Source organism: Streptomyces sp. NPDC006529, assembly GCF_040611795.1.
Classification (GTDB): domain Bacteria; phylum Actinomycetota; class Actinomycetes; order Streptomycetales; family Streptomycetaceae; genus Streptomyces.
The window spans coordinates 1-55,839 of sequence record NZ_JBEXPB010000014.1; the positions used below are offsets into that span (position 1 = coordinate 1).

55 protein-coding genes (1 of these 55 only partly in view) are annotated in these 55,839 nt (G+C 74.0%); 21 read left to right on the plus strand and 34 right to left on the minus strand.

Going from position 1 to position 55,839, the window contains the following annotated elements; all coding sequences use genetic code 11:
• Together ABZY31_RS13200 and ABZY31_RS13205 are read right to left on the minus strand one after the other, a co-directional pair.
• The coding region (locus ABZY31_RS13200; RefSeq protein ID WP_356408682.1) for an ATP-dependent helicase at positions 1-1,422 on the minus strand (1,422 nt) is incomplete at its 3' end.
• Between the two features lie 255 nt (positions 1,423-1,677).
• Positions 1,678-2,025 carry an MGMT family protein gene (locus ABZY31_RS13205; RefSeq protein ID WP_356408685.1) on the minus strand — a complete coding sequence of 116 codons (348 nt, stop codon included), beginning with the start codon at positions 2,023-2,025 and terminating at the stop codon, positions 1,678-1,680.
• A gap of 140 nt (positions 2,026-2,165) precedes the next feature.
• Here ABZY31_RS13205 and ABZY31_RS13210 point away from each other — a divergent pair, with 140 nt between their 5' ends.
• Together ABZY31_RS13210 and ABZY31_RS13215 are read left to right on the plus strand one after the other, a co-directional pair.
• Positions 2,166-5,075: a lysylphosphatidylglycerol synthase transmembrane domain-containing protein gene (locus ABZY31_RS13210; RefSeq protein WP_356408688.1), complete on the plus strand. Its 2,910-nt coding sequence runs from the start codon at positions 2,166-2,168 to the stop codon at positions 5,073-5,075.
• A gap of 85 nt (positions 5,076-5,160) precedes the next feature.
• On the plus strand, positions 5,161-6,714 hold the full coding sequence (locus ABZY31_RS13215) for an alpha/beta hydrolase (RefSeq protein ID WP_356408691.1): 1,554 nt from the start codon (positions 5,161-5,163) through the stop codon (positions 6,712-6,714).
• 67 nt (positions 6,715-6,781) lie between these two features.
• Here ABZY31_RS13215 and moeZ read toward each other — a convergent pair whose 3' ends face one another.
• The 7 genes from moeZ to ABZY31_RS13250 form a co-directional block, all read right to left on the minus strand.
• Positions 6,782-7,960, minus strand: a complete 1,179-nt coding sequence (moeZ, locus tag ABZY31_RS13220) for an adenylyltransferase/sulfurtransferase MoeZ (RefSeq protein ID WP_356408694.1) — start codon at positions 7,958-7,960, stop codon at positions 6,782-6,784.
• 81 nt (positions 7,961-8,041) lie between these two features.
• Positions 8,042-8,806 (minus strand): spherulation-specific family 4 protein, encoded by a 765-nt coding sequence (locus tag ABZY31_RS13225; RefSeq protein WP_356408697.1) that lies wholly within the window; start codon positions 8,804-8,806, stop codon positions 8,042-8,044.
• Positions 8,794-9,789: an NAD-dependent epimerase/dehydratase gene (locus tag ABZY31_RS13230; RefSeq protein ID WP_356408700.1), complete on the minus strand. Its 996-nt coding sequence runs from the start codon at positions 9,787-9,789 to the stop codon at positions 8,794-8,796. The genes ABZY31_RS13225 and ABZY31_RS13230 overlap by 13 nt, the downstream gene beginning before the upstream one ends.
• 77 nt (positions 9,790-9,866) lie before the next feature.
• On the minus strand, positions 9,867-10,988 hold the full coding sequence (locus tag ABZY31_RS13235; RefSeq protein WP_356408703.1) for a hypothetical protein: 1,122 nt from the start codon (positions 10,986-10,988) through the stop codon (positions 9,867-9,869).
• A complete protein-coding gene (locus ABZY31_RS13240; RefSeq protein WP_356408706.1) occupies positions 10,985-12,556 on the minus strand; it encodes a DUF3492 domain-containing protein in 1,572 nt (523 codons plus the stop codon). Before ABZY31_RS13240 ends, ABZY31_RS13235 begins: the two co-directional genes overlap by 4 nt.
• Before the next feature lie 206 nt (positions 12,557-12,762).
• The gene (locus ABZY31_RS13245) at positions 12,763-14,259 is read right to left on the minus strand and encodes a DUF3152 domain-containing protein (protein ID WP_356408708.1); all 1,497 of its coding nucleotides are present in this window, start codon (positions 14,257-14,259) and stop codon (positions 12,763-12,765) included.
• A 6-nt stretch (positions 14,260-14,265) separates the two neighbouring features.
• Positions 14,266-15,255: an alpha/beta fold hydrolase gene (locus ABZY31_RS13250; protein WP_356408710.1), complete on the minus strand. Its 990-nt coding sequence runs from the start codon at positions 15,253-15,255 to the stop codon at positions 14,266-14,268.
• Between the two features lie 166 nt (positions 15,256-15,421).
• Between ABZY31_RS13250 and ABZY31_RS13255 the strand changes: the two genes are divergently transcribed.
• The 4 genes from ABZY31_RS13255 to ABZY31_RS13270 all read left to right on the plus strand — a co-directional run bounded on the left by ABZY31_RS13255 (position 15,422) and on the right by ABZY31_RS13270 (position 17,222).
• Positions 15,422-15,637 carry a hypothetical protein gene (locus tag ABZY31_RS13255; protein ID WP_356408713.1) on the plus strand — a complete coding sequence of 72 codons (216 nt, stop codon included), beginning with the start codon at positions 15,422-15,424 and terminating at the stop codon, positions 15,635-15,637.
• A 159-nt stretch (positions 15,638-15,796) separates the two neighbouring features.
• Positions 15,797-16,438, plus strand: coding sequence for a TetR/AcrR family transcriptional regulator (locus ABZY31_RS13260; RefSeq protein ID WP_356408716.1), 642 nt, complete (start codon positions 15,797-15,799; stop codon positions 16,436-16,438).
• 137 nt (positions 16,439-16,575) lie between these two features.
• Entirely contained in the window at positions 16,576-16,803 is a 228-nt protein-coding gene (locus ABZY31_RS13265) for a DUF3107 domain-containing protein (RefSeq protein WP_356408719.1), read from the plus strand.
• Between the two features lie 122 nt (positions 16,804-16,925).
• A complete protein-coding gene (locus ABZY31_RS13270) occupies positions 16,926-17,222 on the plus strand; it encodes a hypothetical protein (protein WP_356408722.1) in 297 nt (98 codons plus the stop codon).
• Between the two features lie 76 nt (positions 17,223-17,298).
• On the opposite strand, the gene ABZY31_RS13275 is transcribed toward ABZY31_RS13270, so the two are convergent.
• Positions 17,299-18,057: a ferritin-like fold-containing protein gene (locus ABZY31_RS13275; protein WP_356408725.1), complete on the minus strand. Its 759-nt coding sequence runs from the start codon at positions 18,055-18,057 to the stop codon at positions 17,299-17,301.
• Positions 18,058-18,551: 494 nt separating this feature from the next.
• Between ABZY31_RS13275 and ABZY31_RS13280 the strand changes: the two genes are divergently transcribed.
• The 3 genes from ABZY31_RS13280 to ABZY31_RS13290 all read left to right on the plus strand — a co-directional run bounded on the left by ABZY31_RS13280 (position 18,552) and on the right by ABZY31_RS13290 (position 21,806).
• Entirely contained in the window at positions 18,552-20,534 is a 1,983-nt protein-coding gene (locus ABZY31_RS13280) for a DEAD/DEAH box helicase (RefSeq protein ID WP_356408728.1), read from the plus strand.
• A 158-nt stretch (positions 20,535-20,692) separates the two neighbouring features.
• Positions 20,693-21,568, plus strand: a complete 876-nt coding sequence (locus ABZY31_RS13285) for an alpha/beta fold hydrolase (protein ID WP_356408731.1) — start codon at positions 20,693-20,695, stop codon at positions 21,566-21,568.
• A gap of 85 nt (positions 21,569-21,653) precedes the next feature.
• Positions 21,654-21,806, plus strand: a complete 153-nt coding sequence (locus ABZY31_RS13290) for a hypothetical protein (RefSeq protein ID WP_356408734.1) — start codon at positions 21,654-21,656, stop codon at positions 21,804-21,806.
• A 104-nt stretch (positions 21,807-21,910) separates the two neighbouring features.
• Here ABZY31_RS13290 and ABZY31_RS13295 read toward each other — a convergent pair whose 3' ends face one another.
• From ABZY31_RS13295 to ABZY31_RS13310, 4 genes are all read right to left on the minus strand, one after another.
• Positions 21,911-22,516 (minus strand): MarC family protein, encoded by a 606-nt coding sequence (locus tag ABZY31_RS13295; protein WP_356408737.1) that lies wholly within the window; start codon positions 22,514-22,516, stop codon positions 21,911-21,913.
• Between the two features lie 130 nt (positions 22,517-22,646).
• Positions 22,647-23,519, minus strand: coding sequence for a PHP domain-containing protein (locus ABZY31_RS13300; RefSeq protein WP_356408739.1), 873 nt, complete (start codon positions 23,517-23,519; stop codon positions 22,647-22,649).
• A gap of 141 nt (positions 23,520-23,660) precedes the next feature.
• Complete coding sequence (locus tag ABZY31_RS13305) at positions 23,661-24,335, minus strand: DUF6758 family protein (protein WP_356408741.1); 675 nt, start codon at positions 24,333-24,335, stop codon at positions 23,661-23,663.
• Positions 24,336-24,442: 107 nt separating this feature from the next.
• Positions 24,443-25,027, minus strand: coding sequence for a suppressor of fused domain protein (locus ABZY31_RS13310; protein WP_356408744.1), 585 nt, complete (start codon positions 25,025-25,027; stop codon positions 24,443-24,445).
• Between the two features lie 335 nt (positions 25,028-25,362).
• Here ABZY31_RS13310 and ABZY31_RS13315 point away from each other — a divergent pair, with 335 nt between their 5' ends.
• Together ABZY31_RS13315 and ABZY31_RS13320 are read left to right on the plus strand one after the other, a co-directional pair.
• Entirely contained in the window at positions 25,363-26,478 is a 1,116-nt protein-coding gene (locus ABZY31_RS13315; RefSeq protein WP_356408747.1) for a magnesium and cobalt transport protein CorA, read from the plus strand.
• Between the two features lie 32 nt (positions 26,479-26,510).
• Positions 26,511-27,026, plus strand: a complete 516-nt coding sequence (locus ABZY31_RS13320; RefSeq protein ID WP_356408750.1) for a hypothetical protein — start codon at positions 26,511-26,513, stop codon at positions 27,024-27,026.
• Positions 27,027-27,049: 23 nt separating this feature from the next.
• Here ABZY31_RS13320 and ABZY31_RS13325 read toward each other — a convergent pair whose 3' ends face one another.
• Entirely contained in the window at positions 27,050-27,883 is an 834-nt protein-coding gene (locus ABZY31_RS13325) for a hypothetical protein (protein ID WP_356408753.1), read from the minus strand.
• A gap of 163 nt (positions 27,884-28,046) precedes the next feature.
• Here ABZY31_RS13325 and ABZY31_RS13330 point away from each other — a divergent pair, with 163 nt between their 5' ends.
• The 3 genes from ABZY31_RS13330 (at position 28,047) to ABZY31_RS13340 (ending at position 31,272) form a co-directional block, all read left to right on the plus strand.
• The gene (locus tag ABZY31_RS13330; protein WP_356408755.1) at positions 28,047-29,318 is read left to right on the plus strand and encodes a CBS domain-containing protein; all 1,272 of its coding nucleotides are present in this window, start codon (positions 28,047-28,049) and stop codon (positions 29,316-29,318) included.
• Between the two features lie 202 nt (positions 29,319-29,520).
• Positions 29,521-30,060 carry a DUF1003 domain-containing protein gene (locus tag ABZY31_RS13335; protein WP_356408963.1) on the plus strand — a complete coding sequence of 180 codons (540 nt, stop codon included), beginning with the start codon at positions 29,521-29,523 and terminating at the stop codon, positions 30,058-30,060.
• A gap of 78 nt (positions 30,061-30,138) precedes the next feature.
• Positions 30,139-31,272: an Mrp/NBP35 family ATP-binding protein gene (locus tag ABZY31_RS13340; protein ID WP_356408966.1), complete on the plus strand. Its 1,134-nt coding sequence runs from the start codon at positions 30,139-30,141 to the stop codon at positions 31,270-31,272.
• 141 nt (positions 31,273-31,413) lie between these two features.
• Here the strand turns inward: ABZY31_RS13340 and ABZY31_RS13345 are convergent, their stop codons facing one another.
• The 5 genes from ABZY31_RS13345 to sigE all read right to left on the minus strand — a co-directional run bounded on the left by ABZY31_RS13345 (position 31,414) and on the right by sigE (position 36,247).
• Entirely contained in the window at positions 31,414-32,184 is a 771-nt protein-coding gene (locus tag ABZY31_RS13345) for a hypothetical protein (RefSeq protein ID WP_356408758.1), read from the minus strand.
• A gap of 124 nt (positions 32,185-32,308) precedes the next feature.
• Entirely contained in the window at positions 32,309-32,767 is a 459-nt protein-coding gene (locus ABZY31_RS13350; RefSeq protein WP_356408760.1) for a sec-independent translocase, read from the minus strand.
• A gap of 93 nt (positions 32,768-32,860) precedes the next feature.
• Positions 32,861-34,129, minus strand: coding sequence for a trypsin-like peptidase domain-containing protein (locus ABZY31_RS13355; RefSeq protein WP_356408763.1), 1,269 nt, complete (start codon positions 34,127-34,129; stop codon positions 32,861-32,863).
• Between the two features lie 634 nt (positions 34,130-34,763).
• Positions 34,764-35,471, minus strand: coding sequence for a zf-HC2 domain-containing protein (locus ABZY31_RS13360; RefSeq protein WP_356408766.1), 708 nt, complete (start codon positions 35,469-35,471; stop codon positions 34,764-34,766).
• Positions 35,468-36,247, minus strand: coding sequence for an RNA polymerase sigma factor SigE (sigE, locus tag ABZY31_RS13365; protein ID WP_356408769.1), 780 nt, complete (start codon positions 36,245-36,247; stop codon positions 35,468-35,470). Before sigE ends, ABZY31_RS13360 begins: the two co-directional genes overlap by 4 nt.
• 167 nt (positions 36,248-36,414) lie before the next feature.
• Here sigE and ABZY31_RS13370 point away from each other — a divergent pair, with 167 nt between their 5' ends.
• Complete coding sequence (locus tag ABZY31_RS13370) at positions 36,415-37,077, plus strand: class I SAM-dependent methyltransferase (protein ID WP_351050844.1); 663 nt, start codon at positions 36,415-36,417, stop codon at positions 37,075-37,077.
• 122 nt (positions 37,078-37,199) lie between these two features.
• Here the strand turns inward: ABZY31_RS13370 and ABZY31_RS13375 are convergent, their stop codons facing one another.
• A complete protein-coding gene (locus tag ABZY31_RS13375; RefSeq protein ID WP_069086806.1) occupies positions 37,200-37,367 on the minus strand; it encodes a DUF3117 domain-containing protein in 168 nt (55 codons plus the stop codon).
• A 307-nt stretch (positions 37,368-37,674) separates the two neighbouring features.
• Here ABZY31_RS13375 and ABZY31_RS13380 point away from each other — a divergent pair, with 307 nt between their 5' ends.
• On the plus strand, positions 37,675-38,478 hold the full coding sequence (locus ABZY31_RS13380) for an enoyl-CoA hydratase-related protein (protein WP_356408772.1): 804 nt from the start codon (positions 37,675-37,677) through the stop codon (positions 38,476-38,478).
• 514 nt (positions 38,479-38,992) lie between these two features.
• Here the strand turns inward: ABZY31_RS13380 and ABZY31_RS13385 are convergent.
• The gene (locus ABZY31_RS13385; protein WP_356408775.1) at positions 38,993-39,586 is read right to left on the minus strand and encodes a DNA-3-methyladenine glycosylase I; all 594 of its coding nucleotides are present in this window, start codon (positions 39,584-39,586) and stop codon (positions 38,993-38,995) included.
• Positions 39,583-39,921 carry a DivIVA domain-containing protein gene (locus ABZY31_RS13390; RefSeq protein ID WP_356408778.1) on the minus strand — a complete coding sequence of 113 codons (339 nt, stop codon included), beginning with the start codon at positions 39,919-39,921 and terminating at the stop codon, positions 39,583-39,585. The genes ABZY31_RS13385 and ABZY31_RS13390 overlap by 4 nt, the downstream gene beginning before the upstream one ends.
• 119 nt (positions 39,922-40,040) lie before the next feature.
• On the opposite strand from ABZY31_RS13390, the gene folP reads away from it, so the two are divergent.
• On the plus strand, positions 40,041-40,901 hold the full coding sequence (gene folP / locus ABZY31_RS13395) for a dihydropteroate synthase (protein ID WP_356408780.1): 861 nt from the start codon (positions 40,041-40,043) through the stop codon (positions 40,899-40,901).
• 27 nt (positions 40,902-40,928) lie between these two features.
• Here folP and ABZY31_RS13400 read toward each other — a convergent pair whose 3' ends face one another.
• Both ABZY31_RS13400 and dapE read right to left on the minus strand, forming a co-directional pair.
• Entirely contained in the window at positions 40,929-41,684 is a 756-nt protein-coding gene (locus ABZY31_RS13400; RefSeq protein WP_356408783.1) for a TIGR00730 family Rossman fold protein, read from the minus strand.
• Between the two features lie 65 nt (positions 41,685-41,749).
• On the minus strand, positions 41,750-42,829 hold the full coding sequence (gene dapE / locus ABZY31_RS13405; protein ID WP_356408786.1) for a succinyl-diaminopimelate desuccinylase: 1,080 nt from the start codon (positions 42,827-42,829) through the stop codon (positions 41,750-41,752).
• 77 nt (positions 42,830-42,906) lie between these two features.
• On the opposite strand from dapE, the gene ABZY31_RS13410 reads away from it, so the two are divergent.
• Positions 42,907-43,917, plus strand: a complete 1,011-nt coding sequence (locus ABZY31_RS13410) for a hypothetical protein (RefSeq protein WP_356408788.1) — start codon at positions 42,907-42,909, stop codon at positions 43,915-43,917.
• Positions 43,918-44,189: 272 nt separating this feature from the next.
• On the plus strand, positions 44,190-44,804 hold the full coding sequence (locus ABZY31_RS13415) for an ATP-binding protein (protein ID WP_356408791.1): 615 nt from the start codon (positions 44,190-44,192) through the stop codon (positions 44,802-44,804).
• A 112-nt stretch (positions 44,805-44,916) separates the two neighbouring features.
• Here ABZY31_RS13415 and dapC read toward each other — a convergent pair whose 3' ends face one another.
• On the minus strand, positions 44,917-46,011 hold the full coding sequence (dapC, locus tag ABZY31_RS13420) for a succinyldiaminopimelate transaminase (RefSeq protein ID WP_356408794.1): 1,095 nt from the start codon (positions 46,009-46,011) through the stop codon (positions 44,917-44,919).
• Positions 46,012-46,134: 123 nt separating this feature from the next.
• Positions 46,135-46,461 (minus strand): ferredoxin, encoded by a 327-nt coding sequence (gene fdxA / locus ABZY31_RS13425; RefSeq protein ID WP_356408797.1) that lies wholly within the window; start codon positions 46,459-46,461, stop codon positions 46,135-46,137.
• 117 nt (positions 46,462-46,578) lie between these two features.
• On the opposite strand from fdxA, the gene ABZY31_RS13430 reads away from it, so the two are divergent.
• Together ABZY31_RS13430 and ABZY31_RS13435 are read left to right on the plus strand one after the other, a co-directional pair.
• Positions 46,579-47,559, plus strand: coding sequence for a GNAT family N-acetyltransferase (locus tag ABZY31_RS13430; protein WP_356408800.1), 981 nt, complete (start codon positions 46,579-46,581; stop codon positions 47,557-47,559).
• The gene (locus tag ABZY31_RS13435; RefSeq protein ID WP_356408803.1) at positions 47,559-48,344 is read left to right on the plus strand and encodes a transglutaminase-like domain-containing protein; all 786 of its coding nucleotides are present in this window, start codon (positions 47,559-47,561) and stop codon (positions 48,342-48,344) included. Before ABZY31_RS13430 ends, ABZY31_RS13435 begins: the two co-directional genes overlap by 1 nt.
• Positions 48,345-48,780: 436 nt before the next feature.
• Here ABZY31_RS13435 and ABZY31_RS13440 read toward each other — a convergent pair whose 3' ends face one another.
• The 7 genes from ABZY31_RS13440 to mshB form a co-directional block, all read right to left on the minus strand.
• On the minus strand, positions 48,781-49,398 hold the full coding sequence (locus ABZY31_RS13440; RefSeq protein WP_356408806.1) for a response regulator transcription factor: 618 nt from the start codon (positions 49,396-49,398) through the stop codon (positions 48,781-48,783).
• The gene (locus ABZY31_RS13445) at positions 49,395-50,588 is read right to left on the minus strand and encodes a sensor histidine kinase (protein WP_356408968.1); all 1,194 of its coding nucleotides are present in this window, start codon (positions 50,586-50,588) and stop codon (positions 49,395-49,397) included. The genes ABZY31_RS13440 and ABZY31_RS13445 overlap by 4 nt, the downstream gene beginning before the upstream one ends.
• Positions 50,589-50,590: 2 nt before the next feature.
• Positions 50,591-51,331, minus strand: coding sequence for an ABC transporter permease (locus ABZY31_RS13450; protein ID WP_356408809.1), 741 nt, complete (start codon positions 51,329-51,331; stop codon positions 50,591-50,593).
• The gene (locus ABZY31_RS13455) at positions 51,328-52,257 is read right to left on the minus strand and encodes an ABC transporter ATP-binding protein (protein WP_356408812.1); all 930 of its coding nucleotides are present in this window, start codon (positions 52,255-52,257) and stop codon (positions 51,328-51,330) included. Before ABZY31_RS13455 ends, ABZY31_RS13450 begins: the two co-directional genes overlap by 4 nt.
• 215 nt (positions 52,258-52,472) lie before the next feature.
• Positions 52,473-54,437, minus strand: a complete 1,965-nt coding sequence (locus tag ABZY31_RS13460) for a hypothetical protein (protein WP_356408815.1) — start codon at positions 54,435-54,437, stop codon at positions 52,473-52,475.
• A gap of 344 nt (positions 54,438-54,781) precedes the next feature.
• Positions 54,782-55,165, minus strand: coding sequence for a DUF6113 family protein (locus ABZY31_RS13465; protein ID WP_356408818.1), 384 nt, complete (start codon positions 55,163-55,165; stop codon positions 54,782-54,784).
• Positions 55,162-55,839: the 3' portion of an N-acetyl-1-D-myo-inositol-2-amino-2-deoxy-alpha-D-glucopyranoside deacetylase gene (gene mshB / locus ABZY31_RS13470; protein ID WP_356408821.1), read on the minus strand. Its footprint extends 240 nt past the window's final position; only the last 678 of its 918 coding nucleotides appear in the window; its start codon lies beyond the right edge, outside the window; its stop codon occupies positions 55,162-55,164. The genes ABZY31_RS13465 and mshB overlap by 4 nt, the downstream gene beginning before the upstream one ends.

The following is a 55,839-nucleotide window of genomic DNA, read 5'->3' on the forward strand; positions in this document are numbered from 1 at the left end:
AGCGGAACGTGTTCGGGACGGTTCTGCGGGGTCAGCAAACGCCGGCGGGGCTGAATTTGCCTGGTCCGGCGCAGCCGCAGACGGGGTCAAGCCCGGGGTCGCCGCTGTGCGGAGGGCGGTGAGGAGGGGGGTTACGGCCGGTTCGTGGCGGAGGGGGGCGTCGCCGCCGTCGGTTTCGGCGGGGACGCCCGCGGCCACCAGGGCACGCCGCATCTGCGGCAGGGTGCGGCCCCCCGAGCGGACCAGGACGGCCATGTCCTGCCACGGCACCCCGTCTTCGAGGTGCGCCCGGCGCAGGATGTCGGCGATGTTCTCCACCTCGGTGGCGGAGGTCGGGTAGGTATGGACCTCCACCCGGCCGCCCTCCCGCGTGGCCCGCAGCTCCCGGTGCGCCCGGACCGCGGCGGCCGGGAGCCGCGTCATCGGCATCCGGGTGGTGAGCAGCCGGGTGGCCGCGAGGAGGGCGGCGCCGGAGCGGCGGGACACGGTCAGGGACCGGATCCCGGCCCCGGGGAAGGCCGAGGCGAAGTCCAGGATGCCGTTGACGTCACCGCCGCGGAACGCGTAGATCGACTGGTCCGGGTCGCCGAAGGCGACCAGCGTGCCCGCGGGCCCGTTCAGCGCGCGCAGCAGCCGGACCTGCGAGGCGTCGGTGTCCTGGTACTCGTCGACGTAGATCGCGTCGTACGCCGCGGACAGTTCCGGGGTGCGCTCGGCCAGGAGCACCGCACGGTGCAGGAGCTCGGCGTAGTCCAGCGTCCCCTGCATGTCCAGGACGTCCAGGTACTCGGAGAGGAAGGCGGCGGCGGCCTTCCAGTCTGGCCGCCCGGTCCGGGACGCGAAGGCGTCGAGCGCCTCGGGCCCCAGGCCCAGCTCGCGGCTGCGGGCGAGCACGGCCCGTACCTCGTCGGCGAATCCGCGCGTGGTGAGCGCGGCCCGCAGGTCGTCGGGCCAGTGGATCGACTTCAGGGTGCGCTGGCCCTCCAGCAGGGCTCGTACGGTCACGTCCTGCTCGGGTCCGGACAGCAGCCGCAGCGGTTCCGTGAAGAGTTCGCTGTCCTGGTGGGCGCGGACCAGGCCGTAGCAGAAGGAGTGGAAGGTGGTGGCCTGCGGGGCGCGCGCCCCGCCGAGGCGCAGCGCGGCCCGGTCGCGCAGTTCCACGGCCGCCTTGCGGCTGAAGGTGAGGACGAGGATGCGGGCGGGGTCCGCGCCGGCCTCGACCCGGGCGGCGACCGCCTCGACCAGCGTCGTCGTCTTGCCAGTGCCCGGTCCGGCCAGCACGAGCAGCGGTCCCGCCGCGTGGTCAACCACGGCCCGCTGCGCTGCGTCCAGGACAGGGGGATCCGCCTGCGCCGGTCCGCCGCGGACCAGCCGGTACGCGTGCGGGGCCCGCGTACGACGGTCCGAAGGAGAGCTGATCACGTGGGGTGCCGGTCCTGGTGGGTCTGGGGTCGTGGGTGCGCGGGGCGGGTTCCGCGGCGGAGGCGAAGGCTCAACGCTACGGCAAGCGGGGGGACGCGCGCAGTCGCCCCGGAGGCCCCGCGTCCCCCGTACGGGCCTGCGAGCGCCCGCCCGGGCGTCCGATGGCGGAAGCTGGCAGGTGTGACCCTGCACACGCCCGGGCCGAGGCCCGGGATCCGGCCGGCTGCGGCGCCGACGGCCCGGCCCGGCCGGACGTCAACCGTCCGCCGTCCGGTGTCCGTCCCAGCGCGCGCGTTTCATGTCGAGGCGCGGTACGTGCCCGGCGGCGGCGCGGGAGGCCTCGCGCAGCGGTGTGCCCTCGTCCCGGTAGCGCGCCAGGGCCCGCAGTTCGCTGCCGGGCAGCAGGGTCCCGTCCGAGCGGACCACCCGCCACCACGGGACCGGGCCGCCGTAGAGCGCCATGACGCGCCCGACCTGGCGCGGGCCGCCGTCGCCGAGCCATTCGGCGACGTCCCCGTACGTCATCACCCGGCCGGGGGGAATCTCCTCGGCGACCGCGAGGACTCGTTCCGCGTACTCCGGCAGCTCCGGTTCATCGGTCATGCGGCACATCGTGCCGCACCCCGGCCCGGCCCTCGCGGAACGGTCGGGTCCGGCGGGACGCGCACCCTGCTGCCCCGCGCCCCCGCTCCGCCGTGCCACCATCTTCCGGGCGGTGACAGGTGATACGTGATCAAGAAGAGATGGACGTGACGGCGAAGGAGCAGGGTGTGAGCCCTCCCGAGAGCAGTCCGGAAGGCGCACCGGGGCCCCCGGGGCCCCCCGGTTCCCCCGGCGCGGGCTTCCCCGGCGGCGACCCGGCCGCCGGCTCCGGCGCCGGGCGCACGACGGCGGACGGCACGGCGCGAGCGGACGGCGCCGCCGGTTCCGCGCGCCCGCACGCCCCCGCACCGGACGCCGCCGTTCCGCACGCCCCCGTACCGGACGCCGCCGCTCCGGACGCCGCCGGTCCCGCTCCGCACCCCACCGGTCCCGGGCCCGACGCCGACCGGGTCGAGGTCGACGAGCCGCTGCTCGCCGCCCGCGTGCACCGCCCCTCCGACCTGGTCCGGCTGCTCGTCGGCATCCTCGGCATCGCCGTCGTCCTCGGCATCGCGGCCTTCGCCCACGGCACCACCGTGGGTCTCGAAGCGGACATCAACAAGGGCACCGGCCAGGCCCCCGACCTGCTGATCAAGGTCGCCGGGCTGGTGTCGAGCATCGCCATCCTGCTGGTGCCGGTCGCCTTCGCCATCGAACGGCTCATCAAGCGCGACGGCCTGCGCATCGCCGACGGCGTGCTCGCCGCCGTCCTCGCCCACGGCGTGACCCTCGCCATCGACCTCTGGGTCTCGCGCGCCGCCTCGGGCACCATCCAGGAGGCCCTGACCCGCCCCACCGGCATCGGCGAGGTGCTCACCGATCCGGTCCACGGCTACCTCGCGCCCGTCATCGCGTACATGACCGCCGTCGGGATGACCCGCAGACCCCGCTGGCGCGTGGCGCTGTGGGCGGTCCTGCTCCTCGACGCCTTCGCGATGCTCGTCGGCGGCTACACCACCCCCTTCTCGATCATCCTCACCGTGCTCATCGGCTGGACGGTCGCCTACGGCACGCTCTACGCCGTCGGCTCCCCCAACGTCCGGCCCACCGGCCAGAACCTCCTCGCGGGCCTGCGCCGGGTCGGCTTCCAGCCGGTCAGCGCGACGCGCGCCGAGGTGCCGGAGGCCCCCGAGGGCAAGGATTCCGCGGAGCAGAGCGACCGCGGGCGCCGCTACCACGTCACCCTGGCGGACGGGCCGGCGCTGGACGTCACCGTCGTGGACCGCGAGCAGCAGGCCCAGGGCTTCTTCTACCGGGTCTGGCGGCGGCTCACCCTGCGCGGGATCACCACCCGGCGCAGCCTGCAGTCGCTGCGGCAGGCGCTGGAGCAGGAGGCCCTGCTCGCGTACGCGGCGATCGCCGCCGGGGCGAACGCGCCCCGGCTGATCGCCACCTCCGAGCTGGGCCCGGACGCCGTGATGCTCGTGTACGAGCACCTGGGCGGCCGGACCCTGGACTCGCTCGCGGACGAGGAGATCACCGACGAGCTGAGCCGCAACGCGTGGGAGCAGGTACGGGCCCTGCAGTCGCGCCGGATCGCGCACCGGCGGCTGACCGGGGACGCCCTCGTGGTGGATCGTTTTGGCAACGTCATCCTCACCGACCTGCGCGGCGGTGAGATCGCGGCCGGCGACCTGGTGCTGCGGATGGACATCGCGCAGCTCCTGACCACCATCGGCCTGCGGGTCGGTGCGCAGCGGTCGGTGGCCTCGGCACTGGAGGTCCTGGGCCCGGACGCGGTGGCGGACTGCCTGCCGCTGCTCCAGCCGATCGCGCTGAGCCGTTCCACCCGGGCCACGCTGCGCCGGATGGCGCGGGAGCGCTCGACCCGCGAGCGGGAGGCCGTCCTGGAGAGCTCGCGGCTGGCGAAGGCCCAGCGCGAGGCGGAGCGAGAGGCCGACGCGGCCGCGCGGCGCTCCTCCAAGGCGGAGTCCAAGGCCGAGTCGAAGGCGGAGCGCAAGGCCGAGAAGCGGGCGCTGGACGAGGCCCTCGACGAGGCGCGCGAGGAGGACCTGCTCAGCCAGATCCGCCGGCAGGTGCTGCTGATCCGTCCGCAGGCGCCGGTCGAGCCCGCCCGGCTGGAGCGGATCAGACCGCGCACGCTGGTGTCCTTCATCGCGGGCGCGGTGGCGGCGTACTTCCTGCTCTCGCAGCTGACCCAGGTCGACTTCGCGACCACCTTCGGGTCGGCGCGGTGGGGCTGGGTCGGGGTGGTCCTCGCCTTCTCGGGGCTGACCTACTTCGCGGCGGCGATGAGCCTGCTGGGGTTCGTCCCCGAGCGGGTGCCGTTCCTGCGGACCGTGTGCGCTCAGCTGGCCGGTTCCTTCGTGAAGCTGGTCGCTCCGGCGGCGGTCGGCGGCGTCGCGCTGAACACGCGCTTCCTCCAGCGCTCGGGAGTGCGGCCCGGGCTGGCGGTGGCGAGCGTGGGCGCGTCGCAGCTGTTCGGGCTGGCGAGCCACGTCCTGCTGCTGCTGTCGTTCGGCTATCTGACCGGGACCGAGAACACCACGCAGATGACCCCCTCCCGGGCGGTCATCGCGGGACTGCTGACGGTCGCGGTGCTGGTGCTGGTGGTGACCGCGATCCCGTTCCTGCGGAAGTTCGTGGCGACCCGGGTACGGGCGCTGTTCGCCGGGGTGGTGCCGCGCATGCTGGACATCCTCCAGCGGCCGCAGAAGCTGGTCACGGGCATCGGCGGGATGCTGCTGCTGACGGCCTGTTTCGTGATGTGCCTGGACGCCTCGGTCCGCGCCTTCGGCGGCGGCGAGGCGCTGAGCCTGGCGAGCATCGCGGTGGTCTTCCTCGCGGGCAACGCGCTGGGTTCGGCGGCGCCGACGCCGGGCGGTGTGGGCGCGGTCGAGACGACGCTGACCCTCGGTCTGATCGCCGCCGGCCTGGAGAAGGAGATCGCCATCTCGGCGGTGCTGCTGTTCCGGCTGTGCACCTTCTGGCTGCCGGTGCTGCCGGGGTGGATCTCGTTCAACTACCTCACGCGCAAGGAAGCGATCTAGTCACCGCCCCCGGGCGGGGCCCGGGGCGGAACCCGAACGGACCACGGCGCGGGCGGCGGGTGAGCGGGCGGGTCAGGATGGTGGCATGCCCAACGCCCCGCGGGTCACCGCCGCCACCGCCCTCGCCGTCGCGCTGCTCGCCACCGGCGCCTGCTCCGGCGGCGGGAGCGAGCAGAGCACCAGGGGCAAGGAGAACGCCCCGGGGGCCCAGGCGGCCCCCGCCTGGGCCGCCTGCCCCGCCCCCTCCGCCGCCCAGGGCGTCGGCCAGCCGCCCGGCAAGGACTGGGAGTGCGCCACTCTCGACGTCCCGCTCGACTACGCCAAGCCCGGTGGCGAGACCCTCCCCCTCGCCCTGATCCGCGCCAAGGCCACCGGCCCCCAGGGCTCCCGCATCGGCTCCCTCGTCTTCAACTTCGGCGGCCCGGGCGGCTCCGGCGTCGCCGCCCTGCCGGGCGCGGCCAAGGAGTACGCGGCCCTGCGCGCCCGCTACGACCTGGTCAGCTTCGACCCGCGCGGGGTCGGCCGCAGCGCCCCGGTGCTCTGCGAGAGCGACGCCCAGCTGGACCGCTACTACGCGGCCGACAACACCCCCGAGACCCCGGCCGAGGAGCAGGCATACCTGGCGGGGATCAGGACGTACCGCGACGGCTGCGTCCGCAACTCCGGCAAGCTCCTCCCCCACGTCGGCACCGAGAACGCGGCCCGCGACCTCGACCGGATCCGCCAGGCGCTGGGCGACGAGAAGCTCCACTACTTCGGCATCTCCTACGGCACCGAGCTGGGCGGGGTCTACGCCCACCTCTTCCCGAAGAACGTCGGCCGGGCCGTCTTCGACGCGGTCGTCGACCCGACAAAGACCTCGGAGGAGGGCTCGCTGGGCCAGGCGAAGGGCTTCCAGCTGGCCCTCGGCAACTTCGAGCAGGACTGCGTGGACCGGGGGGACGCCTGCCGTCTTCAGGGCAGCACCGCCAAGGAGATCGACGCGAACATCGTGAAGCTCCAGAAGGCGCTGGACGCCCGGCCCATCGAGGGCGTCGGCGGCCGCCCCCTCACCGCCTCGGCCGCGACCAACGGGATCGCCTACGCCCTCTATTCGAAGGAGGGGTGGCCCCTGCTGGAGCAGGGTCTGGACGAGGCCGAGGGCGGCCAGGGGCAGTTGCTGCTCGTGATGTCGGACGCGCTCAACGGCCGTGACCCCAAGGGCACGTACAACAACATCGGCTCGGCCAACACGGCGATCAACTGCGCGGACTCCAAGGAGCGCTACACCCTGGCGCAGACGAAGGCGAAGCTCCCCGCCTTCCGCTCCGCGTCCGCCGTCTTCGGCGACTTCCTCGGCTGGGGCCTGCTCGGCTGTACGGACTGGCCGGTCAAGGGCGCCTTCGACACCCCGGACGTGAGCGCTCCGGGCGCCGCGCCGATCGTGGTGATCGGCAACACGGGCGACCCGGCGACCCCGTACGAGGGCGCCCGCAAGATGGTGGAGCGGCTCGGCCCGGGGGTCGGCGTGGAGCTGACCTACAAGGGCGAGGGGCACGGCGCCTACAACAGCGGCGACGCGTGCGTGCAGAAGGCGGTGGACGCCTACCTGCTGGACGGGAAGGTCCCGGCGGCCAAGGCCGTGTGCACGGCGGCCTGAACCGCGCGAAAGGGGCTCCGCCGCATGCGGCGGAGCCCCTTTCGCGTCGTGCCCGGTCGTGTCGTGCTCAGTAGACGGGCTTCTCCGGCTCGATCTGGTGGACCCAGCCGATGACGCCGCCGCCGACGTGCACCGCGTCCGCGAAGCCCGCGGACTTCAGGACGGCGAGGACTTCCGCACTGCGGACACCCGTCTTGCAGTGCAAGACGATCCGCTTGTCCTGGGGCAGGTCCTGGAGGGCGGTGCCCATCAGGAACTCGCCCTTCGGGATCAGCTTCGCGCCGGGGATCGAGACGATCTCGTACTCGTTGACCTCGCGGACGTCGATGATCTCGATCGGCTCGTCGTTGTCGATCCACTCCTTGAGCTGCTTGGGAGTGATCGTCGAACCGGCCGCCGCCTCTTGGGCCTCCTCGGACACGACGCCGCAGAAGGCCTCGTAGTCGATGAGTTCGGTGACGGTCGCGTTCGGCCCGCACACCGCACAGTCGGGGTCCTTGCGGACCTTGACCTGGCGGTACTGCATCTCCAGGGCGTCGTAGATCATCAGGCGGCCGACCAGCGACTCGCCGACGCCGGTCAGGACCTTGATGGCCTCGGTGACCTGGATGGAGCCGATGGACGCGCAGAGCACGCCCAGCACGCCGCCCTCGGCGCAGGAGGGGACCATGCCCGGCGGGGGCGGCTCCGGGTAGAGGCAGCGGTAGCACGGGCCGTGCTCGGACCAGAAGACCGAGGCCTGGCCGTCGAAGCGGTAGATCGAGCCCCAGACGTACGGCTTGTTGAGCAGCACGCAGGCGTCGTTGACCAGGTAGCGGGTGGCGAAGTTGTCCGTGCCGTCGACGATCAGGTCGTACTGGCTGAAGATCTCCATCACGTTCTCGGCTTCGAGCCGCTCTTCGTGCAGGACGACGTTCACGTACGGGTTGATGCCGAGCACGCTGTCGCGCGCCGACTCCGCCTTGGAGCGGCCGATGTCCGCCTGGCTGTGAATGATCTGGCGCTGCAGGTTCGACTCGTCGACCTCGTCGAACTCCACGATGCCGAGCGTGCCGACGCCGGCCGCGGCCAGGTACATCAGGGCGGGGGAACCGAGGCCGCCGGCGCCCACCGCGAGCACCTTGGCGTTCTTCAGGCGCTTCTGCCCGTCCATCCCGACGTCCGGGATGATCAGGTGGCGGGAGTACCGACGGACCTCGTCAACGGTGAGCTCAGCAGCTGGCTCTACCAGGGGTGGCAGCGACACGGGCACTCCAGGCGGGTCATCCCCGCACCGGCGGGGAGCATTGACGTGTTGTTCTGTTCCGCAACACTGCCACGGCCCACTTCATTCCGAGACACTCGTCCCGATGCGCGAGACGATTTCGTCCCAGTACCCGGGCATCGAGGCCCAGGGGTCGCTTCCGGCACGCGTTCCGAGCCGGTCCGTGAGCCAGATCGTGCCCGCGCCCTGCCAGCGCGCGACCCGCACGGCCTCCTCCAGGTGCGAGCGCGGGACCCCGTGCACGAAGTGGCAGAACCGCTCCGGCGGGTGGTCCGCCGTCCACTCCGCCACCTGCGACCAGCGGTAGTCGGCCCAGCTCCCGGAGAAGGTGACCAGCTGGTCGGCGGTCTCGGTGTAGCCCTCGCAGGGGTGCGTGCCGTGCCCGAGCACCAGGTGCGGGACGTTCCCGCCGGTCCCGAGCGTGCGCAGGGTGTCCGTCACCTTGCGCACGGCGGCCAGCCCGGCCCGGCCCGCGGGGGCGTCGGCCAGGTAGAAACCGCCGACCCGGTACCAGTCGACGAAGCGGTGGGCGTCGGAGATCAGCTCGCCGAAGGAGCGCTCGCCGCCCCGCAGGGCCAGGTGCCCGAGGACGGCGGCGCCCGTCTCCCGTAACCGGACGGCCGCCTGCGAGCAGTGCGGGTCGGGCCGCTGGCCGGGGCCGCCCGCCACGTTCAGGACGGCCCAGTGCAGCGGGGTGCCGGGCCTGGACAGCTCGGCCCACTCGGCGGGCGCGACCAGCGGGTGCCCGTACCCGGGGACCCCGAGGCCGAGGCGGCCGGACCCGGTGGCGGCCCGCCGCTCCCCGGGCGGCGTGGTCAGATGCGGCACGCCGCCTCCATCCAGATGTCCGCCAGCGACTCCTCCAGGTTGATCCGGGGGCGCCAGCCGAGCCGGTCGCGGGCGGTGCGGACGTCGGCCTGCTGCCAGGTGCCGCAGCCGTCCGGGTACGGGTACGGCGGCGGGGCGGCGGCCAGCTGCTCGGCCGTGGCCTCGGCGCGCGGCGAGCCGATCGCGGCCAGGCCCGGGGGGCGGCCGGGGTGCGCGTGCGGCTGCTGGGGTCCGTCGAGTTCGTGGATGGCGCCGCCGTAGCCCGCGACCCGGGCCAGTACGGCGGCCGCGTCGCGCAGCCGGACCGCGCGGCCGGTGCCGATGTTGACGACGCCCTGCGCGGCGGAGAGCGAGGCCGCGTGCACGGCCCGCGCCACGTCCCGCACGTCGACGAAGTCGCGCTGTACGCCGAGCCCGCTGAGCTTCAGCTCCGAGTCCCCGGCCTGCATCGCGCGGCGCATCGCCTCGGCGAGCCGGCCGAGGGGCGAGCCGGCGGGGGTGCCGGGCCCGACGGGCGAGAACACCCGCAGCACGACCGCGTCCAGGCCGGAGCCGAGGACGAGTTCGGTGGCGGCGAGCTTGCTGACGCCGTACGGCCCGCCGGGTCTCGGCACGGCGTCCTCGGCCGTGGACGATCCGGGCTGGCTGGGCCCGTACTCGGCCGCGCAGCCGAGCTGCACCAGCCGGGCCCCGCAGCCGCTGCGGCGCAGCGATTCGCAGACCGTCGCGACGGCGACGGTGTTGTGCCGGGTCAGCTCGCGGGCACCGCCGCGGGTGGCGCCCGCGCAGTTGATGACGACGCCCGGGTGGACGGCGTCGAGGAACCGGGTGAGCGCGCCCGGGCTGCCGGTGGCGAGGTCGAAGCGGACGTCCGCGTCGTCGCCGCGGCCGAGCGCGGTGAGCTGGACCGCGGGGTCGGCGAGCAGCCGGTCCGCGACGTAGCGGCCGAGGTAGCCGTTGGCTCCGATCAGCAGCACCCTCATCGCGCGGCCCCGTGGTCGTTTGGCTGGCCGGTCATGTCTGTTTCTCCTTGTTGGCGCGGTCAGGTCTGGTGGCGCGGTCAGGCGCGCGCGTGGGCGGACGCCCGGGAGAGCGCGACCGTGGCGTGGACGAGCAGCCCTGCGGCGGCGGCCGCCGCGGCGAGCGGGTACGGGATCAGCGTCACCGCGAGTGCGAGGGCCGCCGGAACCCGGTGCGGCGTGTGGCGGACCAGCAGCCGGGTGAGGAAGAGGAGCACCGCGAGGGGCAGGGCCACCGCGAGCGGGGCTCCGACGAGGACGAGCGGGACGGCCGCCAGCACGGTGAAGCAGGCCACCGCCGCGACCAGCAGCGGCCGGGCCCCCGCCGCGAAGTCGTCCAGCGCCCGGCTCCCGGTGAGGCGGCGGCGCGCGCGGGCCGCGAAGGCCGCGTCGCACCAGTGCGCGGGGGCGGCCGCCAGCGCGAGCCCGACCCCCAGCGGCGCGCCGAGGCGGTACACGGCGTAGCCGGTGGCCGCGGCGGCGAGCAGCGGCGCGACCCGGGACGGGCGGCGCCCGGCGGTCCGCGGCCGGGCCAGGCCCGCGACGGTGAGCGCCACGGCGAGGGCGGCCACCCAGGGGGCGGGGCCGGCGAGCAGGGCGGCGCCGAGCGCGAGCGCGCCGGGGACCAGCGCGTACGCCGCCCCCCGCAGGTCCGCCGCGCCGGTCCCGGCGGGAGCCGCGGCCCGGGCGGCGGCGGCCGGTTCGTCGCGCGGGACCCGGGCGTACAGCTCCTCGGCCAGGGAGAACACGTCACGGTGGCGGAACCGCGCGGCGGTCCGGTCGGTGATCCCGTGGGCCTCCAGACCGGCGGCGATCTCCAGCGGGTCGACGGCCCGTTCGCACAGCTCCCGGTGGCGGTGCATGAGCGCCTTGACGGGATCCCCGCTCCCCCGGCGCCGGCCGGTGACGGCCGGGGCGCCGGTCCGGGCGGCAGCGGGCGGCGCGGGCTCCCCCGACGGCTCGCTCGGTACCTCCTGCGATGCCTCCCGCGCCTCGTCCGCCGGGGCGGGCGCGAGCCGGAGCACGAGGGTGGTCTCGGCCGACGGAGCGGGCGCTTCCCGGTCCGGGCCGTCCGCGAGCGGGCCGGGGCCGGGTGCCGGGACCAGGACCGGGCGCCGGGCCAGGTCGAAGAGGGAGGGGGCGGTGTCCGGGTGGGTCGTCATACCGTCGCCTCCGGGGAGGGGGCCCACGTCGGGGTGGTCCAGTGGCCCGGCACGCGGGCCTCCGGCGGATGGGTGAAGGGGGCGTCCGCGGGCGGGCAGGCCGCGCCGCCGGCGATCAGCTGGAGGTAGATTTGCTGGAAGGCGGCCACGTTCTGCTCGACGGTGAACAGTTCCAGGGCCCGCGCCCGGGCCGCCGCCCCCAGCCGCCGGGCCCGTTCCGGGTCGCGCAGCAGCGTCAGGCAGGCGTCCGCGAGGGCACGGGGGTTGCGCGGCGGGACCACCAGTCCGGTGCCGCCGATGACCTCGCACACCGCGCCCACGTCGGTGGAGACCGTGGCCCGGCCGCAGAACATGGCCTCCACGAGCCGGATCGGGAAGCCCTCGACCACCGAGGAGAGCACGGTGACGGGGGCGCAGCCGTAGGCGTCGGCCAGGGCGGGTGCCTCCGGGCCGCCGATCTCCTCGAAGGTGACGGGGCTCTCGCCGACCGTCAGCGCGTTCGCCGCCTCGTCCGGGAAGAGCTGGGCCGCCAGGGAGCGGCAGTCGGCCAGGTACCCCGGCGCCGCCGCGGTCGCGAAGACGCGCAGCCGGGTGCCCGGTTCGGCCCGCCGCACCTCCGCGAAGGCGTGCAGCAGCGCGATGAGGTCCTTGGCCGGTTCTATCCGGCCCACCCACACCAGCGTGGCCGGGTCGCCGTGGTCGGCGGCCTCGCCGACGGTGGCGAATCGGTCCGCCTCCATCCCCGGGTAGACCGTCCGCAGCCGCTCGCGGCCGGCGCCGCAGCGCTCCTGCCAGCGCCGGGCGTGCGCGTTGCCGGGGGTCAGCAGGTCCGCGCGGGCGTAGATCTCGGTGGCGAGGCGGACCTGGAAGGCGCCGAGCAGGGCCCGCAGCGCCGGGCGCTCCGCGGTGTGCTCCAGGTAGTGCGCCCGCAGCTGCACGCCGTACTCCGTGACCAGGAGCGGCACCCCGAAGAAGCGTTTGGCCACCAGTCCGGGCAGGGCGGCCGACCCGCCCGCCGCGGCGTGGCAGATGTCGACGGCGCCGAGCTCCTCGTACCAGTCCAGGCTGAGCGGGCGCAGCGCGCGCTCCAGCTCGTCGACGAAGGCGAGCAGGTCGGGCACCCGGGCGCCCTGGACGGCACCGCTCGCGCCCGGTGCCCGGCAGGCGGACTCGACAGCCCGGACCGCGGTCTCGGAGCGGACGGCCGCGTACAGGCCGCCCTGGTCCCGGGCGAGTTCGGCGAGCCCGTACAGCCCGGCGGCGAAGTCCTCGTCACCGGCGGCGCAGATCCCGCGCACCAGGTCCGTGAAACAGGCCGCGAACCGGCGGCGTTCGCGCCGCGAGTACGTCCGGCCGTCGTCCCCGGGGGCCCACAGGGGCGCCGTCCGCACGCGGGTGACGTGGTCGGGCAGCGGCACCCGGCCGCTCTCCTCCTGCCCGGCGCTGCGGCTCAGCGCGTACAGCTCGAACTCGTGCTGCGGGAGCCCGCGCACCAGCCGGTCGCACCACAGCCTCGCTTCGCCCGTCGCATACGGATAACCGCCTTCCGTGAGCAGTGCGATCCGCACGAGTGGCACCCCCGATCTCCCGTTCAGGCGGCCTCCGTCGGTCCGGTGACCCGCCGCGAGAACTCAAGCGGATATGCCGAAGGCGCGACGGACGGTTGTCCATCGCGCCACCGGAAGGGGTGAAGAGTCGTAACTTTCCCGTACGGTTCGCGTTCGACCGCGCTAGGACCGTCGGGGAGGCGTGCGGCGGTGCGCCGCCGGAAGGCTCAACCGGTGGGGTACACCCAGGGGTTGGGCTTACAGGAGATGCCGTCGATGTCGAGGGACTTGGTCTGCTGCTGCATGATCGGCGCGAGCGCGCCGGGGGTCCCGCAGCTCTCGTGGTCGTGTCCGAGCCGGTGCCCGACCTCGTGGTTGATGAGCATCTGGCGGTAGGCGAACATCTGGTCCTGCCCGTACGTCGGCGAACCCTGCGCCCAGCGGAAGGCGTTGATCATCACCCGCTCGGTGGAAGCGGAATCGCAGGACACGTTGTCCTGGGTGGTGTCGAGCCCGGACTTCTTGCACCAGACCCCGGTGGTGCCCGGGCTGGCCAGGGTGATGACGAACCCGGCCTCGCCCGACGGGACCCGCTCGAAGGTCATGTCGCCGTCGTGGGCCCAGCTGCGCGGGTCGTTCAGGGTGCGGTGGACGGCCTCGGCGAAGAGGTCGGCGTCCAGCCCGAGGCCCTGCTCCACCTCGACCCGGTAGCGGATGAGGCGGCCCTTGCCGGGGGCCGGGGCGGCGGTCCCGACCGTGTCGAAGGTGCCCGGTCCGGCGAGGTTCGCGGCGATCGGGTGGACCTCGGCCATCTTCTGGTCGTACGTCTTGACCACCACCGGCTGCCCGGCGCCCACCGCGGGCGCGTCGGGCGTCGCGCGGCCGTCGGAGCGGGAGGCGGCGGACTGGCCGGGGGCGGCGCGGTCGTGCCCGGCCTCCCCGCTGGCGCGCACGCCGATGCGGTCGGCCGTGTCGTCGCCGGCGACCTGGCCCGCCACGACGACGGCGAGCACGGTGGTGACGGCGGCGGCCGCGATGCCCGTGTACGTACGGACCCTGCGGCCCCGGGTCGCTCCGGGCTTCCCCCCGCGGGGCGCGAACGGACCGCGGCGGGGCGGGGGCACCCGGCGGTGCGAACCGGTGGAGGTGACGGGGGTGTCCGCGGCGGGGGCCGTCGCCCGCAGGGGCACCTCCTCGATGGGCGGGGCGTCCCCGGGGAACACGGCGGCGGCCATCGCGACGGCGGCCTCGTACGCCGCGGCGGCGTCGGGGACGGGGGGCGCGTAGCCGGATCCGGCGTCCGCGGGCGCGTACCCGGACGCCGGGTCGGCCGACGCGTAACCGGAATCCGGCGCGGAGGCGTTCCCCGGCGCGTGGGCGTGGCCCTGCGCGGGGGTGTGACCCTGCTCGGGGGCCTGGCCCGACACCGGGGCGTGGCCCTGCGCCGGGGCGTGGCCCTGCGCGGGATGGCTGCGGGGTGCGGCGCGCCAGTCGCCGTACGCTCCCCCGGGTTCGCGGATCTCGGGGTGGCCCGCGCGCGCACCGGGCGCGCTCTGGTTCACGTACCCCTGATGGGTGGCGGTCGGCTCGGGCCGGTGCCGCCGGCCGGGCCCGGTGGCGACGGCCGCGGCCGTGGCGTCCGGGCGTGCGGGCTGCTCCGGGCGGCCCGGGTCCCCGTGGACCGGGCGGGGAGGAGCGGAGTCCTTGCGACTATGTCGTCCCACCGGTGCTCAGCCTCTGCCGTCTTCGTCTCGTTCTTCGCTCTGCCCGGCGTCACGCAGCAGGTCCCGGAAGGCCGTTGCCACGACCTCGGGGTGCTCCATCATCGCCACGTGCCCGGCCTCGGGCAGGCACAGCAGCCGCGAGCCCCGGAAGGAGGCCGCCGCCTTGTGCGCCATGCGGTACGAGACCAGTTGGTCCCTGCCACCGTAGACCAGCAGCGTCGGTGCGAGCACCCGCTCGGCCTGACGCCACAGCCCGTGCTGTCCGCCGAGCGTGTAGGCGTCCACGATTCCGCGCGAGGAACGGGCCAGCGCCTCCCAGAAATAGGGGAGCCGCATCCGCCGCTCCGTCTCCTCGACCGCGTGCCGGAACCCCTCGGCCGTCACCCGCGCGGGGTCTCCGTAACAGAGTCCCATCACCCCGCGGGTGCGCTGCTGCGCCGTCAGGTCCCGTGTGAGGCGCGCGATCAGGGACGCCGCTCCCGGTACGGCGAGCAGCGCGGTCGGCACCGCGGAGCGCTGCACCCGCAGTTCGGGCAGGGCGGGCGAGATCAGCGTCAGCGTGCGGACCAGGTCGGGCCGCACCGCGGCGACCCGGGTGCTGACGGCGCCGCCGAGCGAGTTCCCGACGAGGTGGACGGGCCCCCGCCCCGCGGCGTCGAGGTGGCGGATGACCGCGCGGGCCAGCGCGGTGACCGAATAGTTGCGGTCGGCGGGCGGCGGCGAGGTCCCGAAGCCGGGGAGGTCGAGGGCCTCGCCGTCGACGGTGTCCTCCAGCAGCGCCATCAGCGCGGACCAGTTCTGCGAGGAGCCGCCGAGCCCGTGCACGAAGAGGGCGGCCGGGAGTCCTTCGCGCGCCGGTGGCCGGGACCTGACCGTCAGGGTCAGCCCGGGCAGCGCGGCGCTGCGCAGCTGCTCCCCCTCGGCCACGCGGACGGCCCCCGCCAGGGGCGACGGCTCGGCGGTGGACCGTACACCTGGCAGCTCGGTCGAAGACATGGGCGCAATGTTACGAGAGGATCACGTCCGGAATCGTGTGTTCGCCGTCACAGACCCGCATAGCGCCGGGACCCGCGGGCTTCTACGCTCGATGGAGGAGGTCATGGGCCCGACGCGACGGGGTAGACGGCGCAGGAGCAACGGACGCCCACACAAGGAGACTGAGATGACGGTCGACCCTTCGGAACCGGACACCTTCCAGGAGCAGCTGGGGGAGGCGCCCGGCCCCGAGGCCCCGGAGGCGGACGCCGCGGAGCAGCGCACCGAACTGGCCCCCCTCGACGACGACCCGGTCATCGCGGCGGACCCCGCCGAGGCCGCCGACGGTGACGCCGCGGAGCAGGCGCGGGTCGTGGCCCTGGACGAGGACGACTACCGCTGACCGGGCCGGCGCCGGCCGACCCGGGCTGACCAGCGGCGCTCCCGGCCGTCCGTACCGCGAGAAAACTCGGCCGGGACCCCCCGCTATCGGTTACCGAAAAGTACGATGGCGGGCGCGGCGCACGGCGTCGCAGGGTTCCGAGAGAAAGTGGGAGGCGGCGTGACAGCCATCGAGCAGACCGAGGCGGCGCGCCCGCGGGGCACCCGACTGCCGCGCCGAGCCCGACGCAACCAGCTCCTGGGCGCGGCCCAGGAAGTGTTCGTCGCCCAGGGCTACCACGCCGCGGCGATGGACGACATCGCCGAGCGTGCGGGCGTCAGCAAGCCGGTGCTCTACCAGCACTTCCCCGGGAAGCTGGACCTCTACCTGGCCCTCCTGGACCAGCACTGCGAGTCGCTGCTCCTGGCGGTGCGCACCGCGCTCGCGTCCACGACCGACAACAAGCTGCGCGTGGCCGCGACGATGGACGCGTACTTCGCGTACGTCGAGGACGAGGGCGGCGCCTTCCGGCTGGTCTTCGAGTCCGACCTGACCAACGAGCCGTCCGTGCGCGAACGGGTCGACCGGGTCTCCCTCCAGTGCGCCGAGGCGATCTCGGAGGTCATCGCCGAGGACACCGGCCTGTCGACGGACGAGTCGATGCTGCTGGCGGTGGGGCTGGGCGGCGTCTCGCAGGTCGTGGCCCGGTACTGGCTGTCCAGTTCCAGCCCGGTCGAGCGGGACACCGCGGTCGGCCTGCTGACCTCGCTGGCCTGGCGGGGCATCGCGGGCTTCCCCCTGCACGCCGCCGACGGCCACTGAGCCGGCGGCCCGCGCTCCGGGGCACTGTTCGCTGCCAGCGTGTCCGGTGTACGCCATTCGCGTCGCGTTCGCGGGCTAGGGTGGGGGCGAGTACGGCGCGGTGATCGCGCTAACCGGATCGTCGGAGGGACATAGCCGTGGAGGTCAAGATCGGCGTGCAGCACGCACCCCGGGAGATCGTGCTGGAGAGCGGCCTGAGCGCCGACGAGCTTGAGAGCATCGTCGCCGACGCACTGTCCGGCAAGACGCAGCTGCTCAGCCTCACCGACGTCAAGGGCCGCAAGGTCCTGGTGCCGGCCGACCGCCTGTCGTACGTCGACCTGGGCGAGCCCAGCAGCCGCAAGGTGGGCTTCGGCGCGCTCTGAGGAGCGAAGAGAACCTAACGGAACGGCCCGGTGGTTGACCCCACCGGGCCGTTTCTGTGTCTTCCGCTTCGGGTAGGAGGGCTGTGACCTGGTTTGCCCTGACCTGTGGGAGGGACCTCATCATGCTGCTGGAAGCGCTCGGCTCGGCTCTGCTCGGTCTCGCCTTGGCCGCGGGCGCTCTCAGACTGCTCCCGAGGCGCCTGCCCTCGTCCCGGTCCGTGCTGGTCAGCGGGGTACTGGGGGCGCTGTTCGGCTCGTACCTCACGCACTACGCGCTGGGCCCGGGACACTCCACGCCGACCGCGACCTTCCTCGGTGGCGTGCTGGTGTCGGCGGTCGTCCTGTCCCTGCTGCTCCGGCCCGCCGGCCGGCCCGGCAGGCGGTCCCGCCGGACTCCGTTTTCGGTTCCGACGGGCTGAGCGGCGGCGCTCGTGACGGTGGCCCCGGAGCGCGATCGCGCTCCGGGGCCACCGGTCGTACGGCGTGGCGCGGCGGTCAGGCCGCGAGACCCAGGGCCGCCATGCGCTTGGTGTGCGCCTTGGTGATCCGGGCGAACATCTCGCCGACGGCCGCGAGGTCGAAGCCCGCCGCCATTCCGTCGACGCCGCCGACGAGCATGGTCGAGAGCGCGTCGCGCTCGGCGACCACGCGCTGCGCCTGCGACAGCGCCTCGCCCATCAGGCGCCGGGCCCACAGCGCGAGCCGGCCGCCGCAGCGCGGGTCGGCCTCGATCGCCGCGCGCACCTTCTCCACCGCGAAACCGCCGTGGCCGGTGTCGTCGAGCACCGCGAGCACCAGGGCGCGGGTGTCGGTGTCCAGGTGGGTGGCGACCTCGCGGTAGAAGTCACTGGCGATGGAATCGCCGACGTAGGCCTTGACCAGGCCCTCCAACCAGTCCGACGGCGCGGTCTGGCGGTGGAAGTCGTCGACGCCCTTCGCGAAGGGTTCCATGGCACCGGTCGGCTCGACGTCGATCTGCGCGAGCCGGTTCCGCAGCCGCTCGAAGTGGTGGAATTCGGCGGACGCCATCTTCGCCAGCTCGGCCTTGTCGTCGAGGGTGGGCGCGAGCTTCGCGTCCTCCGCGAGTCGCTCGAAAGCGGCGAGTTCTCCGTACGCGAGGGCGCCGAGGAGGTCCACGACGGCCGCCCGGTACTGCGGCGAGGCGGCGGCCTCGGACCAGTTCTGGGCGGCGATCCCGGCGGACGCGCCGGGGCCGTCGGCTCCGGCGGGCGATGCGTTTTCTACGGTCGACATGCACCGCACAATAGCCCGCTCGGACCCCGCCGGAACCACGTGGCCGCCGCACGGGAACCGGCCCCCGCGGCGCGCCCGCCACCTGCGCGTCGGTGTCGACCTGGTGAATTCACCCGACACAGCTGCGCGATTCCGGGGTACAGTGGTATTGCGCCTGCCGAACACTCGGCGGGCCGTCCCAATGAGGATGCCCGGTCGGTGGCCCGATCGGCTCCAACCCCGACCGCCCTCGGCGTGGTGTGTGCGTTCATGCGCATCGCCCACGAGGGGCCCCCTCAGCGGCATGAGCGCTTGAGCGAAGGCCCGTGGTCCCGCGCAGCTTCCGTACACAGCAGTACTGCAAGCCTGGCACGGTACGACCCCCTTCGCCGCCTCGGGCCGCGTCTCACAGAAGAGGCAGCACCCTGACTACGTTCCGAGACCTCGGGATCTTCCCCGAGACGGCCGAAGCCCTTGAGGCCGTCGGCATTGTGTCCCCCTTCCCGATCCAGGAGATGACCCTCCCCGTCGCCCTCACCGGCACGGACGTCATCGGCCAGGCCAAGACCGGTACCGGCAAGACGCTCGGTTTCGGCCTTCCCCTGCTGGAGCGGGTCGTCGTTCCCGCCGACGTCGAGGTCGGCCGGTCCAGGCCGGACGAGCTGACCGACGCGCCGCAGGCCCTCGTGGTGGTTCCGACCCGCGAGCTGTGCACCCAGGTGACCAACGACCTGCTGACCGCGGGCAAGGTCCGCAACGTCCGCGTCCTCGCCATATACGGCGGTCGCGCGTACGAGCCGCAGGTCGAGGCGCTCAAGAAGGGCGTCGACATCATCGTCGGCACCCCGGGCCGCCTGCTGGACCTGGCCGGGCAGAAGAAGCTCGACCTGTCGCACATCAAGGCGCTCGTCCTGGACGAGGCCGACGAGATGCTCGACCTGGGCTTCCTGCCCGACGTCGAGCGGATCATGAGCTACCTGCCGCCGAAGCGCCAGACCATGCTGTTCTCGGCGACCATGCCGGGCGCGGTCATCGGCCTGGCCCGCCGGTACATGACGCAGCCGACGCACATCCGCGCCGTCTCCGAGGACGGTGAGGGCGCGACCGTCGCCAACACCGCGCAGCACGTCTTCCGCGCGCACAACATGGACAAGCCGGAGCTGGTCTCCCGCATCCTGCAGGCCGAGGGCCGCGGGCTCGCGATGATCTTCTGCCGCACCAAGCGCACCGCGGCCGACATCGCCGAGCAGCTGGAGAAGCGCGGCTTCGCCTCCGGCGCCGTCCACGGCGACCTGGGCCAGGGCGCGCGCGAGCAGGCGCTGCGCGCGTTCCGCAACGGCAAGGTCGACGTCCTGGTCTGCACCGACGTCGCCGCCCGCGGCATCGACGTCGAGGGCGTCACCCACGTCATCAACTACCAGACGCCCGAGGACGAGAAGACCTTCCTCCACCGCGTCGGCCGCACCGGCCGCGCGGGCAAGAAGGGCATCGCCGTCACCCTGGTCGACTGGGACGACATCCCGCGCTGGCAGCTGATCAACAAGGCGCTGGAGCTGGACTTCCACGACCCGGTCGAGACGTACTCCACGTCTCCGCACCTGTTCGAGGAGATGAACATCCCCGCCGGCACGACGGGCGTCCTGCCGCGCTCCGAGCGCGTGCGGGCCGGCCTGAAGGCCGAGAACGTCGAGGACCTGGGCGAGACCGGCGGCCGCGGTGGCCGAGGCGGCCGCGGCCCGGCCGCGACCGCCGCTCCGGTGACCGAGGAGCGTCCCGAGCGGACCCGTACGCCGCGTCAGCGCCGCCGCACCCGCGGCGGTGCCGAGCACGCCGAGGGCGCCGTGGCCGTGGACTCCGGGGCCGTGGCCGCTCCGGTCGCCGAGGCGGCTCCGGCCGCCGTGGCCGCTCCCGTCGCCGAGGCCCCGCAGGCCCCGGCCGCCGACGAGCCGCGCAGGCCGCGCCGCCGCCGGACCCGTGGCTCGGCGCCCGCCGCCGCGCCCACGTCGTCCACCGTGGCCGGTCTCGAACCGCTCGCTCCGTTCGTCCCGGCCGCGCCGGAGCCGGACTTCCAGATGGCCCCGCTCGTCGAGCCGGCCCCGGTCCGCCGGGCCCGCCCGCCGCGCAGCTCGGCGCCGGCGTCCCGTACGCCCGCCAGGTCGGCCTCCAGGACCGTCGCCAAGGCCGCCGTGGTCGAGGCGCCCGCCGCCCCGGTCGACGCCCCCGTGGCCGTCGCGGTGGCCGAGGAGGCTCCGGTCAAGCCGAAGCGCACCCGGACCCGCAAGGCCGCGGAAGCCGCTCCGGCCGCCGAAGCCGTCGTCGCGGCCCCGGACGCGGTCGCGGTGGCCGATGAGGCTCCCGTGAAGCCGAAGCGCACCCGGACCCGCAAGGCCGCCGAGGCCGCTCCGGCCGCCGACGCCGCCGTGCCGGCCCCCGAGGACGCTCCGGTCAAGCCGAAGCGCACCCGGACCCGCAAGGCCGCCGCCGCCCCCGAGGCGTAAGGCACCCGCTCCACCGGCCGGCCCCGTCCCCCGCTCCAGGGGGGACGGGGCCGTTCCCGTATCCGGGCCCCCCGCGGCCCGACGACCCCGGGACGGCCTGGCGGAGCAGCCGGGCGAGCGGCCGGGCGGGGGCGGGTACGGGCCGGTAACCTCTGGCCATGAGCAAGCCGCCGCGCCTCACCCTGCCGCCCCGCGCCCGCGCCCGGTCCCTGAGCACCGGCCGCGGCGCCTTCGCCGTGCACGAGGCGGGTGAGCCACTGCGCGGCACCGCCCTGCTGGTCCCCGGGTTCACCGGGAGCAAGGAGGACTTCATCGGGGTGCTGGACCCGCTCGCGAGCGCCGGGTACCGGGTCGTCGCGGTGGACGGGCGCGGGCAGTACGAGAGCGCCGGGCCGCGCGACGAGGCCGCCTACACCCTGTCCGAGCTGGGACGGGACCTACTGGCCCAGGCGGCCGCCCTGGGCGCCGCCGAGCGCCCGGTGCACCTGGTCGGCCATTCGCTGGGCGGGCTGATCGCGCGCGAGGCCGTGCTGCGCGACGCCTCCCCCTTCGCCTCGCTCACCTTGATGAGCAGCGGGCCCGCCGCCATCGACCCGGTCCAGCAGGACCGTACGAAGCTGCTGGTGGCGGCGCTGGAGATGCTGCGGGACGACATGCCCGCCGTATGGGCGGCCATGCGCGCCCAGGACCCCGAAGGCGCCGCGCCGGACGCCGTCGAGCTGACGGAGTTCCTGCGGGAGCGCTGGCTGGCGACCGTGCCGGAGCAGCTCATCGCGACCGGGCGGATCCTGATCTCCGAGCCCGACCGGGTGGCGGAGCTGGCCGCGGTGGCGCTGCCGAAGCTGGTGCTGTCGGGGGCCGTGGACTACGCGTGGCCGGTGCCGTGGCTGGACGCGATGGCCGTGCGGCTGGCGGCCCGGCGGGCGCTGATCGCGGGGACCGAGCACTCCCCCGCCGCGGAGGATCCGGCGGCCACCGCCCGGGCGCTGAGCGCCTTCTGGGCAGAGTTCGACGGGTCAATCCTTAGCAAGTGAAAAAATTTCCTTAGCGTAGGGAATGTTTGCCTCCTACACTTCGTTGGAACACATGCAAGGAGATCACCGACGAAGGGAGAAGCCGATGCGCTTCGAGATTCTGCGCCTGGACGACGTCTACGGAAGTGCCGTGGACAGCACCGTCGTGGACGCGGCCTCCGTCAACCGGATCGTGCAGCAGGCCGCGTCCATCGGCCAGCGCATCCTCATCCGGCCGTTCGAGTCCGCGGCCTCCTGACGGCGAACACACCGCCGCACCCGCACGACGCCCCCGCACCGTGACCGGTCCGGGGGCGTTCGCATGTGCGGTGCGCGAGCGGGCGGGACCGCCCGCACCGCGGCTCAGGCGTTGTGGACCACCTGGAGCACGCCGTTGATGATCTGCTGGACCGCGATCGCGGAGAGCATCATGCCCGCCAGCCGGGTCACCAGCACCACGCCGCCGTCCTTGATGACGCGGATGATCACCAGCGAGTAGCGCATGGTGATCCACAGCACCACGTGCATCGCGATGATCGCGGACCAGACGGACACCTGCCCGCTGAACCCGTCGGCCTTCTGCACCGCCAGGATCACCGAGACGATCGCGCCCGGCCCGGCCAGCAGCGGCATGCCCAGCGGCACCAGGGCGACGTTGACGTCCTTGGTCTGCTTCGGCTCGTCGGTCTTGCCGGTCAGCAGGTCGAGGGCGATCAGCAGGAGCAGCAGACCGCCCGCGATCATCAGCGCGGGCACCGACACGTGCAGGTAGTCGAGGATCTGCTGACCGCAGATGCCGAAGACGGCGATCACGCCGAAGGCGACGCACACCGCCTGCCAGGCCATCCGGCGCTGCACCTTGGCGGGGCGGCCGGAGGTCAGCGCCAGGAAGATCGGCGTGATCCCGGGGGGATCCATGATGACGAAGAGGGTGAGGAAGAGGGAGCCGAAGACGGCGAGATCGAACACAGTGATGCCTTGCGCCTTGCAGGAGAAGAGGGGTGTGAGGGGGTGTGGGGCGTACGCGGGCGCGCGGGACCGGTCTCACGGCCGGGGAGGTCCGGAGAGCGGAGAGCGCGCGGCAGGCGTACGGGGGCGCTTACGCGCCGGTGCGGCCGCGTCCGCCCGCGCCGGGCACGGGGAACGCCCCGGTCGCCCGGCGGGTGATCTCGCCGTAGATCTCGGGATCGGTCGTGTACTCCCCGAGACCACAGGTCTTGCGGCTGCCGTGGTAGTCGCTGGAGCCCGTCGTCAGCAGGCCCAGCTCGCCCGCGAGGCCGCGCAGCCGCGCGCGCGTGGCGGGGTCGTGGTCCATGTGGTCGACCTCGACGCCGTCCAGGCCCGCGGCCGCCAGCTCGGCTATCGCGCTCTCCGGCACGCACCGGCCGCGCTTGACGGCGAGCGGGTGGGCGAGGACGGTGACCCCGCCGGCCGCCTTGACCAGCCGGACCGCCTCGAAGGGGTCCAGCTCGTGCTTCCCGGCGTACGCGCGGCCGCCGTCGGCCAGCCACTGCGGGGTGAAGGCGTCCGAGACACTGGCCACGACGCCCGCCTCCACCATCGCCGCGGCGATGTGCGGGCGGCCGACCGAGCCGTCGCCCGCGATCCGGGCCACCTGGTCCCAGCTGACGGGGACCCCGAGGTCCCGGAGCTTGCCGACCATCGTCCGCGCGCGCGGCACCCGGTCGTCCCGTACGAGTTCCCGCTCTCGGAAGAGCTCGGGCTCGGCCGGGTCGAAGAGGTACGCCAGCATGTGCAGCCCGACGCCGTCGAGCCGGCAGGACAGCTCGGCGCCGGTGACCAGGGTGAGCCCGGCCGGCACCGCCGCGATCGCCTCGGCGTAGCCGCCGACGGTGTCGTGGTCGGTCAGCGCGACGACGTCCAGCCCGGCGGCGGCCGCGTTGCGGACCAGCTCGGCGGGGGTGTCCGTACCGTCGGATGCCGTGGAGTGGGCGTGCAGGTCGATGCGCACGGCAGGGCTCCAGGGATCGGACGGACGGGGGGCACCCCAGGATAACCGGGCCGGGGGTCCTGTTCTGGCCAAGGCTTGACGGGCGTGGGTACGGGCGCGGCGCGCGGCGCAGGACGGGCGCGCGCCGACGGGCCGGGCGGCTCAGCCGGCTCCCGTCGCTCCGGCGGCCCCGCCCGTCCCGCCCAGGATCCGGGGGCTCAGCGCCCCGCAAGGCACGAGTTCCACCTCGGCGCCCGCGTCGCGCAGATCGGTCAGCACCAGTTCGTCGTACATCAGCAGTCCGGACTGCTCGGGCCACACGATGGCCCACAGCCACAGTCCGCGCGCCTCGCCCGCGAAGACGGCCCGGTCGTCCGGCGCGCCGGTGACGTGCCACATCGGGGTCGGCCGCCCCGCGGCCACCACCTTGGCGTGCGGCGGAGCCGATACGTTCATGAAGGGGCCCGGGTCGGGCCCGTCGATGCCCGCGTACCGCGCGCCCAGGCCCACGCCCAGCTCCTCGGCGACCAGCAGCAGCTCACCCATGCCGCCCAGCGGGCCCGGCCCGGAGCACGCGACGGCGCTGGCCCGCCCTCCGCTACGGTCGTCCCCCGCGGCCGCGACCCCGGTGAACAGCCAGCCGACCGGCAGCGGCCACGGCATCCACACCGGCACGTGCGTGCGGTGCACCACGACGCCGAGACCCTCGACGCTGGGCGGGATGACGGGCTGCAGGGGGTGGACGGCGCCGTGCACCGAGCACTGCCAGGAGTCGGCGAAAAGACCGGGCGCCCTGACCCGGGCACCGCATTTCGGGCAACTCGGTTCGCCCCTCATACAGAGCCACGCTCCTCCCCGTCCGCCGCCGCGTCAAGGGACGATCACCCGTCCGGAGTCCATCCCTACCCCCGGTGGCCGCTCCCAGTCCACGGAGTCGGGCGCGTTCAGTCGAGCGGCACCGAGGTACGCCGAGGATCCCGCAGATCCGTGCCGCGCGCGAGCCAGCGCTCCTGGAGCGCGGCCGCGCCGTGCACCCGCTTCCAGGCGGCCTCGTTCGAGGTCATCGGCAGCAGCGGCAGGAACCGCACCGGATCCATCGGCTCCGCCAGCTCCAGGTCCTCCACCAGCCCGCCGGGCTCGGCGACCAGGACGGAGGTGAACGGCGCCCCGGCCCACAGCGGTTCGCCCACGTCCAGCGAGGCCCCCGGCGACACCACGAGCCCCTCGACCTGCGGGGAGGCCCCGAGCACCGCGAGCGGGCGGAGCACCTGGTCGGTCGGGACCACCCCCGCCCGCACGGTCAGGACCAGTTCGGCACGCGGCCCGCGGACCGGGTCCGAGACCACCACGGTCGGGTCGCCCATCGGCTGCGCCGACATGCCGAGGGTCGCGTAGCGCACCAGGTCGCCGTCGGCGAAGCGGAGCACTTCGATGCGGTCGGTGCCGAGGAAGGTGACGGCGGCGCGGGCGTCGGGCTCACCCAGCGCGGTGCGCAGCCGCGCTTCGACAAGTGCCAGAAGATCTGCCATGGAGCGAGCATAGAACTCCTATCGCAGGGGTAAAGGCAGGCTCTTGACCATCCGTCGGCTGTTACTGTGGACCGCTGGCCGGGGCCACACGCAGAAGCGTGGATGCATGCCCGGTGACAGGACTTCCCCCAAGGGGGACCGGCCGGAGGAGGTGGGGCTGCAATGGATCGAAGTCGATCGTGCAGTACCAACCGCTCTTCCACGGGCGCCTCCCGCCCCCTTTGAGCTGAAGAGCGACGGCAGAAACTTTCCTCCCGTCCTGCTTCCTTCCGCCTGCTCGCAGAGGCGGAGGGTCTCCCGTCCGCGTGGCCCGCAGCCGCGCGAAGGAGCCTGCCATGTCGATGCTGCCCTACCTCCGCGCGGCCGTACGTCCCGCGCTGCGCAGGTCCACTCCGGCCCAGTCGGGCTACGACACCACCCGCGACCACACCGCGAGCAGCGCGGTCGTCGACTGCGCCGTGTACCGCGCGGGCCACCGCGACCGGGGCCCCGCCTGCCTGACCCCGCGCGAGGCGATGCGCCGGGTCCGCGAGGACGGCGGTTTCGCCTGGATCGGCCTGCACGAGCCGACCGAGGCCGAGTTCGCGGGGATCGCGGCGACCTTCGGTCTGCACCCGCTGGCCGTGGAGGACGCGGTCCACGCCCACCAGCGGCCGAAGCTGGAGCGCTACGACGACACCCTCTTCACCGTCTTCAAGACCATCCACTACGTCGAGCACGCCGAACTGACCGCCACCAGCGAGGTGGTGGAGACCGGCGAGGTGATGTGCTTCACCGGCCCGGACTTCGTCATCACCGTCCGGCACGGCGGCCAGGGTTCCCTCAAGGGCCTGCGCCACCGCCTCCAGGCCGACCCCGAGCTGCTGGCCAAGGGCCCCTCGGCGGTGCTGCACTCCCTCGCGGACCACGTGGTGGACGGCTACATCGCGGTGGCCTCGGCGGTGCAGGACGACATCGATGAGGTGGAGAGCGAGGTCTTCGCGGCGCCCGCCAAGGGCAGTCCGCGGGGCGCTGACGCGGGGCGGATCTACCAGCTCAAGCGCGAGGTGCTGGAGTTCAAGCGGGCGGTGTCGCCGCTGCTGCGGCCGATGGAACTGCTCAGCGAGCGGCCGATGCGGCTGGTGGACCCGGACATCCAGAAGTACTTCCGCGACGTGGCCGACCACCTGGCGCGGGTGCACGAGCAGGTCATCGGCTTCGACGAACTGCTGAACTCGATCCTCCAGGCGAACCTGGCGCAGGCGACGGTCGCGCAGAACGAGGACATGCGCAAGATCACCTCGTGGGCGGCGATCATCGCCGTGCCGACGATGATCTGCGGGGTGTACGGCATGAACTTCGAGCACATGCCGGAGCTGCACTGGCGCTACGGCTACCCCATGGTGATGGCCGCCATCGCCGCGAGCTGCTTCACCATCCACCGGGCCCTGCGCCGCAACGGCTGGCTGTAGGCCCCTCTGGTACGCCTGGCTACCCTGTGCGCATGACTCTCAGCACGCTCGACCTGGCCCTCGTCGAGGAGGCCACCAAGAAGTCCGGTCTCATCTGGGTCCGGGGCACCGGGCCCGACCGGGCGCTGTGGCACGCCTGGGTGGACGGGGCGGCCCACGTGCTGGGGGACGGGCCCGGCGAGCAGCCCTTTCCCGGGCTCGTGGACGGCGCGGCCGCCGAGGTGACCGTACGCAGCAAGGACAAGGGGGGCCGGCTGGTCGCCTGGACGGCCCGGGTCACCGAGCTGGCGCCGCACGGCGCGCCCTGGGAGGCGGCGGTGGCCGAGCTGAAGGGCAAGCGGCTCAACGCGCCCGACGCGGAGCTGATGACCGAGCGCTGGGCGCGCGAGTGCCGGCTGCTGCGGCTGGAGCCGGTGGCGGCGACCACGACCGGGCTGCCGGACGGCTCGCTCGCCGCGCGCCCGCTGCCGACCCCGGCCATCACCCGCGAGCCCGCCCCGGCGGCGCTGCCGAGGCTGCTGCTCAAGCGCAAGAAGGCGCGGGGCTAGCGGGCAGGCCGGCGCTCCCGGGCTCAGCCGCTGCCGGGGTCCGCTCCCTGGCCGCCCGAGTCGCTGCCGTCGTCCCCGCCGCCGCTCCTGCTCGGGCTCGGGCCCGGGCTCTTGCCGGAGCCGGTGCCGGTGCCCTTGGTGGTCGGCAGCTGGGACCCGTAGTCCACGATCTGGTCCTGGGCCGGGGCGGCCAGCGGGAACTGCTGGCCCCACTCGGTCAGTTCCACGCGCCCCGCGCCGCCCGCGCGTTCCATCCGCAGCGGGTACGGGGTGCCCTCCAGGGCGACGGTGAGCTTGCCGCCCTTGCCGCCGTCCGAGGTGACGAGGACCGCCCGGGCGGCGCCGACCTTCGTGTAGTCGGCGCCCTTGGCGAGCTTGCCGTCCAGGCCGAGCAGGCCGTCCAGCAGGACGTGCATGTCGGTGAACCCGCGGAACTGCTTGTACGAGGGGTCCGCCGCGGGCACCTTCACGAACTTGTCGCCGAGCTTCCCGGCCGCCTCCGACTGCCCCCAGAAGGCCGCGTCGGCCTTCAGGTAGAGCTGCTCGCCCACGCGCAGCAGCCGGAAGGTGTTGTCCTTCGACTTCACCTCACCGGAGCCGCCGTCCGACTTCAGCCGCATGTCGAGCGTGAAGGACTTGCCGCCGGTGACCAGGGTCCCGGACAGGTGCACCGAAGCCGCCGCGGTGGCGGCCGCGCGGGCCTTGGACTCGATGGCCGCCGCGGACAGTTTTCCGACCCCGTTGGTGCCCTTGTCGGGGTCCTCCCCGCAGCCCGTGGCGGCGATGGCCAGACCCGCGCAGATGACCCCGATGGCGGAGGCCCGGCGCAGCCGTGCGGCAGGGAAGGTGGCGGTCACGGGCAGGTGCCTCTCGTCGGTCGTCTGCGAGCAGCAGGCAGCGTACCCGCACCCCGTCCGCGGCCCCGGTCCGGGCGGACCGCCCCACCAGGGCGGTTTGTGGCGGCACGGGCTAGCCTGAGGGGCGGCAGGACTCTTGATCGACGCTCTAGGAGGCGCTCGGATGGCGGCAGGCGCCCCACGGATCTTTGTGTCGCACCTGTCGGGCGTACCCGTCTTCGACCCCAACGGCGACCAGGTCGGCCGGGTCCGCGACCTGGTGGCGATGCTGCGCGTGGGCGGACGCCCGCCTCGGCTGCTGGGTCTGGTCGTCGAGGTGGTGAGCCGCCGCCGCATCTTCCTGCCGATGACCCGGGTCACCGGTGTGGAGTCCGGGCAGGTCATCACGACCGGCGTCATCAACATGCGGCGCTTCGAGCAGCGCCCCACCGAGCGGCTCGTCCTCGGCGAACTGCTGGACCGCCGGGTGCGGCTCGTGCAGGACGGCGAGGAGGTCACCGTGCTGGACGTGGCCATCCAGCAGCTCCCGGCGCGCCGCGACTGGGAGATCAACAAGATCTTCGTGCGCAAGGGCAAGGTGGGCGCGCTGCGCCGCCGCGGCGAGACGCTGACCGTGGACTGGTCGGCGGTCACCGGCTTCTCGCTGGAGGAGGACGGGCAGGGCGCCGAGAACCTGGTCGCCACCTTCGAGACGATGCGCCCCGCCGACCTGGCGAACGTGCTGCACCACCTGACGCCCAAACGGCGCGCCGAGGTGGCCAACGCCCTCGACGACGACCGGCTCGCGGACGTGCTGGAGGAGCTGCCCGAGGACGACCAGGTGGAGATCCTCGGCAAGCTCAAGGAGGAGCGCGCCGCGGACGTGCTGGAGGCGATGGACCCGGACGACGCGGCCGACCTGCTCTCCGAGCTGCCGGAGGACGACAAGGAGCGGCTGCTGACCCTGATGCGGCCGGACGACGCGGCCGACGTGCGGCGCCTGCTGTCCTACGAGGAGCGCACGGCGGGCGGTCTGATGACCACCGAGCCGATCGTGCTGCGGCCGGACGCCACCGTCGCGGACGCGCTGGCACGCGTACGGCAGTCGGACCTGTCCCCGGCGCTGGCCGCGCAGGTGTACGTGTGCCGGCCGCCGGACGAGACGCCGACCGGCAAGTACCTGGGCACGGTGCACTTCCAGCGGCTGCTGCGCGACCCGCCGTTCACCCTGGTCAGCTCCCTGGTGGACACGGACCTGCCGCCGCTGCGGCCGGACGCCTCGCTGCCGGTGGTCACCAGTTACCTCGCCGCCTACAACATGGTCGCGGTGCCGGTGGTGGACGAGAGCGGGTCACTGCTCGGCGCGGTGACGGTGGACGACGTACTGGACCACCTGCTGCCGGACGACTGGCGCGAGACGGACTTCCACTCCGAGGAGGCCGGCCGTGGGCGCTGAACGAGGGCGCGAGCCGGGGCGGGAGCGCCGCCGCGAGCGGCAGCGGGAGCGCCGGGACCAGGCCAGGGCGCAGGGGCGCGAACAGGGGCGGGAGCACGGGTTGTCGGACCGGCTGGACGAGGTCGCGGGGCGGGTGCGCGCGGAGCGGGCGGACCGGCACGACCGGGCCGAGCGCGAGGCGCGCGAGGGCCGCGCCGAGCGGGTGAAGGCCGGCCAGTCGACCGGTTCGAGCGCGCTGACGCGCTCGCGCGTGCGCCTGGACCTGCCGCGGCCGGCCCGGCGGCGGCTGCTCCCCGAGTACGACCCGGAGGCGTTCGGGCGGCTGTCGGAGCGGGTGGCGCGCTTCCTCGGCACGGGCCGGTTCATCGTCTGGATGACGATCGTCATCATCGCCTGGGTGCTGTGGAACATCTTCGCGCCCGACCCGTGGCGGTTCGACCAGTACCCGTTCATCTTCCTGACCCTGATGCTGTCCCTCCAGGCCTCGTACGCCGCTCCGCTGATCCTGCTCGCGCAGAACCGGCAGGACGACCGGGACCGGGTCAACCTGGAGCAGGACCGCAAGCAGAACGAGCGTTCCATCGCGGACACGGAGTACCTGACGCGGGAGATCGCGGCACTGCGGATGGGCCTCGGGGAGGTCGCGACGCGCGACTGGATCAGGTCGGAGTTCCAGGATCTGATCAAGGAGATGGACGAGCGCAGGCTCTTCCCCGCCGAACGTGACGAAGGCGACCGCTGACGGGCTTACCGGGGGCGTGCCGGCGCGCCGTACCATCGGGGCATGGCTACCGACACAAGCTCCGCCGCCGACGCCGCCGTGCCCGGGCAGGACGCGATCCTGGACGCGCTGGCGACGGTGAACGACCCCGAGATCCACCGGCCGATCACCGAACTCGGCATGGTCAAATCGGTGGAGGTCGGCGACGGAGGAGCGGTCGCCGTCACCGTCTACCTCACGGTGTCGGGCTGCCCCATGCGCGAGACCATCACCAAGAACGTCACCGAGGCCGTCGAGCGGGTCGCGGGCGTCACCTCGGTCGCCGTCACGCTGGACGTGATGAGCGACGAGCAGCGCAAGGACCTGGCGAGCAGCCTGCGCGGCGGCACCGCCGAGCGCGAGGTGCCCTTCGCCCAGCCCGGCTCGCTGACCCGCGTCTACGCGGTCGCGTCCGGCAAGGGCGGCGTCGGCAAGTCCTCCGTCACGGTCAACCTCGCCGCGGCGATGGCGGCCGACGGCCTGAAGGTCGGCGTCGTGGACGCGGACATCTACGGCCACAGCGTGCCGCGCATGCTGGGCGTCGAGGGCAAGCCGACCCAGGTCGAGAACATGATCATGCCGCCGTCCGCGCACGGCGTGAAGGTGATCTCCATCGGCATGTTCACCCCGGGCAACGCGCCCGTGGTGTGGCGCGGCCCGATGCTGCACCGGGCGCTCCAGCAGTTCCTGGCGGACGTGTACTGGGGCGACCTGGACGTGCTGCTGCTCGACCTGCCGCCGGGCACCGGTGACATCGCGATCTCGGTGGCGCAGCTGGTGCCGAACGCCGAGATCCTGGTCGTCACCACCCCGCAGCAGGCCGCCGCCGAGGTGGCCGAGCGGGCCGGCTCGATCGCCGTACAGACCCACCAGAAGATCGTCGGCGTCGTCGAGAACATGTCCGGGCTGCCCTGCCCGCACTGCGACGAGATGGTCGACGTGTTCGGCACGGGCGGTGGCCAGCTGGTCGCCGACGGGCTGACCAAGACGGTCGGCTCCACGGTGCCGGTGCTGGGCCAGATCCCGATCGACGTGCGCCTGCGCGAGGGCGGCGACAACGGCACGCCGGTGGTCCTGTCCGACCCGGACTCGGCCGCGGGCGCGGCGCTGCGCTCGATCGCGGGCAAGCTCGGCGGCCGGGCGCGCGGCCTGGCGGGGATGTCCCTGGGGATCACCCCGCGGAACAAGTTCTAGTCGCCCGCAGGGGCACGCGCGAAGGGCGCCACCGGTCCGGTGGCGCCCTTCGCGCGTCGCGCGCGGACCACGCGTGCGGACTACGCGTACGGGCCACGCTCATGCGTACGGGTCTCGCGGCGGGGTGGTTGCGCTGCGGGGCTACTCGTACGTGCCCAGGTCCCCGATGACCGAGAAGCCGAGGCCGTAGGCGCTCATCCCCCGTCCGTACGCGCCCAGATGGACGCCGCCGGGGGTGGAGCCGGCCAGCACCCAGCCGAACTCGGACTCGCGGTAGTGGAAGGGCGTCGGCTCCCCGTCGACCGGCAGCGACAGCGTGGACCAGTCCTCGCCGCCGAGGTCGTCGGCCAGCTCCCAGGCGGCCTCGGTCTGCTGGTCCAGCCAGTCGCTGCGCAGACTGTGGTCCATCTGGCCGGGCCAGGTGAAGGCCAGCAGCCCCGAACCGGCCAGCCAGGCGGCGGAGGAGACCGAGGTGGCCTCCAGCACCCCGGTGCCGTCGGCACTGCGGCGCAGCGGGTTGCTCGCGACGGTGACGACCACCGCGAAGCGTTCCTTCTCGCCGGTCGCGATCTCGCCGCGCACCGAGGGCTCGTCGCCATGGCCGGTGGAGCCGTGCTCCACGGTGCCGTCGGCGGCCGTACCCACCTGCATGAGCCAGCGGGGGCCGGTGAAGGCGGCGTCCAGCCCGTACCAGGGGAAGGAGGCCCGCCGGTAGCCCTCGGCGGTCCGGCGGGCGCCGGGGACGGGCGTGGGGGGCGCGGAGGGGTCCTGTGGGGCCTGTGCGGCCTCGGGGTCCTGCGCGGCCTGCGCGGCCTGCGCAGCGGCCTCGGCGTCGGATTCCGGGGCGGCCGGTGGCGCGGTCGGCGCCTCGGCGGGCTGCGCCCCTACCCGGCTACTGCTCGTCGTCTCCATCGTGCGGCCTCTCGTTCCGTGGGACCCGGAACGGCCCGCCCCCCTCGGGCGTCCTGCGTCCGGACAGATGGAGAGGATAGCCATCCGACCCCGCGACACCCGGCAGGCAGCGGTCTCAGGCGGGTCAGGTGGCGTCGGCGTCGAAGGGCGCGCGCTGGTCCGGCGCGGGCGGCACGACCCGCTTCACCAGGTCGGTCTTGCCGGCCGGGGGCACGCTGCCGGTGGCCGGACCGGCCGGCTCAACGCCGGGGACGGGCTCCGGCTCCTTGCCGTTGACGGCGTCCGTGACGTCGTGGAGCTCCTTGCGCAGGTCGAAGCTGCTCCGGATCTCCTTGAGGTCCTCGTTCTCGGCCAGCTGCTTGCGGATGAAGGTCTTCGGGTTCAGGTCCTCGAACTCGAAGTCCTTGAACTCCGGGCCGAGTTCGGAGCGGATGTCCTGCTTGGCGCTGTCCGAGAACGCGCGGATCTTCCGGATCACCCCGGACACGTCCTGGATCACCTTCGGGAGCTTCTCCGGACCGAAGATGAGGATGGCCAGGACCACGATCGTGACCAGCTCGAGTGCGCCTATGTCGTTGAACACGTTGCCGCTCCTCGGCTGTCATCCTGCGGGCCTGGACAACGGTACCCGGCCGCCTGCGCGGGCCGACACCTCGCTCCCGGTTTCGTCCGCCGGTCATCCACTGTTCGCCGAACCCAGTACGAGTTCCAGCGTGCGCTCCCTGCCGTCGCGCAGCACGGTCAGGCCGAGCGGATCACCCGGCCGGTGGGCCCTGACCTTGATGATCAGCTCGTCGCCGCCGTGCACCCGCCGTCCGTCGACCTTGGTGATCACGTCGCCGGGCCTGATCCCGGCGCGGGCCGCCGGGCTGCCCGGCGGGACGGCCGGCTTGCCCTCGGCCCCCTTGTCCCCGACCCGGGCTCCGTCGCCCGTGTACTGCATGTCCAGGGTGACGCCGATGACCGGGTGGGTCGCGCGGCCCGTGCGCATGATCTCCTCCGCCACCCGCTTGGCCTGGTTGACGGGGATGGCGAAGCCGAGGCCGATGCTGCCGCTCTGGCGGGCGGGGTCCTTCTCGCCCTGCTCCTGGTCCGCTCCACGGATGGCGCTGTTGATGCCGATCACCCGGCCCTGGCCGTCGAGCAGCGGGCCGCCGGAGTTGCCGGGGTTGATGGGCGCGTCGGTCTGGAGGGCGTCGACGTAGCTGACGTCGCTGCCGTCCCCCTTGTCCCCGCCCGCGGTGATGGGCCGCCCGGTGGCGCTGATGATGCCCGCGGTGACCGTGTTGGACAGGTCGAAGGGGGCCCCGATGGCCACCACCGGGTCGCCGACCTTGACGTTCTCGGAGTTGCCCAGGGCCAGCGGGTGCAGACCGCGCACGCCGTCGACCTTGACCACGGCCAGGTCGTAGCCGCCGTCCCGGCCGACCACCTCGGCGCCGAGGCTCTCGCCGGTGCTGAAGGTGACCGTTATCCGCCGGGCGTCCGCGACCACGTGGTTGTTGGTGAGGATGTGTCCCTGGCCGTCCAGGACGAAGCCGGTACCGGTGCCGTTCCCCGCGCCGCCCGCGACGTGCAGGGTGACCACGCCCGGCAGGGCGGTCGCGGCGATCCCGGCCACGCTTCCGGGGGCCCGGCCCTGGGGCTGGGCCGCCGCCTGCGGCAGCTCCAGCCGTGTACTGCTGCGCCGCTCGGCCCACACCCCGGCCCAGGCCCCGACGCCCCCGGCGAGCAGCGCACTCGCCACGGCCACGACCACCAGCTGCCGCATCCGGATCCCGCCCCGCCGCGGCCCGACGTCCAGCATCTGCAAGGGCGCGGCGGGGGTGCCCCAGGGGTCGTAGCGGGGGGCCACGGGTTCGGGTACGGTCCGGGCCTCCCACTCGGGGGCGGGGGTGGGGGCGGGGGCTTCGAGGCCCTCTACCGAAGGGCCGGTAGCGAGCACACCGGGAGCAGCCACCTCGGGACGGGGTGACTCGGGACCGGGTGACTCGGGACCGGGCGCATGGAGGCCGGGTGCATGGAGGCCGGGTGCATGGAGGCCGGGTGCATGGGAGCCGGGCACATCCGGACGCGGTACCTCGGGACCGGGTGCATGGGGGCCGGGTGCATGGGGGCCGAGCACATCGGGGCCGGGTACGTCGGTCCGCGCATCGGCGGCGGCGGTGACGGCTTCCTCCGACGTCGGCCACGCGGCGGCGGCGCGGGGAGCAGGTACGCGGAGGTCCGCCGCACCCGTCCGGCCGCGGCGGCTCCACCACCGCGGGGCCCTCCGCACCGGAGCCGGATCGGTCGGAGGGTGGGTGTCGGACATGGGCGCTCCCCGCGTGCCTCGGCGCGCGCCCCGCCGGGCGCACCTGACGAGGATTCAACCAGGTCGCCCCACGGCACGGCAGAGGCGGGCGGCCCTGTCACCCCCGTACGCCGCGCCCCACCGGGCGGCGGCGCACCCGGCAGCACGGCGGGCAAGGGCACGGCACGGCACGCGGAGACCGAGGCACGTCAGCACACAGCACACCTCGGGGACCCGTACCCGCCGCACCGGGCATCTCCACCGGCCCACCGCCCGCGTCAGGGCGTCAGCGCGTCAGGGACACCGGGCGAGGCGACAGGTTCGGCGCCACCGGCGGCAGGGGTGGCGCGGTCGGTGCCGAGGGGCTCAGGGCGGCCATCAGCTCGGGGCCCAGGGTCGCGGTCCCGGCCGGCGACCGGGGGCGGTCCCGGATGACCGCGTCCACGACGGACAGCGCACCGCCACTCGCTCCGGGCCGAACGGCCGGGGTGACGCTCGCACCGCCCTCCCCCCGGGCGTTCGGCTCGACCTGGTCCAGCGGCAGCGTGCCGCCGAGCGCGATCGCGGCGAGCGAGACGGCGCCCGCGGCCACGAAGGCGAACCGGCGGCGGGGCTGTCTGCCCACCTCGTGTATCCGGAAGCCCTCCTGCGGACGGGGGCCCTGGAACGCGTACCCGAAGGTGGCGAAGGGATCGGGGGCGTCGGCCCGCGCGGACGCGCCCGGCGGGCCGGGCGGAGCGGCGGAACCGTCGGATCCGCCTCCCGGCAGGCCTTGGAGCCGGGCCAGCAGCCCGGCGGAGAGCGGCGGCGGCGCGCTCTCGACGAAGAGGGTCTTGAGACGGCGCTGCGCATCGGCCTCGGCCTTGCACCGCGGGCAGGTCGCCAGGTGGGCGAGGACGCGCTCGCGCACGTCATGGCTCAGCTCACCGTCCACCAGCGCGGCGAGCCGGTCGCCCAGGTGGTGTTCCGCTGCGGACGGACTGACGCCGCTCACTCGCTTCCGCCCTCTCCCCCCACGAACGGGGCGCCCACGGCCGCTCCTGCCAGCGCACGCTGCTCCGCCCGCGCCTCGGGAGAGCGGTGCTTGAGCGCCTTGCGCAGGTGCGAGCGGCCACGGTGGATCCGGCTGCGGACGGTGCCGAGCTTCACGCCGAGGGTGGCGGCGATCTCCTCGTACGACAGGCCTTCGATGTCGCACAGGACCACGGCGGCGCGGAACTCCGGCGCGAGGGTGTCCAGCGCCTGCTGGACGTCGGCGTCGAAGTGCGTGTCGTGGAGCACCTGCTGCGGATTCGGCTCGCGGCTCGGCAGCCGCTCGGCGGCGTCGTCCCCGAGCGCGTCGAAGCGGATCCGCTGCTTGCGGCGCACCATGTCCAGGAAGAGGTTGGTGGTGATCCGGTGCAGCCAGCCCTCGAAGGTGCCGGGCGTGTACGTCGACAGCGAACGGAACACGCGGACGAAGACTTCCTGGGTGAGGTCCTCGGCGTCGTGCTGGTTGCCCGTCAGTCGGTACGCCAGCCGGTAGACCCGCGCACTGTGCGTGCTGACGATCTCCTCCCAGGAGGGAGGGGTCCACGCCTGCGAGCCCGCATCGGCGGAAAAGGTCGCGGTGGTTGCGGTGGCAGCGGTGTGGAAACGGTCAGCAGTGTTGATCACGGATTTCGGCTCACCCGCCGACCAGAGGAGACGTTTCAGGACGCCTCCACGATCCACAGGCGCAGCCGCACCTCCCCTGTCGGCTCTGGTGGTGTCCAGTGGAGCCCCTACCATAGCCACCCCTCCCGTCAGCTCTGGATAAGCATTTTTGCAGTAACTTTGCACGGGTCGGTGGTCCTTGACCGCCGATCTGCCCGGCGCCGTCCCCTCTATCCCGCCTCTTCCCCTCACAACGCCCGGTCCCATCTGCGGGTTCCCGACGTCAGCGGATACAGTCACCGTTGCGCCAACTATGGGGACAGGAGAGGGTCATTAGCGGCAACCGGCAGACGAGCTGGGCGTTCGCCGACGCGTTTGTCGCCGAGGACGACGCTCTGCGGTGGGCCCGCGACCGGGCGAGGGAAGCGGGCCTGCGCTCGGTTTCCCCCGGCACCGGGGCCGCGCTGCGCCTGCTGGCCGCCACCGCGGACGCCAAGGCGGTCGCGGAGATCGGCACCGGCACCGGTGTCTCCGGCATCCACCTCCTCCACGGCCTGCGCCCCGACGGGGTGCTGACCACCGTCGACCCGGAACCCGACCGGCAGGCCTTCGCCCGCCAGGCCTTCCGGGCCGCGGGCTTCGCGGGCAACCGGGCTCGCTTCATCCCCGGCCGGGCCCTGGACGTCCTGCCGCGGCTCGCCGACGGCGGGTACGACCTGGTCTTCTGCGACGGGGATCCGGCCGAGTCCCTCGACTACCTCGCTGAATCGTTGCGCCTGCTGCGTCCGGGTGGGCTCGTGTGCTTCGAGGGCGTCTTCTCGGACGGCCGTACGGTCGACTCCGCGGCCCAGCCGGTGGAGGTGCTGCGGGTGCGCGAGCTGCTGCGCACGGTCCGCGAGAGCCCCGCCCTGGAGTCCGCGCTGCTGCCGGTGGGCGACGGCCTGCTGTGCGCCGTACGCCGCTGACCCGAACGGTCCGCCGGGGCGGTCCGGCGCGCGCCCGGACATGCCGCTGCCCCACCCGTCATGATCACGGGCGGGGCAGCGGCGACATCAGGAAAAACAGAACTACAGACAACGCGGGCGCGTCAGCCGACGACCTTCTTGAGGGCGTCACCGAGGGCGCCGGCCTCGTCCGGGGTCAGCTCGACGACAAGCCGACCGCCGCCTTCAAGCGGAACGCGCATGACAATGCCCCGCCCCTCCTTGGTGACCTCGAGCGGGCCGTCGCCCGTCCGCGGCTTCATGGCCGCCATGCTCGTTCCCCTTCCTGAATCCAGCTCATCGTCAGCCGACGGCCCCATTCAGGCGCCTAATACCCGGCATCGAACACATTGCTTCCCGCCATTATCCCGCATGTCAGGACCCGATGACCAACATCAGCCGGGAACGCTTGTGCAACGCGCTCGGCCAAAACCACTCATTTCGGCGATCCGCCTGCGATACTTCGCCCCCGCCCGGCCCCCCGGGCACCCGGTTTGTTTGACCTACATCACATACCCGGCGCCCCCCGCGGTCCGCCATGCTGGGGACTTCTGCCCGCGACGAAGGGGGACCCCCGCCATGTCCGACAGCGTGCTCTACGAAGTGACCGACGGACTCGCGACGATCACGATCAACCGTCCCGACGCGATGAACGCCATGAACACCGAGGCGAAGGTCGCGCTGCGGGACGCCGTTCTCGCCGCCGCGGAGGACTCCGGGGTACGGGCCGTCCTGCTGACGGCGGCCGGGGGGCGGGCGTTCTGCGTCGGCCAGGACCTGAAGGAGCACGTCGGGTACCTGGCGGCGGACCGCGAGAACGGCTCCTCGCTGACGATGAGCACCGTCTCGGAGCACTACAACCCGATCGTGCGGGCGCTGACCACCATGGCGAAGCCGGTGGTGGCCGGGGTGAACGGGGTGGCGGCCGGGGCGGGCTTCGGCTTCGCGCTGGCGGCCGACTTCCGGATCGTGGCCGACACCGCGTCCTTCAACACCTCCTTCGCCGGGGTCGCGCTGACCGCCGATTCCGGGGTCTCCTGGACCCTGCCCCGGCTGATCGGGCAGTCGCGCGCGGCCGACCTGCTGCTGTTCCCCCGTTCGGTGCCGGCCCAGGAGGCGTACGAGCTGGGGATCGCGAACCGGATCGTCCCGGCGGAGTCCCTGGCCGCCGAGGCGGTCGCGGTGGCGCGGGCGCTGGCGGCGGGGCCGACGGTGGCCTACGCGGCACTGAAGGAGTCCCTGGCGTACGGGGCCTCCCACGGGCTGGCCGAGGCCTTGGAGAAGGAGGACGCCCTCCAGACCCGTGCCGGTGCCTCCGCCGACCACGGCATCGCGGTCTCCGCCTTCCTCGCGAAGCAGCCCCCCACCTACCTGGGCCGCTGACCCCCGGCCCGGGGGCCGCCCACACCCTCCGGGCCCGCCACCGGCACCCGGGGCCGCGGCCCCGGGGAGCGCTCCGGGTGGGGCCCGTACCGGCAACGCCCGACGACCGCCCGCGGCCGGTCCGCCCTCCGGGGGCGCCTCAAACGCCGGCGAGGCTGAGACGGCCCCCGGCCGCGTACCGGCAATGCCCGACGACCGCCCGCGGCCAGTCCGTCCTCCGGAGGCGCCTCAAACGCCGGCGAGGCTGGGATGGCCCCCGGACCGGGCAGGAAAGACAGCGCTTTCGCGTCCGGCGGTGGTGGAGCAATTCCAGCCCCGCCGGCGTTTGAGGCGCCCCCGGAGGGGACGGCACGGGACCCCGGGCGCAGCAGCGCCGCCCGGCAGGGGCAGACCTCTCCACATCCAGCCCCGCCGGCGTTTGAGGCGCCCCCGGAGGGGATGGTCGCGGGCGGGTGGGGGGCAGGGTCCGCCGGAGGGTGCGGGCCCGCGCGACTGGCCCCGGGGCCCGGGTCGGCTAGCGGGCCGCCGTGCGGGAGACGCAGCTCGCCAGGTGGTCGTCGACCAGGCCGCAGGCCTGCATCAGGGCGTAGGCCGTGGTGGGGCCGACGAAGCGGATGCCGGCGGCTTTGAGGGACTTCGCCAGGGCGGTGGACTCCGGGGTCACCGCCGGGACCTGGGTGGTGCTCAGCGGGGCGGGCCCCGGGCGGGCCGGGGCGTGGGACCAGATCAGGGCGTCCAGGTCACCCGGGGCCCACCCGGCCAGGACCTTCGCGTTCGCCAGCGTCGCCGCGATCTTCGCCCGGTTGCGGATGATCCCCTGGTCCGCCATCAGCCGCTCCGCGTCCGCCTCGCCGAACTCCGCGACCTTGGCGATCTCGAAGTGCGCGAAGGCCGCGCGGAAGCCCTCCCGCCGCCGCAGGATCGTCAGCCAGGACAGCCCGGACTGGAAGGCCTCCAGGCAGAGCCGCTCGTACAGCGCGTCGTCCCCGTGGACCGGACGCCCCCACTCCGTGTCGTGGTAGGCGACGTAGTCCTCGGTCGACAGGGCCCACGGGCAGCGCAGCCGCCCGTCCGGCCCCGGCAGGGCCGCCCCCGGCGCCGGGGTCACCGTTCGTCCTTGGTGAGGTCGGGCCCGGCCGCCGCGGCCGGACGGGCCAGCGCCGCCTCCAGCTCCGCGATCCGCGCGTCCCGCTCGGCCAGTTCCGCGCCGAGGCGCGTCAGTACGTCGTCCACCTCGGCCATGCGGTACCCCCGCGGAGCCACCGGCAGCCGCAGCGCGTCGATGTCCGCCCGGACCACCGGCCGGGTCTCCGGCAGGCCGTCGGCCACGATCTCGGGGTCCACCTCGGGCAGCACCGCGTCGCTGCCGCCGCCGACCACCGCGAGGGTGACCCCGGCGACCACCACGACCAGCGCGATCAGCAAGAACCAGAACACGATCAACTCCCCTGAGAGACTGCGGCCACGGACCCGATCGTGCCATGCGCGCGCCGCGGCCACGCGCGCGCGGCGGCTAAGGTCGCTGGCGGGGCGGCGAGGGCCGCCGGAGGAGGAAACACGGGATGCTGCGACTGGGCAGGCGCGAGTTCGACACCCACGAGCCGGTGATCATGGCGATCGTGAACCGGACCCCGGACTCGTTCTACGACCAGGGCGCCACCTTCCGCGACGAGCCGGCGCTGGACCGGGTGGAGCGGGCGGTCGCCGAGGGCGCGGCCATCATCGACATCGGCGGGGTCAAGGCGGGCCCCGGCGAGCACGTGGACGCGGCCGAGGAGGCCCGTCGCACGGTGGGCTTCGTCGCGGAGGTACGGCGCCGCCACCCGGACGTGGTGATCAGCGTGGACACCTGGCGGCACGAGGTCGGCGAGGCCGTCTGCGCGGCCGGGGCGGACCTGCTGAACGACGCGTGGGGCGGGGTGGACCCGAAGCTCGCGGAGGTCGCGGCCCGCTTCGGCGCGGGGCTGGTCTGCACGCACGCGGGAGGCGTGGAGCCCAGGACCCGGCCGCACCGCACGGCGTACGAGGACGTGATGGCGGACATCCTGCGGGTGACGGTCGGCCTCGCGGAACGGGCGGCCGCGCTGGGCGTGCCGCGCGAGTCGATCATGATCGACCCGGGCCACGACTTCGGCAAGAACACCCGGCACTCGCTGGAGGCCACGCGCCGCCTCGGGGAGATGGCGGAGACCGGCTGGCCGGTGCTGGTGTCCCTGTCCAACAAGGACTTCGTGGGCGAGACCCTCGACAGACCGGTCAAGGAGCGCCTGCTGGGCACCCTGGCCACGACGGCCGTCTCGGCCTGGCTGGGCGCGCAGGTGTACCGGGTCCACGAGGTCGCGGAGACCCGGCAGGTGCTGGAGATGGTGGCGTCCATCCAGGGCCACCGCCCGCCCGCCGTCGCCCGCCGGGGCCTCGCCTGAGGAGGCCGGTCCCCGGCGGGTCCGGGGTTACTTGCCGACTTCCTTGGTCACCAGCGCGATCGCCTCGTCCACGTCGTCCGTGACGTGGAAGAGGTAGAGGTCCCGTTCCGAGGCCTTGCCCTGGGCGATCACGGTGTTCTTCAGCCAGTCGGTCAGCCCGCTCCAGTACGCCGTGCCGAACAGCACGATCGGGAAGCGGGTGATCTTCTGCGTCTGGACCAGAGTCAGCGCCTCGAACAGCTCGTCCAGCGTGCCGAGGCCGCCCGGCAGCACCACGAAGCCCTGGCTGTACTTGACGAACATCGTCTTGCGGACGAAGAAGTACCGGAAGTTCAGCCCGAGGTCGACGTGCTGGTTGAGCCCCTGCTCGAAGGGCAGCTCGATGCCGAGGCCGACCGAGAGCCCGTTGCCCTCGCGGGCGCCCTTGTTGGCGGCCTCCATCGCGCCCGGGCCGCCGCCGGTGATGACCGCGAAGCCCGCGTCGACGAGGGCCCGGCCGATGGCCACGCCCGCCTCGTACTCCGGCGAGTCCACCGGGGTGCGCGCCGAACCGAACACGCTGATCGCGGGCGGCAGCTCCGCGAGGGTGCCGAAGCCCTCGATGAACTCCGACTGGATGCGCAGGACCCGCCAGGGGTCGGTGTGCACCCACTCGGAGGGCCCGGCGGAGTCCAGCAGCCGCTGGTCGGTCGTACTGCCCGCCTGGACCTGGTCCCGCCGGCGCAGTACGGGACCCAGCTGCTGCTCGGCCGGCTTCCTCCGGCCGCTCTCAGGGTTGCCCATGATGTGCTCCCTCCTGCTGATCGTTCGCCTCAGGGTAGGCGCACGGAGGTGACGAGCAGCGGAATTCAGGAGGTCAGCCAGGCGCGGAGTCGTTCCTCGCAGTGCAGGATCGCCTTCGTCTCCACCCGTTCGTCGACCTTGTGGGCCAGCAGGGCGTTCCCCGGGCCGTAGTTGACGGCCGGTACGCCGAGCGCGCTGAAGCGCGACACGTCCGTCCAGCCGAACTTCGGCATGGCGCGCCCGCCGACCGCCGCCATGAACGCGGCCGCCGCCGGGTGGGAGAGGCCGGGCAGCGCTCCGCCGGAGCTGTCGTCGACCACGAACTCCTCGACGGCGCAGTCCGCGAAGACCTCGCGGACGTGCGCGAGCGCATCCGCCTCGCTGCGGTCGGGGGCGTAGCGGAAGTTGACCGTCACGGCGCAGGCGTCGGGGATCACGTTGTTGGCGACGCCGCCCTCGATCCGTACCGCGTTCAGGCCCTCGTGGTACTCCAGGCCGTCGATGACGGGGCGGCGCGGCTCGTACGCCGCCAGCTTCGCCAGGATCGGTCCGGCCGCGTGGATCGCGTTGGAGCCCATCCAGCTGCGCGCGGAGTGGGCGCGTTCGCCGGCGGTGCGCAGGATCACCCGCAGGGTGCCCTGGCAGCCGCCCTCGACCTCCGCGTCGGAGGGCTCCAGCAGGACCGCGAAGTCACCGGTCAGCCAGTCCGGGTGGGCCTCGGCGACCTTGCCCAGGCCGTTGAGGTGGGAGGCGACCTCCTCCTGGTCGTAGAAGACGAAGGTGAGGTCCCGGTTGGGCTCGGGCACGGTCGCCGCGATCCGCAGCTGGACGGCGACGCCGGACTTCATGTCGGTGGTGCCGCAGCCCCACAGGACGCCGTCCGCGTCGAGCCGCGAGGGCACGTTGTCCGCGATCGGCACGGTGTCGAGGTGCCCGGCGAGGACGACGCGCTCCGCCCGGCCGAGGTGGGTGCGGGCCACGACGTTGTTGCCGAAGCGGTCGACGGTGAGGTGCGGCAGACCCCGCAGCGCCAGCTCCACGAGGTCCGCGAGGACCTTCTCGTCGCCGCTCACGGACGGGATGTCGACGAGCCGGGCGGTCAGCTCGGCAGCGTCCAGGGTGAGGTCCAGCTCGGATTCGGACATGGCTCCGACCCTAATGCCCCGGCCCGTCCGGGAGGCCGGGACGTCCGGCCGATGGACGGCCGGGTGGCTCAAGTACGGTGGGCCGCGTGTCCGAGACTCCCCTGAAGACGCCCCGCCCGGGCCGTCGCCGACGCCCGTTCCGGCTGGCCGCGGCGCTGCTCGTGCTGCTCGGGCTCGCCGGTTACTACATAGTCCAGAACGAGTCGACGGGCGGTGACGGCGCCCCGCACTGCACCGTGGTGGCGGCGCCGGCCGGCGCCGGGGGCCGGGGCGGGGGCGCCTCGTACTCGATGAACCTCGAACAGGCCCGGTACGCGGCGACCATCGCGGCGGTCGGCTCGACGAGGAAGGTGCCGGAGCGGGCGGTGACGATCGCGATGGCCACGGCCATGCAGGAGTCCGCGCTGCGCAACCTGGACCACGGCGACCGGGATTCGCTGGGCCTCTTCCAGCAGCGGCCCTCCCAGGGCTGGGGCACCCCGGCGCAGATCATGGATCCGGTGTACTCGGCCGGGATCTTCTACGACCACCTCCTCGACGAGGTGCCGGACTACGCGGACCTCCCGCTGACGGTGGCCGCGCAGAAGGTGCAGCGCAGCGGTTTCCCGGAGGCGTACGCGAAGCACGAGCCGGACGCCGCCCTCCTCGCGGCGGCGTTCACGGGGCGCGCCCCGGGTTCCCTCAGCTGTTCCGGTCCGCTCCCGCAGGAGACGGGGGACGCCGCGCGGGTCACGGCGGAGCTGGTGAAGGTGTTCGGGGCCGGGGTGGCGCCGAAGGCGGGGCCGCCCGCCTCGCCGGTCCGTACGGCGCCGGTGGCCGCCGACGGCTCCGAGGTCACGGTCGCGGTCGCGGGGACGGACCGGGGGGCTCCGGTGGACCGGCGGCGCGGCTGGGAGCTGGCGAGCTGGGCGGTGGCGCACGCCGCCGATCTCGGGGTCCAGCGGGTCTCGTACGACAACAAGGCGTGGATCGCGGGCAAGAACAAGGGGCGGTGGATCGATAAGCCCCCGGGCAAGTCCGGTGACGGCGACGGGCGCAACGCGGGCCCGGACGACGTACGGATCTTCGTCGCGCCGCTGAACCGCTGACCCGCCGCCCCTACGGGCCGCCCCCGCTGAACCGTTCCGCCACCGCCCGGGCACCAGTACGGGCCGTCATCCGTACGGGTTCGCGCCCTGCGGCGTGCGCCGGTGCGCGCGCGGGGCAGAACGCCAGCTCACGGCATGTCCGGTGCGCTTGTCACCGAAGCCGATAAAACGACGCGTTACCAAGCCTTTACCCGTCCGCTCCGCAACTCGGCAGGCCCCCCGAGGTGTTGTGCACGGCGTACTCAGCCCGCACGACGACGCTTAGGAGCACCATGTCCCTCCCCCTGACCCGCCGGATCGCCCGTGCCGCACTGCTGCTCGCAGCCGGAGCGGCGCCCGTGGTCGGCGCGGCCGGCTCGGCGAGTGCCGTGGGCCTGGAGTCCGCACCCCAGCTGGGTTCGCTGACCGCCCTGGACAGCGCGAGCCTCGGACACGCCGTGGACAGCACCGCCCGCCAGGGCGCCGACATGGCCGGCGCCACCGGCGGCAAGGCCGTGGAGTCCGCCGTCCCGGCGGTGGGCGCGGTGAGCGGCAACGCGGCCGCCAAGGGCCTGCCGACCGCCCACGAGAGCGCGACCGGCCTGGCCGGCGCGGCGGGCTCGGTGGCCGGCGACACCGCCGGTGCGGCGGGCAAGAGCGGCCTGCCGACGGACGGGCTCACCGGGAACCTGATGGGCGGCCTGCCCGTGGCCGGTGCCCCCGCCGCCGCGAGCCCGCTGCCCACCGCCGGTCTGCCCGACGCTGCGGCCCCCGCCACCACGCTGCCCGCGTCGCTGCCGACGTCCACGCTGCCGACGGACGGGGTCCCCGGGGCCGCGGCCCTCGCCCCCGTCCAGTCGCTGCCGGTCGGCTCCCTGCCGCTCGGTTCGCTGCCGCTGGGCGGCTGACGCCCGTACGCGGGAGCCGCACGCGGCGCCCGCGGCACGCAGCACGCACGAACGCCGAAGGGGCCGGGAGCACGAACTCCCGGCCCCTTCGGGCTCGTTCGCCCGCGAGGGCTCAGCCGAGGCGCTTGACCGCCGCCGCCACCCGCTCGTCCGTCGCCGTGAACGCGACCCGGACGAAGTCCGCGCCCGCCTCGCCGTAGAAGTCGCCGGGGCAGACCAGGATGCCCAGACCCGCGAGGTAGGCGACCGTCTCCCAGCAGGGCTCGTCGCGGGTCGCCCACAGGTACAGGCTCGCCTCGCTGTGCTCGATCCGGAAGCCGTGCCCGCGCAGCGCCGCGCTCAGCGCCTCGCGGCGGGCGGCGTAGCGGCCGCGCTGCTCCTGGACGTGCGCGTCGTCGCCCAGCGCGACCGCGGCCGCGGCCTGGACCGGCGAGGGCGTCATCATGCCGCCGTGCTTGCGGATCTCCAGCAGCTCGGCGAGCACGTCGGCGTCACCGGCGGCGAAGGCCGCGCGGTATCCCGCCAGGTTGGAGCGCTTGGAGAGGGAGTGGACGGCCACCAGGCCCTCGTACGAGCCGCCGCACACGTCGTCGTGCAGTACGGAGACGGGCTCGGCCTCCCAGCCCAGCTCCAGGTAGCACTCGTCGCTGAAGACCAGGATCCCGTGCTCGCGCGCCCAGGCCACGATCCGGATCAGCTCCTCCTTGGAGAGGACCTTCCCGGTCGGGTTGGACGGGGAGTTCAGCCACAGCAGCCTGAGCCCGGCCGGGTCCAGCTCGGTGGGGTCGTCGTAGACCACCGGCTCGGCGCCGCACAGCCGCGCGCCGACCTCGTACGTCGGGTACGCGAGCCGCGGGTAGGCGACCTTGTCACCGGCGCCCAGGCCCAGCTGGGTCGGCAGCCAGGCCACCAGTTCCTTGGAGCCGACCACCGGCAGCACGTTGCGGTGCTCCGCGTTGCTCGCGCCGAGGCGCCCGCGCACCCAGCCCGTGATCGCGTCGCGGTACGCGGCCGTGCCCCACACCGTCGGGTAGCCCGGCGAGTCGGCAGCCGCCACCAGCGCGCGCCGGATCAGCTCCGGCACCGGGTCCACCGGGGTTCCGACGGACAGGTCGACGATGCCGTCCGCGTGGGCGGAGGCGGTTGCCTTGTACGGCTCCAGCTTGTCCCAGGGGAAGGCGGGAAGACGAGCGGATACTGCGGCCACGGTGGTCTCTGCTCTCTCTCTGCGTGCTCGGCGTACCGGATTCGGAAAACACCTCGGTCCCGTGCGGCGCGTTCGCCGTACGGGACCGAGGGACGCGCGCGCCCAGGACTGCGCCTAAGCCGGTCAGTGGTCGCCGTTCATGGGCGGCAGCGCGGCGATGAACGGGTGGTCGCGCTCGATCAGTCCGAGCTTGGAAGCACCACCGGGCGAACCGAGATCGTCGAAGAACTCGACGTTCGCCTTGTAGTAGTCCTTCCACTCTTCCGGAGTGTCGTCCTCGTAGAAGATGGCCTCGACCGGGCAGACCGGCTCACACGCACCACAGTCGACGCACTCGTCCGGGTGGATGTACAAGGACCGCTGGCCCTCGTAGATGCAGTCGACGGGGCACTCTTCGATGCATGCCTTGTCCTTGACGTCGACACAAGGCTCCGCGATGACGTAGGTCACGCTCTCGTTCCTCCTCGGTAGGGCTTTCCATATCGCGCGGGAGCGCGGCGTCGTCGATGCCCGGCTCTAGTATCTCCGTTCCCGGGCACGATCCGAACAGGAGGGGCGGAGACAGCTGTGGAAATCACTGCCGGCGCACTGATGGAAATCCGTATCACCGCGGCTGACGTGGGGAAACGGGTATCTGTACGACGGGTGGAGAGTGCCTCGGGCCGGTCCGTCACCTTCACGGACACCCTGGGGGTGCTCACATCGTGGACCGACGGTGTGCTGCTGATCACACAAAAGAATGGCAAGAGCGTCCGCATCGCGGAATCGTCGCTGGTCGCGGGCAAGGTGGTGCCCCCCGCCCCGGCCCGCCGCAGGGGCCCTTCGGCCACCTTCGAGGAGCTGGCCCGGGCCGGTGCGCGGGCCTGGCAGCCGCTGGAGAGCGAGGCGCTGGGCGGCTGGACGCTGCGGGCGGCCGCCGGATTCACCCGGCGGGCCAACTCGGCGCTGCCGCTCGGCGATCCGGGAATGCCGGTCGAGGAAGCACTCGCGCGAGTGAAGGCCTGGTACGCGGAGCGCGGACTTCCGGCGTACGTCCAGGCCGCGACCGGCGCCCTCGGCACGCAGGAGCTGCTCTGCGCGGAGCTGGAGCGGCTCGGCTGGACCCGTGAGGTCTCCGCGGAGGTACGGACGGCCTCGCTCGCCCCGCTCGGCGACCTGGACGCGGACGTCCGCGCGGTCGAGCTGAGCCGCACCTGCGACGAGGAGTGGCTGGGCCGGTACGGGCGTACGGGCGCCCTCGCGCCGGTGGCCCGGCAGGTGCTGTCGGCGGGCCCCTCGGTGTGGTTCGCCCAGGTCCCGGGCCGGGCGATCGGGCGGTGCGTGGTCGACGGCCGCTGGGCCTCCTTCGCGGCGGTCGAGGTCGATCCGGCGCACCGGCGGGAGGGGCTGGCCACCGCCGTGATGACGGCGCTGGCCCGGCGCGCGCTGGACGAGGGCGCGTCGGCGGCGTGGCTCCAGGTGGAAAGTGAGAATCCCGGGGCGCTGGCGCTGTACGACCGGCTGGGTTTCGCGGCGCACCACGCCTACCACCACTTCCGGGCGGCGTGATGGGGTTCCGTGAGGAGTTCGCGGCGGAGGCGCGGGCGGAGCGGCCCGACCTCGCGCTGCTGTGCCTGTACCTGGCGGCCGAGGCGGATCCGGCGCTGGACCAGCGGGCCGTGGACGAGGCGCAGATCGAGCTGGACCGGCTGGCGGGGCTGCTGCCGTACGGGCTGCGCGGGGCGCGGGCCTGGGCGTCGGCGGTGACGGAGCTGCTGGGCGGGCGGATGGCCTTCCACGGCACCCCCGCCGACTACGACCGGCTGTCGTCCTCGCTGCTGCACGAGGTGCTGCGGCGGCGGCGCGGGCTGCCGATCCTGCTGTCGGTGGTGTGGCTGGAGGTGGCCCGGCGGGCCGGTGCGCCGGTGTACGGGCTGGCTCTGCCGGGGCACTTCGTGGTCGGCTTCGGGGATCCGGAGGAGGGGGTCGTGGTGGACCCCTTCGCGAGCGGGGCCGCGCTCGGGGCGGGGCCGGCGGAGCTGGCGGAGGGGCCGCGGGTGGCAGCCCGGACGCTGGACATCGTCCTGCGGATCCTGAACAACATCCGGGCCTGGGCGTCTACCCGGCCGGAGCATTCCGGGGTGGCGCTGTGGGCGCTGGACCTTGCGCTGCTGCTGCCGTCGCATCCGGCGGCGCTGCGGTACGAGCGGGGGCGGCTGCTGGTGGAGCGGGGCTCCTACACGGAGGGTGCGGTGGAGTTGGAGGGGTACGCGGTGGTCGTGGACGCGATGGACAAGGCGGCTTCGGCGCGGATCCGGGCCGAGGCCCTTGCCGCCCGCGCCCGCCTGAACTGACGGCCCGGCGCCGCCTCCCCCTCCACCCTGGCGGGGCTCGTCCCCACCTCCCCGCCGCCCCGCCGCCCCTGGCGGGGGTGCCTCCGGCGGCGCCTCAAACGCCGGCGAGGCTGGGGGTGGCAACGCCACGATCAAGCCCGTCGGGCCACCCCGAGCCCGCCCGGCGATTGAGGGCCCGCCGGAGGCCGCCGGCAGCCCCGGGCCGTACGCGGCCCTCCGCCCGCACTCCCCTCCGGGGGCGCCTCAAACGCCGGCGGGGCTGGGGTTGGCGGCGCCACGATCGAGCCTGCCCGGCGATTGAGGGCCGGGGCCACATCAAGCCCGCCCGGCGATTGAGGGCCCGCCGGAGGCGACCGGCAGCCGCGGGCCGTACGCGGTCCTCCGCTCGGACTGCCCTCCGGGGGCGCCTCGAACGCCGGCGGGGCTGGGGCGGAGGTTAGAGCCAGCCCTTTTGGCGGGCGATGCTTACCGCCTCCTGGCGGTTGCGGGCCGCCAGTTTCTGGATCGACGTGGAGAGGTAGTTGCGGACCGTGCCCTGGGACAGGTGGAGGCGGGCCGCGAGGTCGGCGTTGGTCGCGCCGTCCTCCGCGGCGCGGAGCACCTCCCGCTCGCGGTCCGTCAGCGGGTTCGCCCCCTCCGCGAGGGCCGCCGCCGCGAGCGTGGGGTCGATGACCCGGTCCCCGGCGAGCACCTTCCGTACCGCCTCGGCCAGTTGCGCGGCCGGCGCGTCCTTGACCAGGAACGCCGAGGCCCCCGCCTCCATCGCACCGCGCAGGTAGCCGGGCCGCCCGAAGGTCGTCAGGATCACGATCTTGAGGCCCGGCACCCCGTCCCGCAGGAGCGCCGCCGCCTCGATGCCCGTCAGGCCCGGCATCTCGATGTCCAGCAGGGCGACGTTCACGTCGTGCGCCTGCGCCGCCGCCAGCACCTCGTCCCCGCGGGCGACTTGGGCGATGACCTCGATGTCCGGCTCCAGGCCGAGCAGCGCCGCGAGCGCCTCCCGCACCATCGACTGGTCTTCGGCGAGCAGGATCCGGATCGGGGCGGGGGTCATGACGGCGATCCTAGAGGGACCTGCGCGGTCAGCCGGAACCCGCGGTTGCCGGTCGGCGAGACCGGGCCGGCCGTCAGCGTGCCGCCCACCGCCTCCAGCCGTTCGGTGAGGCCGGTCAGGCCGTTGCCGGGCGCGCCGGAGCCGCCCGTTCCGTTGTCGGTGACCGTCAGTTCCATCACCGGTCCGGCCAGCGTCTGGTGCACCGTCAGTGCGACGGCGCACCGCCCGGCCCCGCTGTGCCGGACCACGTTGGTGACCGCCTCGCGCAGCGCGTAGGCCAGCGCCGATTCGATCTCCTCGGGGAGGTCCCCCTCCGGCTCGGCGGACGGCAGGTCGGCGACCACGCCCGCGGCCGTGAGCGCGGTGCGCGCCCCGGCGAGTTCCCCGGGCAGGGTGGGCCGCCGGTAGCCGCTGACCGCCTCGCGCACGTCCGTCAGCGCCTGCCGGCTGACCTGCTCGATGTCGGCGATCTGCTGGGCGGCCCGGTCGGGGTGGTCCGGCAGCATCCGTCCGGCCAGTTCGCTCTTCAGCGTGATCAGGGAGAGCGAGTGCCCGAGCAGGTCGTGCAGGTCGCGCGCCATCCGCAGGCGTTCCTCGTTGGCGGCCAGCTGCGCCACCGTCGCCCGCGCCTGGCGCAGTTCGACGGTCGTGGCGATCATCTGCCGGATGCCGACCATGGCGAAGCCGCCGAGGAAGGCCGGTACGAGGAGCCCCACCAGGAAGTCGCCGCCGCCGGACACGGCCAGCGAGGTCAGGGTGAGCAGCGCGGTGGCGGCGGGCACCGCCCACCGCGAGAGCTGCCCGGGCAGGGCGGCCCCGGCGGACACCGACACGTACACGAAGAGGACGAGCCATTCCCGGCCCAGGCACAGGGACAGGACGGCCGCCTGCGCGGACATGACGGCGAGCGAGACGAGCACCCGCCGCCGCGCGAACTGGCGGACCGTGCGGAAGACCAGGGTCAGGTACCAGCCCACGAAGGTGGCGAGGCCCAGCGAGCCGAGGACCACCGCGGGCCAGGTGTGGCCGCCGCGGATCAGGTCGGTCACGGGGGCGCTGAGGTAGAACAGCCAGATGCCGACCCAGAGGGACTTCACGACCGTCTGGCGGCGGTTCTCGGGGGGACGTCCCATGCGGACGAAGCCGTCGCTCTCCGGAGCGGCGGCCCGGTCCGGCTGCACGCGTGCCATGTTCACGCCTTCAGTGTGTCCTTGCGGTAGAGCCAGGCGGCGCCGCCCGCGAAGAGTACGAAGTAGACGGCGAGGATCGCCACGTCCTTGGCGTGCGGCGCGCCTCCCAGCTCGATGGCCTGGCCGAGCCCGGCGTAGGCGTGGGTGGGGAGCCACTGGGTGATGTCCTGGAGCCACTGCGGGTAGACCGTGGTGGGCATCCACAGGCCGCCGAGGATCGACAGGGCGAAGTAGATGATCATCACGACGGGGCGGGCGGTGTCGCCGCTGACCAGGTAGCCGATGGCCACGCCGAGCGCGGCGAAGACGAGGCTGCCTGCCCAGATGGACGCGGTGAGCGCGGCCCACTGCCAGGCGTCGAACCGGACGCCCTTGAGGATCGCGGCGACCAGGAAGACGACCACGATCGAGGGCAGGGAGAGGATCGCGGCGCTGGCGATCTTGCCGAGGACGTAGCCGTGTCCGGGGAGGGCGGTCAGGCGCAGCTGCCGGACCCAGCCCTTCTCGCGCTCCTTGGCGATCTGCTCGCTCTGGCCGACGAGCACGGCGGTCAGGGCGCCGAAGGAGGCCATGGCGACCATGTAGAAGGCGGGCATCGTCAGGTCGGTGCCGAAGACCTTCGTGGTGCCGCTCTGGGTGCCGCCGATCATCAGGAAGAGGGCGGCGGGGTAGATGACGGTGAAGAACAGGTACTTCTTGTTGCGCAGGGCGCGGGTGATTTCGAGCTTGACGAGGGTGTTCATGATGCGGCGGCCTCCTCGGCCTCGGTGAGGGCGATGAATGCCTGCTCCAGGCCCAGTCCGGCGACCTCCAGGTTGCGCGGGTAGAGGCCCAGGCCGTAGACGGCGTGCACGGTGGCGTCGGCGTCGCGCGACTGGAGCTTGACGGTGGACCCGTGCACGTCGAGCCGGGTCAGGAACGGCAGTTCGCGCAGCCGCGCCTCGTCGAAGGGCTCGGTGAGGTCGAAGGAGACCTTGCGGGCGCCGGCCTTGGCCTTGATCTCGGCGGCGGAGCCGTCGGCGAGGATCCGGCCGCGGTGGAGGACGATGACGCGGTCGGCGATCGCGTCGGCCTCCTCCAGGTAGTGGGTGGCGAAGAGGACCGTACGTCCCTGGTCGGCCTGTTCGCGCATGGTGGCCCAGAAGGACTGGCGGGCGGTGACGTCCATGCCGGTGGTCGGCTCGTCGAGCACGATCAGGTCGTTGGCGCCGGCCGTCGCGAGGGCGAAGCGGACCCGCTGCTCCTGGCCGCCGGAGAGCTTGTTGACCTTGCGGTCGGCGATCGCGGTGACGCCGGCCCGGGTCATCACGTCCTCGACCGGGTAGGCCCGGGGGTGCAGCGCGCAGCCGAGGGTGACCAGCTCGCGGACGGTGACCTCCTCCATCAGGCCGCCGCTCTGGAGCATCGCGCCCACCCGGCCGGCGGCGATGGCCTGCCCGGGGGTGCCGCCGAAGACCGTGACCGAGCCGGTGTCCGCGGGGCGCAGGCCCAGCAGGAGGTCGAGGGTGGAGGACTTCCCCGCGCCGTTCGGGCCGAGCAGTGCGACGGTCTCGCCGGGGTGCAGCTCCAGCGAGAGGCCGTCGACCGCGCGGACCGGGCCGTAGCTCTTGGTCACGTTCTCGAAGCTCACCACCGGGGTCCCGGTGGTCTTCGCAGTGGTCGTCGTCATGGGGAAAGACTCCCCCGGACGGGGGTGGCGGCGGCAGTGCCCCCTGTCGTGCGTGGGAACTGACAGATGTCATGCTCCGGGCATGACAGCGCAGGCCGGGGCGGCGGGGCCCGGGTACGGCCAGCCCGTGTCCTACCGGTCCGGGTACGGCGGAGCCCCCGTCCGGATCTCCGGACGGGGGCTCCGAGCCGTGGCGGCGGCCGGGGGCCGGCGGGTCAGCTGGGGTCGGTGTCGATCGTGACGGTGCGCTCGGCCGGGGTCTTGCCGCGCAGGCCCTTGCGAAGGGCGCCGACGATGTCCTGCGGGGTGACGGCGGTCTTCTCGCCGGTGCCCCGCATGATCAGGACCCCGTCGAAGTTGGTCCCGGTGAGTTCCTTGATCGCTTCCAGGTCGTACTTGTCGACCAGCTTGCCCTCGACGGCCGTCATGCTCAGGATCCTGGGCAGCGACCGGCCGGGGCCGTAGAGGATCGTCTTGCCGCCCGCCTTGACGGTCACGTTCCCGGACATCGCGGGCTCGGCGAACTCCTTCATCGCCCGGTCCAGTTCGGCCTGGTTGATGACCGGGGCCCGGGTGGTGGTGGGCAGTTCGACCGGAGCGGCCTTGCCCGAGGCGACCTGGGCGCGGTACGCCGCCACCACCTTGGTCACCGAGGCGTTCACGTCGAGGGTGGTGCCCGCCTTGCCGGGAACCGCCACGACCTTGTTCGGCTCGAACTTGATCGTGCCCTCGCTGGAGGAGCCCGCGGTGCCCGCCAGTTCCTCCAGGGCGACCTGCAGCTTCTCCTCGTCGACCGGCATGACCGGCTCGGCCACCCGCTGCTGCCCCAGCAGCGAGCCGATGACCGTGACCGGGTTGTAGTCGCTGCCCGCGGCGTTGCGCACGGTGGTCTGGCTGTCGAGGGAGAGCCCGGCCTTCTCGGGCTTCAGCTCGACCTGCTTGCCGCCGACGGTGAGCTTGACCGGGGCGTTGACGCGGGGGCCGAAGGTGCTCTGGAGCTTGGCCACGGCGCCGTCGCGGCTGCCGCTGATGTCCACGCCGAAGACGGTGGTGCCCTTGGGCACGTCGGAGTGGTTGAGCAGCAGTCCGGCGCCGTAGGCGAGGCCGACCAGGGTGAAGAGGGCGCCGCCGAGCAGGACCACCTTGGAGCGGCCCTTCTTGGCCTTCTTGGCGTTCGCGCCGGAGCCCGCGGCGGGCCGGGCCGCGGCCTGGGGCTGCTTGCCCTTCTTGCCCTTCTTGCCCTGCGGCTTCCCGGACGCGGGAGGCGGGGGCGGCGGGCTGAAGCCGGGCGCGGACTGCGGGTCGACCGCCGGGAAGGCGCTGGTGACCGCGGACCCGGTGCCGTTCAGCTCGGGGCCGGGCCAGCGCGGGGCGGCGAAGTTGGCGGTGTCGTCGTCCATCCGCGGGGGGCCGCCGACCGGCACGGTGCCGTGGGCGGGACCCGTCGTCGGGCCGGCCGGGGGCGCGGCGGGACCCGCGCCGTAGCCGGGCGCGGGGTCGGGCGCGCCGCCCGGGTAGCCGCCGCCGAAGCCGGGGCCGGGGGCCGGGGGCGCGGGCGGTCCGGAGGGGTGCCGGGCGTCGAAACCGGCCCCGTTGGAGGACGGGCCCTGCGGCGCGGGCGGGCCGGGCGGGCGCTGGCCGCCGTATCCGGGGCCGCCCGCCGGGGTGCCCGCCGGGCCGTTCGGCCTGCCGGTGGACGGGCCCCGGGAGGCGCCGTTCACCTGCGGTCCGGGCGGGGCGGGCGGGAAGCCGCCGCCGGGGCCGCTCGTACGGGCGGCCGGGCCGGGCCGCCCTTGGCCGGGCCCCTGGGCCGGACCGGGTGCCTGGCCGGCGGCCGGTCCCTTGCCGGTGTCCGGGGCGTCACCCGGACCGGCCTTGCGCGGGGCGAACCAGTTGCTGGCCGGCTCCGCGGCCTGCTCGGGCGCGGAGGGACGCGGCGCCGGGGGCTCGGACGCTGCCGGAGCGCGTCCGGCCGGCGCACCGGACCCGCGGGGACCCGTGGGCGCCGGCGGCGCGTCCGGGGTCCCGTCCGGGTCGGCGGCGGGGCCGACCGGCTTGCGGACGACCACGGGCGGGATCGGCCGCGAACCCGGGATGTTGATCCGGATCCGCGTCGTCAGCGTCGTCTCGGTCTTGGGTCCGTCCGGGTCTCCGGCGGGGGTGGGCGGCTTCGAGGTCACAGGCTTCTCCTCCGGGGCGTTACCCGCGGCGTCCGTAGACGGATACTGGCCGGTTCCGTACGGCGGCGTACCCGACGGGTAGGCGGCTCCACCGCGGCCCTGGGGCCCGGAGGACGAACTGTCAGTTTCACGACTCAAGGCAGGATCTCCCGGTTGGCTCCGCCGCCCGCGTGCCGTGCGCGGGCAGCTCGGCGGCCCGTCCACCATACTGGCCGCCGCCGGGGCGCAACCGACCACCGGGGGCGGCGGCATGCCTCCGGGGGACGGGCGCATGGGGCAAAGGGGGCGTGCCGGGCGGTTTCACAACACCGGGCGCGCGTCCCGGTGTAGCACCCAACGGCACGTCACCGACCGGGCCTCCCGGCCGAAACCGGCCGGTCGGCGGGGTCGCGCAGGGTGGCACACATCACAGCGAGCACGATGCCCCCGAGAAGGTACGCATACATTCCGATTCCGGACGAACCGAGCACGAAGTCGCCTTCGGCGCGCGGGACGCCGAGCAGCACGTAGGCGAGGAACCATCCGATGACGGGCGCGCCCACGCCGAGTCCGCTGCCGATGACCAGACGGCCCGCCAGGAAGAGCCCCAGCAGGGCCGCGAGAGCCAGCAGCAGGCCGCCGGGGAACCAGAGGTCGACGACGAGCCAGCCCGCCGCACCGGTCAGCGCGCCGAGGGCCAGCAGCCCCGCGAGGGCGGCGATCCGGGCCGGGACCGAGGTGAGGCTCACGCGTCCGCCCCCGCCGCGTCGGGGACGCCCGCGAAGAGGTCGCTCTCGCGCTGCCCGGCCGGGGCGCCGCTGCGGCCCGCCGCCAACTCGTAGTACTCCCGCGTGAACAGCGGCTGCGCCAGGTCGTTGGAGAGCGCGAAGAAGGGCCCCTCGACGGCGATCTGGGTGGCGTGGGCCCGCATCGCGGCCGCCTTGGCCGCCGCGTACGGCTCCCCGTCCGCGGCGCCGATCTCGGCGGTGACCCGCTCGTCGGCGACCACCCCGGGGACGTCGTCGGGCCGGGCGGCGCCGGGGAAGGGGTCCGTCCCGGCGGCGCGCAGCCGGGCGAAGCCCTCCTCGACGACCGAGCGCGGGACCCGGTTCCAGTAGACCTTGGCGATCGCGTGGGGCGCGCCGAGGTGCGCTCCGTACGCCGGGTCCGCGGCGAGTTCGGCGGCGCGGGTGGCGACCCGGTGGGCCTGGATGTGGTCGGGGTGGCCGTAGCCGCCGTCGGGGTCGTAGGTGACGAGCACCTGGGGCCGCACCCGGCGGACGACCTCGACCAGGTACCCGGCGGCCTCGTCGAGGTCGGCGGACCAGAAGGAGCCGGGCCGGTCGTTCTGCGCGGCGCCCATCATCCCGGAGTCCCGGAACCGGCCGGGCCCGCCCAGGAACCCGTGGTCGGTGACGCCCAG

Bases quoted from the DNA above. Each gene is read 5' to 3' on its own strand.
- ABZY31_RS13205 (WP_356408685.1), bottom strand. From the start codon at position 2,025: ATGACCGATGAACCGGAGCTGCCGGAGTACGCGGAACGAGTCCTCGCG.
- ABZY31_RS13210 (WP_356408688.1), top strand. From the start codon at position 2,166: ATGGACGTGACGGCGAAGGAGCAGGGTGTGAGCCCTCCCGAGAGCAGT.
- ABZY31_RS13215 (WP_356408691.1), top strand. From the start codon at position 5,161: ATGCCCAACGCCCCGCGGGTCACCGCCGCCACCGCCCTCGCCGTCGCG.
- ABZY31_RS13230 (WP_356408700.1), bottom strand. From the start codon at position 9,789: ATGAGGGTGCTGCTGATCGGAGCCAACGGCTACCTCGGCCGCTACGTC.
- ABZY31_RS13235 (WP_356408703.1), bottom strand. From the start codon at position 10,988: ATGACGACCCACCCGGACACCGCCCCCTCCCTCTTCGACCTGGCCCGG.
- ABZY31_RS13250 (WP_356408710.1), bottom strand. From the start codon at position 15,255: ATGTCTTCGACCGAGCTGCCAGGTGTACGGTCCACCGCCGAGCCGTCG.
- ABZY31_RS13255 (WP_356408713.1), top strand. From the start codon at position 15,422: ATGACGGTCGACCCTTCGGAACCGGACACCTTCCAGGAGCAGCTGGGG.
- ABZY31_RS13270 (WP_356408722.1), top strand. From the start codon at position 16,926: ATGCTGCTGGAAGCGCTCGGCTCGGCTCTGCTCGGTCTCGCCTTGGCC.
- ABZY31_RS13275 (WP_356408725.1), bottom strand. From the start codon at position 18,057: ATGTCGACCGTAGAAAACGCATCGCCCGCCGGAGCCGACGGCCCCGGC.
- ABZY31_RS13280 (WP_356408728.1), top strand. From the start codon at position 18,552: ATGACCCTCCCCGTCGCCCTCACCGGCACGGACGTCATCGGCCAGGCC.
- ABZY31_RS13285 (WP_356408731.1), top strand. From the start codon at position 20,693: ATGAGCAAGCCGCCGCGCCTCACCCTGCCGCCCCGCGCCCGCGCCCGG.
- ABZY31_RS13290 (WP_356408734.1), top strand. From the start codon at position 21,654: ATGCGCTTCGAGATTCTGCGCCTGGACGACGTCTACGGAAGTGCCGTG.
- ABZY31_RS13305 (WP_356408741.1), bottom strand. From the start codon at position 24,335: ATGAGGGGCGAACCGAGTTGCCCGAAATGCGGTGCCCGGGTCAGGGCG.
- ABZY31_RS13310 (WP_356408744.1), bottom strand. From the start codon at position 25,027: ATGGCAGATCTTCTGGCACTTGTCGAAGCGCGGCTGCGCACCGCGCTG.
- ABZY31_RS13315 (WP_356408747.1), top strand. From the start codon at position 25,363: ATGTCGATGCTGCCCTACCTCCGCGCGGCCGTACGTCCCGCGCTGCGC.
- ABZY31_RS13320 (WP_356408750.1), top strand. From the start codon at position 26,511: ATGACTCTCAGCACGCTCGACCTGGCCCTCGTCGAGGAGGCCACCAAG.
- ABZY31_RS13330 (WP_356408755.1), top strand. From the start codon at position 28,047: ATGGCGGCAGGCGCCCCACGGATCTTTGTGTCGCACCTGTCGGGCGTA.
- ABZY31_RS13345 (WP_356408758.1), bottom strand. From the start codon at position 32,184: ATGGAGACGACGAGCAGTAGCCGGGTAGGGGCGCAGCCCGCCGAGGCG.
- sigE (WP_356408769.1), bottom strand. From the start codon at position 36,247: ATGGTAGGGGCTCCACTGGACACCACCAGAGCCGACAGGGGAGGTGCG.
- ABZY31_RS13375 (WP_069086806.1), bottom strand. From the start codon at position 37,367: ATGGCGGCCATGAAGCCGCGGACGGGCGACGGCCCGCTCGAGGTCACC.
- ABZY31_RS13380 (WP_356408772.1), top strand. From the start codon at position 37,675: ATGTCCGACAGCGTGCTCTACGAAGTGACCGACGGACTCGCGACGATC.
- folP (WP_356408780.1), top strand. From the start codon at position 40,041: ATGCTGCGACTGGGCAGGCGCGAGTTCGACACCCACGAGCCGGTGATC.
- ABZY31_RS13400 (WP_356408783.1), bottom strand. From the start codon at position 41,684: ATGGGCAACCCTGAGAGCGGCCGGAGGAAGCCGGCCGAGCAGCAGCTG.
- dapE (WP_356408786.1), bottom strand. From the start codon at position 42,829: ATGTCCGAATCCGAGCTGGACCTCACCCTGGACGCTGCCGAGCTGACC.
- ABZY31_RS13415 (WP_356408791.1), top strand. From the start codon at position 44,190: ATGTCCCTCCCCCTGACCCGCCGGATCGCCCGTGCCGCACTGCTGCTC.
- ABZY31_RS13435 (WP_356408803.1), top strand. From the start codon at position 47,559: ATGGGGTTCCGTGAGGAGTTCGCGGCGGAGGCGCGGGCGGAGCGGCCC.
- ABZY31_RS13440 (WP_356408806.1), bottom strand. From the start codon at position 49,398: ATGACCCCCGCCCCGATCCGGATCCTGCTCGCCGAAGACCAGTCGATG.
- ABZY31_RS13445 (WP_356408968.1), bottom strand. From the start codon at position 50,588: ATGGCACGCGTGCAGCCGGACCGGGCCGCCGCTCCGGAGAGCGACGGC.
- ABZY31_RS13450 (WP_356408809.1), bottom strand. From the start codon at position 51,331: ATGAACACCCTCGTCAAGCTCGAAATCACCCGCGCCCTGCGCAACAAG.
- ABZY31_RS13455 (WP_356408812.1), bottom strand. From the start codon at position 52,257: ATGACGACGACCACTGCGAAGACCACCGGGACCCCGGTGGTGAGCTTC.